This is a genomic window from Robertmurraya korlensis NBRC 107688, from assembly GCF_001591645.1.
GTDB lineage: Bacteria > Bacillota > Bacilli > Bacillales > Cytobacillaceae > Robertmurraya_A.
On record NZ_BCVH01000024.1, the window covers coordinates 1 to 56,672 of the forward strand.

At 36.7% G+C, this 56,672-nt stretch carries 62 protein-coding genes and 1 tRNA gene (1 of these 63 running past the window's edge); 38 read left to right on the forward strand and 25 right to left on the reverse strand.

The annotated features are described in order from the left end of the window. Positions 1-59: 59 nt before the first annotated feature. A tRNA-Gly gene (locus BKO01S_RS20420) sits at positions 60-133 on the forward strand. A gap of 204 nt (positions 134-337) precedes the next feature. On the opposite strand, the gene BKO01S_RS25085 is transcribed toward BKO01S_RS20420, so the two are convergent. Further along, positions 338-466, reverse strand: coding sequence for a hypothetical protein (locus BKO01S_RS25085; protein WP_269748561.1), 129 nt, complete (start codon positions 464-466; stop codon positions 338-340). Positions 467-738: 272 nt separating this feature from the next. Here BKO01S_RS25085 and BKO01S_RS20425 point away from each other — a divergent pair, with 272 nt between their 5' ends. The 6 genes from BKO01S_RS20425 to BKO01S_RS20450 all read left to right on the forward strand — a co-directional run bounded on the left by BKO01S_RS20425 (position 739) and on the right by BKO01S_RS20450 (position 6,555). Beyond that, complete coding sequence (locus tag BKO01S_RS20425; protein WP_066058851.1) at positions 739-1,443, forward strand: response regulator transcription factor; 705 nt, start codon at positions 739-741, stop codon at positions 1,441-1,443. Further along, positions 1,433-2,848 (forward strand): sensor histidine kinase, encoded by a 1,416-nt coding sequence (locus tag BKO01S_RS20430; protein WP_066058854.1) that lies wholly within the window; start codon positions 1,433-1,435, stop codon positions 2,846-2,848. Before BKO01S_RS20425 ends, BKO01S_RS20430 begins: the two co-directional genes overlap by 11 nt. A gap of 152 nt (positions 2,849-3,000) precedes the next feature. Further along, the gene (locus BKO01S_RS20435; protein ID WP_084362159.1) at positions 3,001-4,275 is read left to right on the forward strand and encodes a S1C family serine protease; all 1,275 of its coding nucleotides are present in this window, start codon (positions 3,001-3,003) and stop codon (positions 4,273-4,275) included. Positions 4,276-4,366: 91 nt separating this feature from the next. Beyond that, entirely contained in the window at positions 4,367-4,864 is a 498-nt protein-coding gene (locus tag BKO01S_RS20440) for a hypothetical protein (RefSeq protein WP_066058858.1), read from the forward strand. A 2-nt stretch (positions 4,865-4,866) separates the two neighbouring features. Then, entirely contained in the window at positions 4,867-5,538 is a 672-nt protein-coding gene (locus BKO01S_RS20445; RefSeq protein WP_066058862.1) for a PspA/IM30 family protein, read from the forward strand. 129 nt (positions 5,539-5,667) lie between these two features. Beyond that, positions 5,668-6,555, forward strand: a complete 888-nt coding sequence (locus BKO01S_RS20450; RefSeq protein ID WP_066058864.1) for a peptidylprolyl isomerase — start codon at positions 5,668-5,670, stop codon at positions 6,553-6,555. 43 nt (positions 6,556-6,598) lie between these two features. Here the strand turns inward: BKO01S_RS20450 and BKO01S_RS20455 are convergent, their stop codons facing one another. From BKO01S_RS20455 to BKO01S_RS20470, 4 genes are all read right to left on the reverse strand, one after another. Then, positions 6,599-7,978 carry a hemolysin family protein gene (locus BKO01S_RS20455; protein WP_066058866.1) on the reverse strand — a complete coding sequence of 460 codons (1,380 nt, stop codon included), beginning with the start codon at positions 7,976-7,978 and terminating at the stop codon, positions 6,599-6,601. 48 nt (positions 7,979-8,026) lie between these two features. Beyond that, positions 8,027-8,446, reverse strand: a complete 420-nt coding sequence (locus tag BKO01S_RS25090; RefSeq protein WP_084362160.1) for a MerR family transcriptional regulator — start codon at positions 8,444-8,446, stop codon at positions 8,027-8,029. A gap of 194 nt (positions 8,447-8,640) precedes the next feature. Further along, positions 8,641-9,780: a histidine kinase N-terminal domain-containing protein gene (locus tag BKO01S_RS20465; RefSeq protein ID WP_066058874.1), complete on the reverse strand. Its 1,140-nt coding sequence runs from the start codon at positions 9,778-9,780 to the stop codon at positions 8,641-8,643. A gap of 142 nt (positions 9,781-9,922) precedes the next feature. Next, positions 9,923-11,326: a cryptochrome/photolyase family protein gene (locus BKO01S_RS20470; RefSeq protein WP_066058875.1), complete on the reverse strand. Its 1,404-nt coding sequence runs from the start codon at positions 11,324-11,326 to the stop codon at positions 9,923-9,925. 190 nt (positions 11,327-11,516) lie between these two features. Here BKO01S_RS20470 and BKO01S_RS20475 point away from each other — a divergent pair, with 190 nt between their 5' ends. The 4 genes from BKO01S_RS20475 to BKO01S_RS20490 all read left to right on the forward strand — a co-directional run bounded on the left by BKO01S_RS20475 (position 11,517) and on the right by BKO01S_RS20490 (position 14,507). Further along, complete coding sequence (locus tag BKO01S_RS20475; RefSeq protein ID WP_066058877.1) at positions 11,517-11,741, forward strand: FeoA family protein; 225 nt, start codon at positions 11,517-11,519, stop codon at positions 11,739-11,741. Further along, positions 11,741-13,744: a ferrous iron transport protein B gene (gene feoB, locus BKO01S_RS20480; RefSeq protein ID WP_066058880.1), complete on the forward strand. Its 2,004-nt coding sequence runs from the start codon at positions 11,741-11,743 to the stop codon at positions 13,742-13,744. The genes BKO01S_RS20475 and feoB overlap by 1 nt, the downstream gene beginning before the upstream one ends. 16 nt (positions 13,745-13,760) lie before the next feature. Beyond that, a complete protein-coding gene (locus BKO01S_RS20485) occupies positions 13,761-13,925 on the forward strand; it encodes a FeoB-associated Cys-rich membrane protein (RefSeq protein WP_066058883.1) in 165 nt (54 codons plus the stop codon). Positions 13,926-14,045: 120 nt separating this feature from the next. Beyond that, complete coding sequence (locus BKO01S_RS20490; protein WP_066059020.1) at positions 14,046-14,507, forward strand: helix-turn-helix transcriptional regulator; 462 nt, start codon at positions 14,046-14,048, stop codon at positions 14,505-14,507. A gap of 85 nt (positions 14,508-14,592) precedes the next feature. Here BKO01S_RS20490 and BKO01S_RS20495 read toward each other — a convergent pair whose 3' ends face one another. Beyond that, positions 14,593-14,913 carry a hypothetical protein gene (locus BKO01S_RS20495; RefSeq protein WP_066058885.1) on the reverse strand — a complete coding sequence of 107 codons (321 nt, stop codon included), beginning with the start codon at positions 14,911-14,913 and terminating at the stop codon, positions 14,593-14,595. Between the two features lie 199 nt (positions 14,914-15,112). Here BKO01S_RS20495 and BKO01S_RS20500 point away from each other — a divergent pair, with 199 nt between their 5' ends. From BKO01S_RS20500 to BKO01S_RS20510, 3 genes are all read left to right on the forward strand, one after another. Beyond that, positions 15,113-16,381 carry an MFS transporter gene (locus BKO01S_RS20500; RefSeq protein ID WP_066058888.1) on the forward strand — a complete coding sequence of 423 codons (1,269 nt, stop codon included), beginning with the start codon at positions 15,113-15,115 and terminating at the stop codon, positions 16,379-16,381. Positions 16,382-16,827: 446 nt separating this feature from the next. Further along, on the forward strand, positions 16,828-18,585 hold the full coding sequence (locus BKO01S_RS20505) for an ABC transporter ATP-binding protein (protein WP_066058891.1): 1,758 nt from the start codon (positions 16,828-16,830) through the stop codon (positions 18,583-18,585). Then, a complete protein-coding gene (locus BKO01S_RS20510) occupies positions 18,582-20,594 on the forward strand; it encodes an ABC transporter ATP-binding protein (RefSeq protein ID WP_066058895.1) in 2,013 nt (670 codons plus the stop codon). Before BKO01S_RS20505 ends, BKO01S_RS20510 begins: the two co-directional genes overlap by 4 nt. Before the next feature lie 309 nt (positions 20,595-20,903). On the opposite strand, the gene BKO01S_RS20515 is transcribed toward BKO01S_RS20510, so the two are convergent. Next, entirely contained in the window at positions 20,904-21,110 is a 207-nt protein-coding gene (locus BKO01S_RS20515) for an alpha/beta-type small acid-soluble spore protein (protein WP_066058898.1), read from the reverse strand. Between the two features lie 274 nt (positions 21,111-21,384). On the opposite strand from BKO01S_RS20515, the gene BKO01S_RS20520 reads away from it, so the two are divergent. Then, positions 21,385-21,627 (forward strand): hypothetical protein, encoded by a 243-nt coding sequence (locus BKO01S_RS20520; protein ID WP_066058901.1) that lies wholly within the window; start codon positions 21,385-21,387, stop codon positions 21,625-21,627. Positions 21,628-21,665: 38 nt separating this feature from the next. Here the strand turns inward: BKO01S_RS20520 and BKO01S_RS20525 are convergent, their stop codons facing one another. After that, positions 21,666-22,763: an ABC transporter ATP-binding protein gene (locus BKO01S_RS20525; protein WP_066058904.1), complete on the reverse strand. Its 1,098-nt coding sequence runs from the start codon at positions 22,761-22,763 to the stop codon at positions 21,666-21,668. 117 nt (positions 22,764-22,880) lie between these two features. After that, positions 22,881-23,783, reverse strand: coding sequence for a PucR family transcriptional regulator (locus tag BKO01S_RS20530; protein ID WP_066058907.1), 903 nt, complete (start codon positions 23,781-23,783; stop codon positions 22,881-22,883). A gap of 147 nt (positions 23,784-23,930) precedes the next feature. Between BKO01S_RS20530 and BKO01S_RS20535 the strand changes: the two genes are divergently transcribed. Further along, positions 23,931-24,191, forward strand: a complete 261-nt coding sequence (locus BKO01S_RS20535; protein ID WP_066058910.1) for a metal-sensitive transcriptional regulator — start codon at positions 23,931-23,933, stop codon at positions 24,189-24,191. A gap of 34 nt (positions 24,192-24,225) precedes the next feature. Here BKO01S_RS20535 and BKO01S_RS20540 read toward each other — a convergent pair whose 3' ends face one another. The 4 genes from BKO01S_RS20540 to BKO01S_RS20555 are packed head-to-tail and all read right to left on the reverse strand — an operon-like array spanning position 24,226 to position 29,095. Next, positions 24,226-25,278 (reverse strand): YheC/YheD family protein, encoded by a 1,053-nt coding sequence (locus BKO01S_RS20540; protein ID WP_066058913.1) that lies wholly within the window; start codon positions 25,276-25,278, stop codon positions 24,226-24,228. Beyond that, a complete protein-coding gene (locus BKO01S_RS20545) occupies positions 25,275-26,642 on the reverse strand; it encodes a YheC/YheD family endospore coat-associated protein (protein WP_066058916.1) in 1,368 nt (455 codons plus the stop codon). The genes BKO01S_RS20540 and BKO01S_RS20545 overlap by 4 nt, the downstream gene beginning before the upstream one ends. Further along, a complete protein-coding gene (locus tag BKO01S_RS20550) occupies positions 26,620-27,711 on the reverse strand; it encodes a YheC/YheD family endospore coat-associated protein (RefSeq protein WP_066058919.1) in 1,092 nt (363 codons plus the stop codon). Before BKO01S_RS20550 ends, BKO01S_RS20545 begins: the two co-directional genes overlap by 23 nt. After that, the gene (locus BKO01S_RS20555; protein WP_066058922.1) at positions 27,671-29,095 is read right to left on the reverse strand and encodes a YheC/YheD family endospore coat-associated protein; all 1,425 of its coding nucleotides are present in this window, start codon (positions 29,093-29,095) and stop codon (positions 27,671-27,673) included. The genes BKO01S_RS20550 and BKO01S_RS20555 overlap by 41 nt, the downstream gene beginning before the upstream one ends. 105 nt (positions 29,096-29,200) lie before the next feature. Between BKO01S_RS20555 and BKO01S_RS20560 the strand changes: the two genes are divergently transcribed. The 4 genes from BKO01S_RS20560 (at position 29,201) to BKO01S_RS20575 (ending at position 33,386) form a co-directional block, all read left to right on the forward strand. Further along, on the forward strand, positions 29,201-30,340 hold the full coding sequence (locus BKO01S_RS20560; RefSeq protein ID WP_066058925.1) for a DUF445 domain-containing protein: 1,140 nt from the start codon (positions 29,201-29,203) through the stop codon (positions 30,338-30,340). Positions 30,341-30,409: 69 nt separating this feature from the next. Continuing rightward, positions 30,410-30,763 carry a YlbF/YmcA family competence regulator gene (locus BKO01S_RS20565; RefSeq protein WP_066058928.1) on the forward strand — a complete coding sequence of 118 codons (354 nt, stop codon included), beginning with the start codon at positions 30,410-30,412 and terminating at the stop codon, positions 30,761-30,763. A 140-nt stretch (positions 30,764-30,903) separates the two neighbouring features. Next, positions 30,904-31,770: a Cof-type HAD-IIB family hydrolase gene (locus tag BKO01S_RS20570; RefSeq protein ID WP_066058931.1), complete on the forward strand. Its 867-nt coding sequence runs from the start codon at positions 30,904-30,906 to the stop codon at positions 31,768-31,770. 98 nt (positions 31,771-31,868) lie between these two features. Continuing rightward, complete coding sequence (locus BKO01S_RS20575) at positions 31,869-33,386, forward strand: coproporphyrinogen III oxidase (RefSeq protein WP_066058934.1); 1,518 nt, start codon at positions 31,869-31,871, stop codon at positions 33,384-33,386. Between the two features lie 34 nt (positions 33,387-33,420). Here the strand turns inward: BKO01S_RS20575 and BKO01S_RS20580 are convergent, their stop codons facing one another. Next, positions 33,421-33,912 carry a GNAT family N-acetyltransferase gene (locus BKO01S_RS20580; protein ID WP_066058937.1) on the reverse strand — a complete coding sequence of 164 codons (492 nt, stop codon included), beginning with the start codon at positions 33,910-33,912 and terminating at the stop codon, positions 33,421-33,423. A gap of 119 nt (positions 33,913-34,031) precedes the next feature. Here BKO01S_RS20580 and BKO01S_RS20585 point away from each other — a divergent pair, with 119 nt between their 5' ends. Beyond that, complete coding sequence (locus tag BKO01S_RS20585) at positions 34,032-34,820, forward strand: enoyl-CoA hydratase (protein ID WP_066058939.1); 789 nt, start codon at positions 34,032-34,034, stop codon at positions 34,818-34,820. 33 nt (positions 34,821-34,853) lie between these two features. On the opposite strand, the gene BKO01S_RS20590 is transcribed toward BKO01S_RS20585, so the two are convergent. Further along, entirely contained in the window at positions 34,854-35,039 is a 186-nt protein-coding gene (locus BKO01S_RS20590; RefSeq protein WP_066058942.1) for a YhzD family protein, read from the reverse strand. 128 nt (positions 35,040-35,167) lie between these two features. Between BKO01S_RS20590 and BKO01S_RS20595 the strand changes: the two genes are divergently transcribed. The 6 genes from BKO01S_RS20595 (at position 35,168) to BKO01S_RS20620 (ending at position 42,957) form a co-directional block, all read left to right on the forward strand. After that, positions 35,168-36,067: an ABC transporter ATP-binding protein gene (locus BKO01S_RS20595; RefSeq protein WP_066058944.1), complete on the forward strand. Its 900-nt coding sequence runs from the start codon at positions 35,168-35,170 to the stop codon at positions 36,065-36,067. Further along, entirely contained in the window at positions 36,060-37,325 is a 1,266-nt protein-coding gene (locus tag BKO01S_RS20600; protein WP_066058947.1) for an ABC transporter permease, read from the forward strand. Before BKO01S_RS20595 ends, BKO01S_RS20600 begins: the two co-directional genes overlap by 8 nt. A 95-nt stretch (positions 37,326-37,420) precedes the next feature. Then, positions 37,421-38,641 (forward strand): metallophosphoesterase family protein, encoded by a 1,221-nt coding sequence (locus BKO01S_RS20605; RefSeq protein WP_066058949.1) that lies wholly within the window; start codon positions 37,421-37,423, stop codon positions 38,639-38,641. A gap of 12 nt (positions 38,642-38,653) precedes the next feature. Next, a complete protein-coding gene (locus BKO01S_RS20610) occupies positions 38,654-41,632 on the forward strand; it encodes an ATP-binding protein (RefSeq protein WP_066058953.1) in 2,979 nt (992 codons plus the stop codon). A 111-nt stretch (positions 41,633-41,743) separates the two neighbouring features. Further along, on the forward strand, positions 41,744-42,688 hold the full coding sequence (yhaM, locus tag BKO01S_RS20615; protein ID WP_066058956.1) for a 3'-5' exoribonuclease YhaM: 945 nt from the start codon (positions 41,744-41,746) through the stop codon (positions 42,686-42,688). A 98-nt stretch (positions 42,689-42,786) separates the two neighbouring features. Beyond that, on the forward strand, positions 42,787-42,957 hold the full coding sequence (locus tag BKO01S_RS20620) for a sporulation YhaL family protein (protein WP_066058959.1): 171 nt from the start codon (positions 42,787-42,789) through the stop codon (positions 42,955-42,957). A 38-nt stretch (positions 42,958-42,995) separates the two neighbouring features. Here the strand turns inward: BKO01S_RS20620 and BKO01S_RS20625 are convergent, their stop codons facing one another. Then, entirely contained in the window at positions 42,996-43,865 is an 870-nt protein-coding gene (locus BKO01S_RS20625) for a peptidylprolyl isomerase (RefSeq protein ID WP_066058962.1), read from the reverse strand. 255 nt (positions 43,866-44,120) lie between these two features. Between BKO01S_RS20625 and BKO01S_RS24065 the strand changes: the two genes are divergently transcribed. Together BKO01S_RS24065 and BKO01S_RS20630 are read left to right on the forward strand one after the other, a co-directional pair. Beyond that, positions 44,121-44,195, forward strand: a complete 75-nt coding sequence (locus tag BKO01S_RS24065) for a YjcZ family sporulation protein (RefSeq protein WP_084362165.1) — start codon at positions 44,121-44,123, stop codon at positions 44,193-44,195. Positions 44,196-44,280: 85 nt separating this feature from the next. Then, entirely contained in the window at positions 44,281-44,364 is an 84-nt protein-coding gene (locus BKO01S_RS20630; protein ID WP_060670486.1) for a YjcZ family sporulation protein, read from the forward strand. A 59-nt stretch (positions 44,365-44,423) separates the two neighbouring features. Here the strand turns inward: BKO01S_RS20630 and BKO01S_RS24920 are convergent, their stop codons facing one another. Both BKO01S_RS24920 and BKO01S_RS20640 read right to left on the reverse strand, forming a co-directional pair. Continuing rightward, positions 44,424-44,603 carry a hypothetical protein gene (locus tag BKO01S_RS24920; protein WP_066058965.1) on the reverse strand — a complete coding sequence of 60 codons (180 nt, stop codon included), beginning with the start codon at positions 44,601-44,603 and terminating at the stop codon, positions 44,424-44,426. A 101-nt stretch (positions 44,604-44,704) separates the two neighbouring features. Then, a complete protein-coding gene (locus tag BKO01S_RS20640; protein WP_232311289.1) occupies positions 44,705-45,262 on the reverse strand; it encodes a DUF3267 domain-containing protein in 558 nt (185 codons plus the stop codon). A 189-nt stretch (positions 45,263-45,451) separates the two neighbouring features. On the opposite strand from BKO01S_RS20640, the gene BKO01S_RS20645 reads away from it, so the two are divergent. Next, positions 45,452-45,787: a DUF1878 family protein gene (locus tag BKO01S_RS20645; protein ID WP_066058972.1), complete on the forward strand. Its 336-nt coding sequence runs from the start codon at positions 45,452-45,454 to the stop codon at positions 45,785-45,787. On the opposite strand, the gene BKO01S_RS20650 is transcribed toward BKO01S_RS20645, so the two are convergent. Continuing rightward, a complete protein-coding gene (locus BKO01S_RS20650) occupies positions 45,788-46,360 on the reverse strand; it encodes an HTH-type transcriptional regulator Hpr (protein WP_066058975.1) in 573 nt (190 codons plus the stop codon). A 255-nt stretch (positions 46,361-46,615) separates the two neighbouring features. Continuing rightward, positions 46,616-46,972: a YtxH domain-containing protein gene (locus BKO01S_RS20655; protein WP_066058977.1), complete on the reverse strand. Its 357-nt coding sequence runs from the start codon at positions 46,970-46,972 to the stop codon at positions 46,616-46,618. Positions 46,973-47,102: 130 nt separating this feature from the next. Here BKO01S_RS20655 and yhzF point away from each other — a divergent pair, with 130 nt between their 5' ends. Then, on the forward strand, positions 47,103-47,285 hold the full coding sequence (gene yhzF, locus BKO01S_RS20660) for a membrane protein YhzF (protein WP_066058979.1): 183 nt from the start codon (positions 47,103-47,105) through the stop codon (positions 47,283-47,285). Positions 47,286-47,315: 30 nt separating this feature from the next. Here yhzF and BKO01S_RS20665 read toward each other — a convergent pair whose 3' ends face one another. The 3 genes from BKO01S_RS20665 to BKO01S_RS20675 form a co-directional block, all read right to left on the reverse strand. Further along, positions 47,316-47,843 carry a tryptophan transporter gene (locus BKO01S_RS20665; RefSeq protein WP_066058982.1) on the reverse strand — a complete coding sequence of 176 codons (528 nt, stop codon included), beginning with the start codon at positions 47,841-47,843 and terminating at the stop codon, positions 47,316-47,318. 129 nt (positions 47,844-47,972) lie between these two features. Then, the gene (gene serC / locus BKO01S_RS20670) at positions 47,973-49,049 is read right to left on the reverse strand and encodes a 3-phosphoserine/phosphohydroxythreonine transaminase (protein ID WP_066058985.1); all 1,077 of its coding nucleotides are present in this window, start codon (positions 49,047-49,049) and stop codon (positions 47,973-47,975) included. 155 nt (positions 49,050-49,204) lie between these two features. Continuing rightward, positions 49,205-49,624, reverse strand: coding sequence for an HIT family protein (locus tag BKO01S_RS20675; protein WP_066058987.1), 420 nt, complete (start codon positions 49,622-49,624; stop codon positions 49,205-49,207). A 513-nt stretch (positions 49,625-50,137) separates the two neighbouring features. Between BKO01S_RS20675 and BKO01S_RS20680 the strand changes: the two genes are divergently transcribed. From BKO01S_RS20680 to BKO01S_RS20690, 4 genes are all read left to right on the forward strand, one after another. Next, positions 50,138-50,878 (forward strand): ABC transporter ATP-binding protein, encoded by a 741-nt coding sequence (locus tag BKO01S_RS20680; protein WP_066058990.1) that lies wholly within the window; start codon positions 50,138-50,140, stop codon positions 50,876-50,878. Further along, on the forward strand, positions 50,871-52,079 hold the full coding sequence (locus BKO01S_RS20685; RefSeq protein WP_066058994.1) for an ABC transporter permease: 1,209 nt from the start codon (positions 50,871-50,873) through the stop codon (positions 52,077-52,079). Before BKO01S_RS20680 ends, BKO01S_RS20685 begins: the two co-directional genes overlap by 8 nt. Positions 52,080-52,132: 53 nt before the next feature. Continuing rightward, complete coding sequence (locus tag BKO01S_RS24070; RefSeq protein WP_084362161.1) at positions 52,133-52,249, forward strand: DUF4023 family protein; 117 nt, start codon at positions 52,133-52,135, stop codon at positions 52,247-52,249. An 84-nt stretch (positions 52,250-52,333) separates the two neighbouring features. Continuing rightward, positions 52,334-53,059 carry an EcsC family protein gene (locus BKO01S_RS20690; protein ID WP_066058997.1) on the forward strand — a complete coding sequence of 242 codons (726 nt, stop codon included), beginning with the start codon at positions 52,334-52,336 and terminating at the stop codon, positions 53,057-53,059. Between the two features lie 162 nt (positions 53,060-53,221). Here BKO01S_RS20690 and BKO01S_RS20695 read toward each other — a convergent pair whose 3' ends face one another. Next, positions 53,222-54,391 (reverse strand): M20 family metallopeptidase, encoded by a 1,170-nt coding sequence (locus tag BKO01S_RS20695; protein WP_157077430.1) that lies wholly within the window; start codon positions 54,389-54,391, stop codon positions 53,222-53,224. Between the two features lie 118 nt (positions 54,392-54,509). Here BKO01S_RS20695 and BKO01S_RS20700 point away from each other — a divergent pair, with 118 nt between their 5' ends. Together BKO01S_RS20700 and BKO01S_RS25255 are read left to right on the forward strand one after the other, a co-directional pair. Next, entirely contained in the window at positions 54,510-54,950 is a 441-nt protein-coding gene (locus tag BKO01S_RS20700) for a phosphatase PAP2 family protein (RefSeq protein ID WP_066059001.1), read from the forward strand. Continuing rightward, positions 54,901-55,158: a phosphatase PAP2 family protein gene (locus BKO01S_RS25255; RefSeq protein ID WP_084362162.1), complete on the forward strand. Its 258-nt coding sequence runs from the start codon at positions 54,901-54,903 to the stop codon at positions 55,156-55,158. The genes BKO01S_RS20700 and BKO01S_RS25255 overlap by 50 nt, the downstream gene beginning before the upstream one ends. An 11-nt stretch (positions 55,159-55,169) precedes the next feature. Here BKO01S_RS25255 and BKO01S_RS20710 read toward each other — a convergent pair whose 3' ends face one another. Next, positions 55,170-56,225: a lactonase family protein gene (locus tag BKO01S_RS20710; RefSeq protein WP_066059008.1), complete on the reverse strand. Its 1,056-nt coding sequence runs from the start codon at positions 56,223-56,225 to the stop codon at positions 55,170-55,172. Between the two features lie 189 nt (positions 56,226-56,414). Here BKO01S_RS20710 and BKO01S_RS20715 point away from each other — a divergent pair, with 189 nt between their 5' ends. Further along, positions 56,415-56,672, forward strand: partial view of a BglG family transcription antiterminator gene (locus BKO01S_RS20715; protein ID WP_066059012.1) — the start only. 1,668 nt of this gene lie beyond the right edge of the window; only the first 258 of its 1,926 coding nucleotides appear in the window; its start codon is at positions 56,415-56,417; the stop codon falls past the right edge of the window.

The following is a 56,672-nucleotide window of genomic DNA, read 5'->3' on the forward strand; positions in this document are numbered from 1 at the left end:
AATAAAATAGAGGCTGACTGATTAGGTCCGACAGGCACTAGATAAGTTACCAAATATTTGCGGGTGTAGTTTAATGGTAAAACCTCAGCCTTCCAAGCTGATGTCGTGAGTTCGATTCTCATCACCCGCTCCATTATACATATAATCTTGTTTCCAACACTAGAGTTGTTTCATTAAATGAAGCAGTCCTAGTGTTTTTTATTAGTTTCCGGTGTTTCTCTCGGTCTTAAGTCTTAGTGGAAAATATACCTTGGGGTTGTTGGGGGAAAAATGCAAAAAGAAGAATATGCAAGAGAATGTTGCATAAAAAGGGGCTAGGTGCATTGCACCTAGCCTTTTACCAATCTTGTGTATTTTCAAGTAAATGATCGATTTCAATTGTTGTAATGAATGAATAACCCTCATCTTCTGTAAGGTCGCGAGTGGATTCTAACAATTCATCGATATCAGCTTTAATTAATCGCATAGTTATTAACTCCTCTCGTTTTATGTACGTTATTAACCATTCCCTTTTTCCCGGTCTACTAAACTTTTCGATGGGACAATCTTTTTTATGGGGGTAAGAAGTATTAAAAACATATAGATTTATTTCTTTCTTTTTTCTTATCATGTTATGAATAAAATATGACCAAACTATTACTTAGCTATTAATAAAGTGGGAAGAATCTCAATTTCAGTTGAAAAAAGTTGTAAATACCTTTAAATTTAGGTCGAGAGCAGTATGGGGAGATGAGATAAATGAATGTATTAGTGATAGAAGATAATGAGAGTGTATGCTCAATGATTGATATGTTTTTTTCTAAAGAGGGAATAAATGGGACGTATATTCATGATGGACTAGAAGGCTTGAACACGTTTAAATCAGGGGAGTGGGATCTAGTCATAATTGATTGGATGCTTCCTAGTTTGGATGGTGTGATGATTTGCCGGAAAATTCGCGAAGAAGGCTTTTCTGTTCCTATTATTATGTTAACAGCAAAGGACACAGAGTCTGACCAAGTGCTTGGATTGGAAATGGGTGCTGATGACTATGTAACTAAACCGTTTAGTCCACTTGCCTTAATGGCAAGGATAAAGGCAATTAGTCGCCGCATTCAAAGCAATGACTTAGTAAAAGTCGATAAAGGAATGCTGCAAACAAAACATTTTAAAATCAGTAAGGATACAAGAGAAGTCTTTTTAGATGATCAGCCAGTATTAAATTTAACACCAAAGGAGTTTGAACTTCTTTACTACTTCGCCCAGCATCCGAAGCAAGTGTTTACAAGAGAACAGTTGCTTGAACGAGTGTGGGGGTATCAATTCTATGGCGATGAGCGAACGGTAGATGTTCATATAAAAAGATTAAGGAAAAAGATTGGAACCGACTCACAGCCATTTTTTCATACAGTGTGGGGTGTAGGCTACAAGTTTGATGAACTGGTGCAAGGAAATGAAAATTAAATATTTGTACCAGCAGCTTATTAGTCATATAAGTGTGTTAGTGGTTGCTTTTTTAATATTAAGCTTAGTATTTGCCCACTACGTAGAACGTCTGGTATATCAAAATAAAGTTGATGAACTTGAAGCATATGGAGAGAATATTTTACGTGATATAACAGAGGGCAATCTTCCCTCCGATCGAATCGTAAATGAGTATTTAACCGTATTAGGCGGGCGAAATATTAGCTTTTCTATTTTTGATGAGAAAGGAACAGTCATATTTCCTGCTGATAAACATGGGGCAGATATTAGGTTAGTGGATGAAGTACTTGAAAAAATTTCGAGTGGAGAGACACTTGTTGTTAAAAACCGGACAAAACGCTCCAATCAGGAAGTTACTCTTGTTGCCATTCCTTATATTGTAAGTGGACAATTAGCAGGAGGGATCTTTCTTACTGCACCAATAAGCGGTTCGAGAGAGATGATCAGTCAAATTAACCAGTATTTATTCTATACCGTTCTCATTGCTCTTGTAGTTGCAGTTTTACTTAGTTGGATTATATCTAGAATACATGTTCATAGAATCAAACGAATTCAAGCAGCAACATCATCGGTAGCTGCGGGAAATTATACAGTAAAGCTTCCTTCATCCAATTTTGATGAAATTGGGGAGCTTGCAGAGGATTTTAATTCGATGGTTATGCGATTAAACGCCTCGAAGGAAGAAATCGAAAGTTTGGAAAATCGCCGTCGTAATTTTATGTCAGATGTATCGCATGAACTTCGAACACCTCTAACTACGATTAGTGGAGTAATTGAAGGATTAAAGAATAATATGATTGCAGAAGAAGAAAAAGAGAAGGGGATTCAACTAGTAAGTAAAGAAACAAAACGTCTAATTCGCCTTGTAAACGAGAATTTGGATTACGATAAAATTCGCTCGAACCAAATTAAGCTTACAAAAGAAGATATTTTATTGGGTGAGATATTTGAAATCATTCAAGAGCAATTATTCCTTCAAGCTGAAGAAAAAGGAAACTCTATCCGTATAGAGGTAGAGGAAGGCATATGCATTCATGCGGATTATGACCGTTTAGTACAAATTCTTATTAATATTACCAAAAATAGCATTCAGTTTACTTCAAACGGAAGGATCCTTTTAAGAGGGAAGAAGGGAATAAGAGAAACCATTATTGAAATAGAAGATACGGGAATTGGAATTGATCCAATGGAGATTGAAAAGATATGGCATCGTTTTTATAAAGCCGAAATCTCGCGTACATCAAACCCATTTGGAGAGTTTGGGTTAGGGTTGTCAATTGTTAAACAACTTGTCCAGCTTCATAATGGAAAAATAGAAGTTACTAGTGAAAAAGGAAAAGGGACGACATTTACAATTTGTTTTCCATCCGTTGATCCTAGTTGAATCATAAGCCGCAATTTGCGGCTTATTTTTTTTGCTAAATTAACATAATCTTTCCCTATTATTTCTAACTCTATTAAAGGTTTGTTAATTATTTGTTCATAAATGGGGTCTATGATGTAACTATAAAGCAAGATATGAAGGAGGAGCTTAAGATGAGTGATTTTAATCAATACCCACCACAATTAGAAACTTCACAAGAGTACCATATAGAACCAGTTAAGAAGAAAAAGAAAGGAGCTAGGGTGAAAAGCTTTCTATCAATGGTGACTGCTGGGGTTGTAGGCTCTATGCTTACCATCGTGGCCATTCCTAATATAGACACGCTTCAAAACCTTTCTGAGAAGATAGGTGGAGTTACAGAAAACACAAGTTCCGCATTGTCGAACTCAAACGAAAATAATGAGGCAGCTGCTGTAGTTACAACTACCGCAACGACAACAAAAAATTCTAGCGATATTGCCGTTGCAGATATGGTTGAAGCATCCTCAAAAGCGATTGTAGGAATCGTCAATTTACAGCAGCAAACTAGCCGTTATTCTACTGAGACATCAGCTGTTGAGGCCGGGTCAGGGTCAGGTGTCATTTTTAAAGTGACAGGAAATGAGGCTTATATTGTTACAAACAATCATGTAATCGAAGGGGCCAGTGAAATTGAGGTTTCACTTTATAACGGTGAGAAAGCAAGTGCACAATTAATTGGAGCAGATGCTTTAACAGATTTGGCGGTATTAAAAATTAATTCCACAGATGTCGAAGGTACACTTGAATTCGGAGATTCTTCCACATTACGCGCGGGAGAAGAGGTACTTGCCATAGGGAATCCACTTGGTCTTGAGTTTTCACGTACGGTCACTCAAGGGATTGTAAGTGCAACTGAAAGGACCATTGCTGTTACTACTTCCGCTGGAGAATGGGAGCTGAATGTAATCCAAACGGATGCAGCTATTAACCCTGGAAATAGTGGTGGAGCATTACTCAATTCAAGTGGGCAGGTAATTGGAATTAATTCACTTAAGATCTCAGAGGATGGGGTTGAGGGGTTAGGATTCGCGATTCCAAGTAATGATGTAGTACCAATCGTAAACCAACTTATTGAATCAGGGAAAATTACGCGTCCTTATATGGGAGTTAGCTTAGCTGGCTTAGAGGAGCTTCCACAAATGTATCTTCAGGAAGTGCCAGAAGCAGTAACGGAAGGTGCAATGATCATGCAAATTGATTCTAGCTCTGCTGCTGCAAAAGCTGGTCTAGCAGTTGGTGATGTAATTGTTAGTATCGATGAAGTGAAGGTAACGAATTCAAATGATTTACGAAAGTACTTGTTCAATGATCTATCTGTAGGCGATGAAATAACATTAAAGGTATATAGCAAAGGACAAGAAAAAACTGTCACGATGACCTTAACTGCTCAGCAAGCGACAAGTTAAATAAATCTTAGGAGGCTTTAAAAATGAACGATAAAAACAAGCTGGTTAATCAACAGGGTATTCCGTTTCTCTTGAAGGGAGGTGAATTGATTTGAACAAGGCGATAAAATGGACGATTATCGTAGCACCAATCGTCGTTCTAGCGATTGTTATTGTTAGCGTGTTTAGCATACCAACGATGACTGTTCAAGCTCAGGGATTTCATGGAACGAGAGGCGGAGGCATTCACGGTTTCCATGATAGAGGTATGATGGTCAACCACTCCTTCTTATTAGTACCATTCTTACTAGGGGTATTAGTAAAGGCTGGCTTAGTGATAGCCGGTTGGATGCTATGGGTTCGAGGAAAGAGCAATGGGATGAAGCTTACTGGTGGAATCCTACTTGCAATAGGTTTACTTTCTTTATTACCTACTATTCTAGCTATCCCGCTTCTTATTCTATTAGGTTACTTACTTTATAAGGGTGCAGTAAAGAAAGAGGCGAATGTTCAAGAATTACTGACGGGAGACGATTTAGTTGTACCGTCCTATACACATAGAGATTTCCTTGATGAGTGGGAAAACAAAGTACGTAGGGAGGAAAAGTAAAAATGGGGATTTTTAAACGAATAAAGGATATAGCAACAGCTGATGTTAATGATGCTTTGGATCGATTAGAGGATCCAATTAGCATGCTCAAACAATACTTAAGAGAACTTGAGGGAGAGATTGGCAAGGCACAAAAGGCCCTCGCTCAGCAGCTGTATATTGAAAAGAAGTTTGAAGCTGTTATTGAATCAACGATTGACAGAGTCCAAAAAAGAGCAAGACAAGCAGAGTTAGCAGTCGAAAGAGGAGAAGATCAGATTGCTAGACTAGCGATAGAGGACAAGCTTCAACAAGAGAAAAAATTACGATTGTATGAAGGGCAGTATCACACAATAAAAAATCAAACAAACTTATTGTATGATGAACTCGATAAACTTAAAGAAAAATACGACGAATTACAAGATCGTAAACTTCTGCTTGTTTCTAGAATGACAGCGGCAAAGGTAACAAACGATATATCGCAGGTTCTATCTTCTATTAATCCAGACCGAGCAGTGAAAGGATTCATAAAAGTAGAGGAAGAGATACTTAAACTGGAAGCAAAGTCACAAGCAAATCAATATTTCACTAAAGCGAATGTGGGAAGAATTGAGAGTGTGCTTGGAACATACTCACATGAAGATGTTGAGAGGGAATTAGAGAAACTAAAGTCTTCAAGACTAGAAACTGTATAAGCAAAGGAGAGGGGGACGAGCAATCGTCTCTTTTCTTTTTTCATACCTCTTTCATTGCTTGTTAATAGTTTGGTCACATTTACAGTTTACTATAGAGGAAGAGAAAACAAAGGAGAGGACAATTAGACAATGAAAGAAAAATTACTAAGGAAAAAATTAGTTATAACAATCGTAACAGCGTTAGTCGGACTAGCTATTATAGCAGGTATTCTCTTATCAACAAAAGATAGTGTGGTAGCAAAGGTAGGAGATGCGTCCATTTCCGAAGCCGAACTGCAACAGAGTTTATTAGACCAATATGGAGCAGATGCTCTCGATGTTTTAATTACTAACAAATTAATCGAACTCGAAGCGGACAAACAAAAGGTTGCTGTAACCGAGGAAGAAATTGAAGAGGAACTTGCTGCATTGGCAGAATCATATGGTGGTGAAACTGCACTTGAGGAGGCAGTTGTGGCGAGTGGCATGACCATGAACGATGTGCGTGATGACATTGTCAATTATTTAAAAACAGAGAAATTACTTGAACCAAGAATTGAGATTACAGATGAAGAGTTACAAACGTATTTTGATGAAAATAAAGATACTTATGCGACAGCTGAGCAAGTACAAGCTAGCCATATTTTAGTTGCTGATGAAGCAACAGCAAACGAAGTCAAGAGTAAACTCGATGCGGGTGGGGACTTTAGTGAATTGGCTAAGGAATATTCAACAGATACTACAACAGCGGAATCTGGTGGAGACTTAGGATATTTTAGCAGTGGTGATATGGTCGCAGAGTTTGAAGAGACTGCATTTGCGCTCGGTGTGAATGAAATTAGTACTCCTGTAAAAACGGAGTATGGTTACCATATCATTAAAGTGGTTGATCATCAGGAAGCAAAGGAAGCTAATTTCGAAGATAGTAAAGAAGAGATTAAAGATACCTTAAGGAATGATAAGATGTCTACAGAATATACAGTATGGTTAGAAGAGCTTAAAGAAGAGTATAAAATTACAAATTATCTAGAAGCATAAAAACAAAACCTCGATTGATTGTATCAATCGAGGTTTCTAACTGTCAGAAACTTACTGACTGTTTAGAAATAATTTCTTCGGATGGGTTTTGGACAGCTGGAAGTGGGGTATCAATTAGAGAATGCTTTGTTAAATTCTTTGACACCTCTACATATTTCATATGGTGTTCTTCCATCTCAATAATTTTGAAGGTGTAGTTTTTAAGTGAAATTTCATCACCTTCTCGTGCCTCATAATTCTCAGTTAAAATCCAACCACCAATTGTGTCTACATCTTCATCATCAATATTTAATCCTAATAAATCATTGACTTCGCTAACTAGCATCTTTGCATCGATAATATAATGATCTTCCTGAAGCTTTCGCACCATTGGAATCTCATCCATATCAAATTCGTCACGAATTTCGCCAACAATTTCTTCAATAATGTCTTCGACTGTCACTAGACCTGAAGTCCCGCCATATTCATCCATAAGAATGGCCATATGAATCCGGTCCTTTTGCATTTTGACTAATAAATCGTGGATAGGAACCGTGTCTATAACTCGGATAATTGGTCTTGTATAAAGCTCAAGTGTCTTTGTTAATAGCGTTCGGTTTTGTATTAGCTCTGTCATGATTTCTTTTATATTTACCATTCCAATAATATGGTCCTTGTCACCGTCGATGATAGGGTAGCGGGTAAACTTTTCTTCATTTACAACTTGAAGAAAGTCCTCTAACGTATTGTCTTTTGATAAGGTAACGATTTCGCGTCTAGGAACCATAATTTCCTTGGCAATTCGGTTATCGAATTCAAATATTTTATTTACATACTTAAACTCTGATTGGTTTATTTCACCACTTTTATAGCTCTCAGAAAGTATTAATCGTAGCTCTTCTTCAGAATGTGCTAAGTCATTTATGGAAGCAGGTTTTAGCCCAAATATTTTTGTTAATATTTTCGTAGTTCCATTAAGTACAAAAATGAATGGGAACATAAGTCGGTAAAACCAGATAAGTGGACGAGCAGTAAAAAGTGTCATTTTCTCTGCATTTTGCAGGGCCATCGTTTTTGGAGCTATTTTTCCAAATAATACATGTAGGAATGTTATAGCCAAGAATCCTATTCCAAAAGAAAGGAAGGAAATTAGCGATTCGTTCCCGTTCATTTGTTGGAAAATAGGACGTAATACGATTTCAATTGGTTCAATTGCTAACCACCCTAGACCTAGTGTTGTCATTGTAATTCCAAGCTGACAAGCAGACAGGTAATTGTCTAAGTTAGCATTTACCCTCTTTGCAGAATTAGCACCTTTTTTGCCTTCCTCAATGAGCTGGTCAAGCCGTGCGACTCGCACCTTTACAATAGCATATTCTGAAACCACAAAAAATGCTGTCAAAGCAATTAAAATGGCAATTAAAACCAAGTTTAATATGTCCAATAAGTTTCCTTATCTCGCTTTATAAACGAGTAAGGAGTCACCTCCCAGTTAATTCGAAAATTTTACTAACCTATGAAACTCGGGTAAAAACTTCATCAGCCATTCGCTCTCCATTGTTAATTCTTCAGAGAGCACTTTCGTTTGCTGACCATCTAGATTTTCAATTAATGGGATGAGTACAGAAATATCGTGCTGTAGCTGCTTCATTTGTTGACCGATGGAGTGAATATGCTTTTCCATTTCTCCCTGTTTCACGTTTTTTTGCTTTTTTATTTCTAGCTTTCTCTTAATCTCATCCAAAGGGATATGCATTTCCTTACATTCCTCAATGAAGTGTAAATTCTCTAAAGCTTCATCATTATAAATTCTGTAATTTCCCTTTGAGCGATCGGCATGCAATAAACCTAAATTTGTGTAATAGTCAATTGTTCTTCTTGAAACTTTTGCGATTGAAGCTAGCTCCCCAATACGGTAAAATGCCCCATTGTACCACCTCTTCTTATGAAATGTTCAGTATAAATAAATATAATTATACGAAAGGGAAAACTGTACAGTCAAACGTTACGGTTATAAAAAAAATGGTATTATCCATATTTTATGATAAATCTAAGGTTATATGAAGATTCCTTAATGAATTGTTAGAAAAATGAAAAAAAGCCTCTTTACTCAGAGGCTTCCGACAAGGAAGGAATGGGCATGGTCATTCTGAAAATGGTTTTATCCGCATTGGATTCACATATAAGGCTACCTTTATGCTTTTCGATGATTTCTCTACATACAAACAGTCCAAGTCCAGTTCCTAGAGTTTTTGTTGTGACAAATGGCTCGAAAATTGATTTTAACATCGGGTATGGAATCATCGGTCCGTTATTAGATATTTCAATAATTACATGATTATTGTGAGAAAGGGAACAAATGATTTCTATAATAGGGTCTTCACGGTATTGTGTTAACACATCAATGGCATTAAATATAATGTTAATTAACACCTGTCTAATTTCATCCACATATCCGAATAGATAAACATTGTCAAACGTTTCTCTAATGACCTTTACTTTTGAGTCGAGTATGCTCGGATATAAGAAAATCAGTACTTCATCAATAAGCTCATTTAAAGAAAACGAACTTTTTTCTTTTCCGATAAGCTCTTTCTTTGAGAGAAGTAAAAATTGAGAAATACGGAAGTTTAGTTGCTCTAGTTCACTTGAAATGATGTCTAAGTATTTTATAGATGGATCTTCCGCTTTTAATAATTGAATGAAACCTTGAACAGAGGTCAAGGGGTTTCGAAATTCATGAATGAAACTTGAGGTCATCTGTCCAAGAAGTGTAAGTCTGTCCTTGTGGGTAGAATCAATAAATTGTGTCTTTTCTTCAATTATTTTGTTTTTCTCCTCTGTAAAATAAGAAACGGAGTGCAGCAAGAATTTATCAAAGAAGGCATCGATGCTCCTAATGGATTCCTGTATTTCTTCTTTTGTAAAATCAGTTTCAAGTAAATGATGATAGATAATCGAACGACCAATGTTGACATTATAAACAAATGCCCCAATATTGATAGAATCCTTTTCTCGCTGTTCTGCGACTTTTAACAAGAATTCTTTAATGAATTTTTCAAAGTCTAAGCCATCTATTTCAAGACCATCTAAAAGCATTTGAAATAATGAAAGATCATTCGTATGGATCTCAAATTTATAAGGTTCATCTGTTGATTTAAGAATTTCTATTTCCCATAAAGAGACTAATAAATTCTTTGATTTTGAGAGATAATCAATTAATTTCTCTCTGGTTGCTTGTAGCATGGATTGTCACTCACCCTTATTTTCTTTCTCTCTTTATTAGTTAATAAGGATATATTCGAGGATTTTAGGAGGAATCCTCTTTAGAACACCGAGAAAGATAGAAATGATACGTAAGTCTTATATGTGAAAAGAAAATCCGTTACTAAGGTAGTTGTTTGAATGACTCGAGTGCTCGTATTCTTGCAATATTATGTTCAATGACAGGATATGGATAGGTAATACCTAATTTTAGTTGTCCATCCTGTATAATGCTATCTGGGGTTAGCCATGGTGTATGAATAAATTTAGTTGGAATTCCACGTAATTCAGGTATCCACCTTTTAACATACTTTCCTTCGGGGTCAAACTTGGTCCCTTGAAGGATAGGGTTAAATATTCGGAAAAATGGAGCAGCATCTGAACCTGTTCCGGCCACCCATTGCCAATTAAAAGAATTAATGGCAAGATCAGCATCTACTAATGTGTCTAAAAACCAGCGTGCACCCCGTTGCCAGGGAATAAGAAGATGCTTTACAAGAAAAGAAGCAGTTATCATTCTTACTCGATTTGGCATGAAGCCTGTACGCCAAAGTTGTCTCATCCCAGCATCAACGATAGGATAACCAGTTAATCCACTAGTCCAAAGGTGAAATAGCTTATCGTCATCCTGCCAGGGGAATGATAGGAATCTACTATTTACGGATTGATCAATCATAGACGGATTACTCATAAGTACTTGATAAGAAAATTCTCTCCATACGAGCTGGCGTAAAAAAGCCTCTACCTCCTCGTTGTCTTCATCTAGTTGGGTTAAAACCTTATTCCAAATGTATCGTGATGAAATCTGTCCAAACGCTAAATATGGTGATAGAAAAGAGGTGGATTTAGAAATCGGGATATCTCTACATTGTTCATAAATCTTAAGGTTCGTCTGGATGAATTCTAATACCAGAGACAGACCATGTTCCTCGGTAGGTTTGTATATCGTAAATTGCTCATCCCAACGGATTGTGGGAAGAAGTTGTAGTGCATGAACAGGGATGGACGGAAGTTCACGCATATTCGTTCTATTCATAATACGCGGATTCATAATAGGCCTAGGAATTTCATGCTTTCGAAATTGTCGATAAAATGGTGTAAATACTTTAAACCCTTTCGAATTGCCTTTAGTTATTGTCCATGGCGGTAATAGGAGTGTTGACTCAAAGGTCTGCACACGTATCTCTCTGGACTGAAGTTCTCTTCCTATCATTAAGTCTCGATTATATACATTTGGTTCATAGACTCGATTCCAATAGACAGCAGTAGCCTTCGTTTTATAAAGCACTCGTTCAAGCTCTTCCTTATAATTACCTTTTCTAATTAAAAAAGGGATTTGTAGCTTTTGTAGCGACTGTTGAAAGTCTAATAGGGCATGATGGAGCCACCAATTACTAGCGCTGAAACCTTTCTCGGGCTCATATATAAATACAGCAATCATAGACGAATGTTTATTTGCGGCAGCTAATGCCGCATTATCATGGACGCGCAAATCTCTTCTAACAATGTATAAAGCAGTATCTACCATGTTTTTGTTCCTCCAATGTGTTTTCCAAATTAAACAATACCGTTTTACGTTATAAGGGAGCAAAAATGAGTGTGTTTACTGTGATATTTCACACAGCGAACCAATGGGTTAACATGCTATATATAAAGATAATCATTCTCAATTAGAGTTTGTTAGCTATTTAAATATTACATATATATGGGTGATAAATATGTTGATTGAATTAAAAGCGGGGGAACATGCGATTATTAAGGACATATCTGGTGCTAATGCATTAGTCAGGCGTAGATTATTAGATTTAGGAATAACCGAGGGCTCAACAGTATGTGTAATATGTATTATGCCATTCGGTGGGCCTATCATGCTGGAATCATGTGGACAGTGCGTTGGAATAAGAAGAAATGAAGCCCTTAGCATAGAGGTGGAAAAAGGATAATGGAGATTGCACTATTTGGAAATCCGAATACCGGAAAAACATCACTTTTCAACAGTTTAACAGGTTCGTATGAGTATATTGGAAATTGGAGTGGAGTGACAGTTGAGAAGAAGGTGGGGAACCTTAAGCAGCAAGCTGCAAGATTAATTGATTTACCAGGAATTTATTCGCTAAACCCTTTGTCAAAGGATGAAGGTGTGGTTACACAATTTGTCCTTCATGAAACCTACGACAAAATTCTTAATATAATAGATGCTTCTCAAATTGAGAGGAATTTACATCTTACTCTTCAATTATTAGAATTAGGTAAGCCCGTTGTTGTTGGGCTGAATATGGTTGATGTAGCTAGTAATCGGGGCATTGAAGTACATACTGAAAAGCTTGGAGAGATATTAGGTACACCTGTTACGTCTGTTATAGCACGAAGTGGAAAGGGCTGTGATGTACTAGCAGAAATGGTTACCGCAACTTCCTATGGAGTTTTAGATAAAAACCTAATTTACTATGGAAAAGAAATTGAAGAAACGATTCTACAAATCTCACAATTGGTTAACGGAAAAACAAATATATCCTCACGTTGGCTTACCATACAGTTGTTAGAGGGAAATGAGTATGTAAAGAAATATATGTATGGACTTTTAGGAGAAGAAAGCATAGAACAGGTGATTAGAAAGGTAGAACAGAGGATTTTTCAGTCTAGTGGAAAAACGGTAGATCAATATATTTACCAAACTCGAAGGGAAGTCATTTCTTCAATAACTAAAAAGGTTACGGTAAGAAGAGAAGAGACACGTCAACCATTTTCAGAGAAAATGGATGCATTGGTCACTAATAAGTGGTTAGGAATTCCCATTTTCCTTAGTCTGATGTATGTGATGTTCATGCTTACTTTCGATTGGCTAGGATTTCCGTTATCTGATTTGCTTGATGGATTTATTACCGGTCCGCTTACTAATCTTATTGAAGAATTCCTTAGATTAGTCGGTGCTTCTAATTTTATACATGCCATTGTAATTGATGGAATCGTTGCAGGTGTGGGTGGGGTACTAGTCTTTGTACCACAAATATTTATTTTGTTTTTCTTCATTTCCCTACTCGAGGATTCAGGCTATATGGCTAGAGTGGCATTAGTTATGGATCGAATAATGGAGTTGGTTGGTTTAAATGGAAAGGCATTTATTCCGATGATGATTGGATTTGGATGTAATGTTCCAGGAGTAATGGCAGCCCGTACGATAGAAACACCAAAGGAAAGAATACTTACGATCTTGTTAACTCCTCTTATGTCTTGTTCAGCTCGGCTTCCTGTATATGCCCTATTTGTAGGAGCTTTTTTTGTAAAGTATAAGGCTTTTGTCGTCCTATCTCTGTATGTTATCGGGATTATTGTTGCCTTGATAATAGCAAAGCTATTTTCTAAAACAATATTAAAAGGAGAGACCTCATTATTTGTAATTGAGCTTCCTCCTTATCGGCTCCCCCAATTCCAGACTTTATGGAGAAGCACATGGGATAAAGGCAAAGGATTTATCCGTAAGGCTGGTACGTTCATATTCGCAGGCTCCGTTCTGATATGGCTGTTATCGTACGCTGGTCCATCGGGGGTAGATGTAAAGATGGATGAGAGCTTCCTTGCAATGATCGGTGGGGTATTTGCCCCCCTGTTAACTCCAATTGGCTTTGGTTCTTGGCAAGCAGGAGCATCCCTTTTGACTGGTTTTTTAGCAAAAGAAGCAATTATTTCAACAATGAATATTATTTACTATGTCCCAGACGAATCTAGCTTACAAGGATTACTAGCAACATCTTACTCTCCATTAGCAGCCTATAGTTTTATGTTGTTTATTTTATTGTATATCCCTTGCTTGGCAACAGTTGCAACTATTAGAAAAGAAACTGCTTCAAGAAAGTGGACAGTAATATCAGTTGCCTATGCCTTTGTTGTAGCCTATCTATTATGTTTCCTTGTTTACCAAGGTGGAAAATTATTAGGATTCTCTTGAACAATGAGGTGGGAACATGTTGGTAAATATTCTTTTAGGTGGTATTATATTTGGTTATGCTAGCTTTACTTTTATAAAGCATATACAAAAATCGAAACAAGGAAAATGTGCAGCATGTGCTGTGAAGAATACTTGTCAAAGTGAGGCTGTATGTGCTAGTAAAGTAACTAATAATAAATAAGTGAAAACCTGCTATTCATATAGGATAGCAGTTTTTTATTGGAATATTTTCCATTGTTGATTTATAATGAATAAAGGATGTGTAAAATTACACCAATTCATTTTAAAGGACTGAATGGATTTGACTAGAGACGAGATAATATCGAAGGTATCGGAGAAAATGAGATTAATCCGGACGGAAGCAGGGTACACACAGGATAAAATGGGTGAAGTCATCGGTCTTTCGAAAAAGACGCTCGTACAAATCGAAAAAGGTAGGATGGATGCAAACTGGCAAACGGTTGTTACCATTTGTGCTCTATTTCGCGAAACCGAAACGATTCAATATTTATTCGGGAGTGACCCGCTAGAAGTGCTAGAGACTGTTGCAAGAGATGGAATTGATTATCGAAAAGAAAAAACATTGGGTGGAAAGCTATGGTGGCGTGAGATTGACAGAAAAAAGGGGATTATTCTACAGCAAAATGTCTTAAGTCAACACTATCGCATTCTTGATGATGAGTACTTTCGCATTTTTAGCAGTTTCGAAGAACATGCCTCTAGAGAGCGATTTGAAGAGCTTGTTAATGAAATAAAGGATTAAAGAACAAAAAGCTACTTGTTGTCCAGGAGGGAAACTAGTAGCTTTTTTTCATGAAATAGTATGAATGAAGCAGTTGTCCTTTTCATCACTTTAGTTGGAGGGGGTGTTGAAAAGAAATGGATTTAGAAACAGGGTTGAACGAATGCTCATTTTCAAAAATAGCTTTAATCTTGTTTAGGAATAAATGATTTCTTTGTCCATCAACAACTACCAATAACTTACTACCCTTTTTTAATGTTAAAAAAAATGTAACTAGTTTTGCTATGTGTAAGCCGGAAACGGAATGTTGATTATGATAAAAAGTGACCATACCATTGAATTTCTTAGTTAATGTGTATAGCTCCATAATCTCTTTCATCATTAATCGATGGGTATAACGAATCGTTACAGACGATGTTTCGTTCATTGACCTCACTCCTTTATCGATAGAGATTTACTAACTAATTACCCCTAATTATTCTATATGAAACATGTTTGTAAGGAGAAGAATTGGAAAATTCCGCCTATCAGTCTAGAGACCGAGGAAAATCCCATCAAAGGTCTGTTTTGGAGAAAGTTTTCTAAGAGTAAACTTTAAGTATCAAAGGGAGTTAGGGGTAGAACGAATGAATAAATTTATTGTTGTCTTTCAAAACAAAAATTTCACAAAGCTTTTTTTAGCCAATTTCACCTCACAAATGGGAAGTACCATTGGACTTACCGCCTTCATGTTCTATTTATTGGATCATTTTTCAGATCAGCCTTTGTACGCATCAATTACAGAATTAATGTACTCTCTCCCCACATTAGTCATTTTCTTCCTAGTCGGAGTTTTTGCTGATCGTATGGATAGACAAAAGATAGCTTTTAGCTGTGACTGGATAAGTGCTGTGCTATCCATACTCTTTTTAGGAACCTTATTTATAGGGTGGATGCCACTTATCTTCTGTGTTCTCTTTTTAAGAAGTGCGGTTCAAAAATTCTTTTTCCCTGCTGAACACTCAATGGTTCAAGGAATTCTAAAACAGGATGATTACACAACTGCTGCTGGTTTAAATCAATTGGTAATGAGTTTATTTATGTTATTCGGTAATGGATTAGGGGTGTTTGCCTATTGGACAGTAGGAATTTATGGTGCCATCCTTATCGATACAGTAACCTTTGTCCTTAGTGCTCTTCTTATTCGTTCCTGTAAGATCGATGAGACGGTGCGGATGCCAAATGGGAAACATCGTTTAAAAGATTTAAATATCTCTACAGTCATTGTTGATTTCAGAGACTCGATGAAATATATATTACAGCATGGTCTTTTGCGAACATTGTTAATTGGTTTTATCGTGTTTGGTGTTGTTAATGGTGGTTTTAGCGTCATGCCAGTTTTTATCTTGAAATATAAGCTTGCCCCTGAGACCTATGAACAATTTTCTATTATCGTCGGAATAATGTTTGGAACAGGAGCTCTGCTTGGAAGTGTGATTGCATCGTTTATTAGCCAAAAATTAAAACTTCATCAGCTCATTATTATGGGGCTTCTAATAACCGGGAGTTTTGTCATCCTGTCATCCCTAACTACGTCACTGGTTTTATTCCTTGTACTCGTGTTTATTTCGGCTCTAGGATTACCACTGATTAATATAGGAATCGGAGGTTGGATGCCTAGTATTGTAAATCCAAAAATGATGGGGAGAGTTCAAGGGTGGGTTTCACCATTAATGATGTTTTCTCAATCGCTTACTTTGGGATTTATCGCCTATAGCTTTCCAACATTTTTAAAAGTGGAGATGCTTTACTGGATCGTGGGAGGATGTTTGATATTAGTAGGGGTATTTTATGCAATTACCCTTCCGAAGTACAGCCGAGATATCCTACCACAATCAAAGCCAATGACGGTTTAGTGCAATACTGAAGGTCTATAATAATAAGAAAATTCAATTGACTTTAGGGAGCATTGATGATAATGTAACAAATATGGAAAATAATGAAAGGATAGGAGGTTGCGATCATGAGAGAAAGAGATTTACACATTCACTCAACTGAATATATGAACGTAACCATTTTCATATCCTTGTCTTAAATGAGCCCATTTTCAGTATTTAACGAACAGCACGGGTTACGTAGGAAGTAACTTGTGCTTTTTTGTCGTCTTTTGACATATCGCATAGGATGCGGTATGTCTTTTTTGTCTTTAATAGAGGTAGCATTGGGAAATACCCATTACTATAAAAAAACTTAAGGAGGAAGGAACAATGCAAACATTACGTGTAGAAAGATTATTGGTATCATCCGTGGAGCTTGAGAGTGGCTAGTTATACATCCGGAAAGAAAGAGAGGAGACAACAATATGTTCTCTATTTTACGAAAATTAAGTTGGTTTTTTAAAGAAAATTGGAAGCGCTATACTGTTGCGATAACGCTTCTTGTTTTTATTGGATTTGTAGATGTCATTCCACCAAAGCTTGTTGGAATGGTGATCGACGATATTCACATGGGGGTAATAAGTAACGAAAAAATTGTGCAATACTTATTAGCCTTTTTTGTTCTTACAGTTGTATCGTATGGAGTTACCTATATTTGGATGTATCAACTATTTGGTGGTGCATTTTTAATTGAAAGAAAACTTCGCTCTCAATTTATGAGGCATCTTCTGAAGATGACACCTACATTCTTTGAGAAAAACAGAACCGGGGATTTAATGGCCCGTGCAACAAATGATTTAAAAGCCATTTCTACAACCGCTGGTTTTGGAATTTTAACCTTGGTAGACTCAACAGCCTTTATGCTAACAATCGTTGCGATGATGACGATCTTTATTAGTTGGGAGCTTACTCTTGCAGCCGTTCTCCCTTTGCCAATAATGGCTGTTCTAATTAATTATTACGGCAACACTATTCATAAAAAGTTCATGTCAGCACAGGATGCATTTGGTGAATTAAATGACCGCGTTCTTGAGTCCGTCTCTGGAGTAAGAGTGATTCGAGCTTATGTACAAGAGCGTGAAGATCAAAAACGGTTTCACGAAATGACAGAGGATGTTTTCAAAAAAAATGTGGCTGTTGCGAAAATAGATTCTTTATTTAATCCAACGATAAAGGTTCTGGTTGGACTAAGTTATGTTATAGGATTAGGGTTTGGTTCGTATTTAGTTTTCCATAATCAACTTACGTTAGGGGAACTTGTTTCGTTTAATGTATATTTAGGTATGCTCGTTTGGCCGATGTTCGCGATTGGAGAGCTTATAAACATCATGCAAAGAGGAAATGCCTCATTAGACAGGGTACAAGAAACTCTTTCATATGAGCCTGATGTATCAGATCCATTGAATCCAAAATTAAATCATCATCCGGAGCAGATTACTTTTAAGGAAGTTTCGTTTCGCTATCCATCTTCAAACATTGATAACCTAAATAAAATCAATGTCGATTTGAAGCGAGGAGAAACGTTAGGGATTGTTGGTAAAACAGGTAGTGGAAAAACAACATTTATTAAACAGCTACTCAGAGAATATCCACTAGGGATAGGGGCGTTAACCATTTCTGATGTAGAGTTAAATGAGCACACATTAGAGACAACTAGAGGGTGGATTGGGTACGTTCCACAGGATCATGTCCTGTTCTCAAAGACGGTAAAAGAAAATATCCTTTTTGGACGAATCGATGCGACCGATAACGATTTGGCAAAAGCAATTGAATTAGCGGATTTCCAGAAAGATATTGAGATGCTTCCAGAAGGGCTAGCAACACTTGTTGGAGAAAAAGGTGTAGCTTTATCTGGAGGACAAAAACAGAGAATTTCAATTGCAAGAGCATTAATTAAAAAACCTGAAATTCTTATTTTAGACGACTCCCTGTCTGCGGTTGATGCAAAGACAGAAAAGAAAATTATTGAGAATATACGAAGTGAACGAAGTGGGAAGACAACGATTATAACAACCCATCGTATGTCTGCTGTCCAGCATGCAGATCGGATTATTGTTCTGGATGAAGGGATAATTACTGAGGAAGGAACACATGAGCAACTCATGGAACGATACGGCTGGTATCGAGAGCAATATGACCGCCAGCAGGTTCAAGCCTCATCTGAAGTGGAGGTGAGCGTATGACGACTGGTAGACGCCTCGTACAGTACGCTTTGTATTATAAAAAAATTATTATCGCAGCCCTTATGATGCTATCTGTTGCGGTTACTGCTGACCTTGCGGGACCCTTCATAGCTAAACGAATGATTGATCAACACATATTAGGTATTGAGTCAACTTGGTATCAAACGAATGGAACAAAGGATTCAGTTGAATACAAAGGGAATTTTTATAAACGTGAGAAATATATTGAGGACGACGAAGTAAAGGTAGAAGAAGCAACTATTCTTCAGGTAAATCGTTCTTTTGTCTTTGTTGAGGAAGCTACTCCTTTTGATGGAGAGAGAACCTTTAGTAATGGTGTACTAACTATTACAAAGGGAGACGAGATTGATACCTTCGAAGGAACAAAGCTAACAACGGAGGAGCTAGTAGCATTTTATCAGCCGGAAACCTCAAGAATTATTGCTTTATTATCCCTTTACTTTGGACTAATCGTTATTGCGGCTATTTTTGAATACGGACAGCGTTATTATTTGCAGATATCTGCAAATCGTGTCATTCAAAAAATGCGTGAGGATGTATTTGGGCAGATTCAAAAGCTTCCTATTCGGTACTTTGATAATTTGCCAGCTGGAAAGGTTGTTGCGAGAATTACCAATGATACGGAAGCCATTCGGGAATTGTATGTGACCGTGTTATCAACCTTTTTCACAAGTGCGATTTATATTACGGGAATTTATATTGCTTTATTTATTCTCAATGCAAAACTAGCATTTATTTGCTTATTACTTTTGCCGATTCTCTTTGTGTGGACGCTTGTTTATCGAAAATATGCATCAAAGTATAATCATAAAATACGATCAAGAAACAGCGATATTAATGCGATTGTGAATGAATCCATCCAAGGGATGAATGTAATTCAAGCATTTAATAGAGAAAAACAAACACAATCAGAGTTTGAACATTTAAACGAAGACCATTTTAAGTTTCAAAACAAGCTATTGAGTCTCAACTCGTTAACTTCTCATAATTTAGTGAACGTACTCAGGAATGTGATATTTGTAGCTTTTATTTGGTATTTTGGGGGAGAAGCATTAAAGCCCAGTGCAGTAATTTCTCTTGGAATGCTTTATGCGTTTGTTGATTATATTAATCGACTATTTAACCCTATTCAAGGGATCGTTAATCAGCTAGCCAATCTTGAACAAGCACTTGTTGCAGCAGACCGTGTATTTGAGTTGTTAACTGAAAAAGGCATCGACGTTAATGATAATAGAATGGACCGCTATAAGGGGAATGTAACTTTTGATCATGTATCATTTGGATATAAAGAAAATGAGTACGTGTTAAAGGATATTCATTTTACTGCGGAGCATGGAGAAACTGTTGCGCTTGTGGGGCATACTGGTTCAGGAAAAAGCTCAATTATCAATCTGCTTTTTAGGTTTTACGATTGTCAAAAAGGCAGTATTTTAGTTGATGGGACCGATATAAAAAATATTCCACATCAAACATTAAGGCAGCATATGGGAATCGTGTTGCAAGACCCTTTTCTATTTACAGGTACGATTGCCTCAAACGTTAGTCTTGATAATCCGTCTATCACAAGGGAAAAGGTGGATCAAGCACTTCGTGATGTTGGAGCAGATAGAGTATTTAAACATCTAGAAAAAGGATTTGATGAGCCAGTAATTGAAAAGGGTAGTACGTTATCTAGTGGTCAAAGACAATTAATATCATTCGCAAGAGCATTAGCATTTGATCCTGCCATCCTCATATTAGATGAAGCAACGTCTAGTATTGATACGGAAACGGAAATGATCATTCAAGAGGCGATGGATGTATTGAAAAAGGGAAGAACAACATTTATTATCGCCCACAGATTATCGACAATTAGAAATGCAGATCAAATACTCGTATTAGATAAAGGCAGAATTGTTGAAAAAGGAACACATGACGAACTAATGGAACAAAAAGGAAAATATTATCAAATGTATCAGCTTCAGCAAGGAAGTAATTTAGCTGGTTAATGTTCAAAGAATGTTCGAATTTTTGACATACAATCTTCCTAATTTAAGTCCAGTCGATCCCAAAATTCGTGATAATGTTAAAGCAACTTAGGCACGAAGGGAGATTTGAACATGGAAGAGCTTTCTGTGACATTAGTAATTGCAAGTATTATGGTATTAGGTTACTTTATTGGATTTACAATTATAAAAGAATCATGAGAACTGCCTTTTTTGAAAGGCAGTTTTTTTATTTGGGCATAATATGAAAGCCCTCTCCCGTAATGGAAGAGGGCTAAGCCATACTTATTCAGTTGTGCTATCTTAAGTTAATTAACGTTGGAAAGAACCGCTCATAGATTGTTGAGCCATAGATACTAGACGCTTAGTGATTTCTCCACCTACAGATCCGTTAGCACGTGAAGTAGTTTCGCCACCAAGGTTTACACCAAATTCGCTAGCGATTTCATACTTCATTTGCTCTAATGCTTGCTCTGCTCCTGGTACTAATAGTTGGTTTGAAGAATTGTTGTTTGCCATGTTGAACACTCTCCTTCAGTTTTTTTGGTGGACTATTTTGGATTGAACCAAATTGATTTTATTTAAAATCAAGCTTTCAGCATAGTCCGTTATAGAAGTGTATTGGTTGTTGGCGACTTGTTGTCGCTGTGTTTACTCAATATTATGGATGATTTTTTAGATCCTATTCGCAATAAACTACAGGTAATGTTTTCCTGTTTTCATTTTCTTTTTACTTACATGAATGCGTTATATGCTTCTCAAACTAATAAAAAAACAAAGTAGGGAAGAGAAAATGGGAATTTGTCCAGTTTGTAACGGCCTTGAAGAAAAATACTTTACATGTAGTTCCTGTGGAAACCAATTAGAGGAAGCAGGAAGGCTAATGGATTTTTTTGATGACTATAGTGCCTATATGCCAATTGATTTAATGAAGCTTGAAGATGGATATCCACAAGATCACGCTAAAAGTCTTTGCCCTCATCTTTATAAGTGTCCTGCTTGTTATAGTGATGAGGTACAATTCATACAGGAATAAAAAAAAGGAGGCAGCACTATGTGCTGCCTCCTCAGTAATTAACGTATTCTTGACTCTGTAGCTACGTCGAAGAAGTGAGCTTTATTAAGATCAAAGGCTAAATCGATTGATTGACCAGGTTTGATATCTGAACGAGAGTCTACTCTTGCTACAAAATCTTGACCCTCAATACTTGAGTAAAGCATGGTTTCAGCACCAGTTAATTCTGAAACATCAATTTTTACATGAATTTTTGTACCTTGAGAAGCTTCAATGAAAACAGGCTCATCATGAATATCTTCTGGACGGATACCAAGAATAATTTCCTTACCAACATATCCTTGCTCACGTAAAACTTTCATTTTTCCTTCTGGGATTGCGATAGAAGTTTTGCCTGCTACAAATTTGCCTTCCTCGATTTTTCCTGTCAGGAAGTTCATTGCAGGAGATCCAATAAACCCACCAACAAACACATTTTCAGGCTTTTCGTATACTTCTTTTGGTGCTCCTACTTGTTGAATAATTCCATCTTTCATAACGACAAGGCGAGTAGCCATTGTCATTGCTTCTGTTTGGTCATGCGTTACGTAAATCGTTGTTGTTTGTAGACGTTGGTGAAGCTTTGCAATTTCAGCACGCATCTGAACACGAAGCTTAGCATCTAGATTCGATAATGGCTCATCCATTAAGAATACTTTAGCATCACGGACAATAGCACGACCTAAGGCCACACGCTGACGTTGACCACCAGAAAGAGCTTTAGGCTTACGATCAAGATAAGGTTCTAGACCGAGAATTTTTGCAGCTTCTTGAACACGGCGATCGATTTCATCCTTAGGAAACTTACGAAGCTTTAATCCAAAAGCCATATTGTCGTACACACTCATATGTGGGTAAAGAGCATAGTTTTGGAATACCATGGCGATATCGCGGTCTTTAGGTGCAACATCATTCACACGCTTACCATCGATTGAAAAATCACCTTTAGATATTTCTTCAAGACCAGCAATCATACGTAAAGTTGTTGATTTACCGCAACCAGAAGGCCCAACGAATACGATAAATTCCTTGTCTTGGATATGAAGGTTAAAGTCTTCAACAGCCGTTACTTTATTGTCGTAAATTTTATAAATATGATCTAAAACTAACTCAGCCATAATTGTTTCCTCCCAGTGATATGAAATCGTTTTCTTACGTTTAGATTACAGTATTGGAAGGTTTTTGTACTATGTGAATAGTGCACAAAAATTAAGAGAGAGATATTGGGCAATGTGCTATCTCTGTTTTTGCGATTCAAGCAAACAAGCGATATATAAGGTAATGGCACTAGGATAATCTTTTAAATTTACTCCGGTTTTTTCTGTAAATTTGTCTACCCGATATTGTAGAGTGTTACGGTGAATGTATAGTTTTTTTGCAGTGACACTAGCGTTTAAATTATTTTCTAAATATACCTGTATCGTTGCGAGCGTTTCTGGATCGTCCATCAATGGCTGCAGGAGTTGAATATCTATGGCTTTTAACAGGTCAGCCGGAAGACTATGAGAGAGCAAGGTAGGAAAGATATTTTCAAATGTAAAAACCCTTTCCTTTCCCTTTAACTCGATAGCCCTCTTGAAAAATAGCCGATCTTGATGGAATAGTTCCTTTAATTCACTTGAGGCAGGCTGAAACTTTCCAATGAAAAAACTTACACGTAGATAAAGGTCATTTTCAAATGTCTCAGAGATTTCAAGAAAATTTTCTGCCATTAAAAAGCTATGAGATTCATGCTCAATAAGAATGGCGTGATTTGGACTTTCCCAAAATATAATAATCTCCTCAGACAAGAACCCCTTTAAGGCGAGTTCTAAATCCTTTTGCTCCCAATCCTCACCCGAACAATGAAGATGGATCATTCGAACACGTCGCTCTTGTTTGTGTGAGGGAACCTGCCCATCTGAAAAAAGGAAGTTGTACCATCCCTGAGATTGAACCTCTATGACAGGTGGCTCAAAAGAATGAAAGAGGGCTTCAAGTAACTGTTTTTCTTTTGGGTCTAACGTGTTTCTTCTAATTCCAACCCAACCGTCTTCTGTTTCTTCATAAAACCAGTCATACTCTTTTGTATCATCAAGGGTAGGCTTTTGATTTTTATATTTACTGTCAACGAATAATTGTAGGATTTTTTTTAGCATAGTGGGACTCCTATACGTTTGTATAGTTTCATTATATCAGTTAACGTCTGGTATCAATAATCTGGATTAAAAATTACCATTTAAGAAAAAATACGATATAATCTATTGAATAGGGGATACCGTATTGATAGTTGAGAGGTGAATAAATTGGAATACTCACAAGAAATGAAAAACCGATTAAAGCGTCTTGAGGGTCAGGTTCGCGGTGTAATACGTATGATGGAAGAGGAAAAGCATTGCAAAGATGTGGTAACTCAGCTATCTGCTGTACGCTCTGCAGTTGATCGAGCACTGGGATATATTGTAGCGAAGAATTTAGAGGCATGTATTCGTGAAGCAAACGACGAGGGGAAAAACGCCGAGGATGCTATCCAAGAGGCTGTAAATATGATAGTAAAAAGTCGATAGACAAGAAAAAGGCACACTATCAATAGTGTGCCTTTTACTTACCTTCCGTAAAAGAACGGAAAAGTTGGCAAAGCATCTTCACCCTTTTTTCCTCAATCATTTTTTCGTCGAAGCTCATTGGTTTTGAATTAATCTCATAAATGACGAATTTTCCATCTGATGTTAAACCAAGATCAATGGAGAACTCAGCGAAGAATCCATATTTTCTATTTAATTCTTTTCCACACATCTCAACAATTTTTTTTATTAAGAGATCCTGTTTATCCGTTTGAAATTGGGAATATGAGAGTAACCTTCCTCCATTTGGTATATGAGTTGTTACTTGTTGATGGCCGGATTGTCTTACACCGACACCTACAGGTATATGCTTCCCATCCTGAAAAACAGACAATATTCTAAAGTCAAATCGTTTCCCTTTATAAAGAAGAGGAATTGCTGCTTGCTGTGCTATATATAATGCTTGTTGGAATTTACTATGGTTTTTTTTCCAATAATCATGAAAGGTATGGTAAATCGTTTCCTCCCGATGATCTATAAATAAAACCCTTCCATCGCTTTGCAATTTTATAATATGAATGCCTTTTCCCATCGAAGACTTTGCTTTTTTTATATAGACAGAGCCATAATTAGATAAAAAATTTTCTAATTCTGTTTTATCTTCTATTTTTATTGTCGGTAAGAAATACTGTTTAAGTTCTTTATGCTCCTTGAAATGTAAGTAACAATCATATTTGTTTAGAAAACTTGGATTAAAAAAAGGTATGGATTGTTCTCCAAAGAGAGTTACAGCATCAGTAAAGGATTTCCTTTCTTCATGCTTACGAAATGGCACACGGTTATATACAAGTTCAGGAAGGGGAGCGATTATCGTCTCCCATGTTCTCTTACTAGGTTCGTATTTTGCAGCTTTGACTTCATGGCCAAAGATATCATCTGGAGAGAATACAATCGATATCCCTCCCATCTTCATTAACTCCTCTTGAATGGAACGGAATAAGGGAATATTTCCAACTAGCTGCTTATCACCTTTTTTACTTGTTAGAATCCCAATATAGGGACTTACATTCCCAAGTGTCTGAGAAATCATTTAAAGACTTCTCCTGGCTGCTTAATGGCTTGCTCTGATAGAAAGACACCAAATGCAAGAGAAAGTTTGCGAGTTAATAGATCAAACTCTTTCATATCTGGGTGTTTAAAGATTGAACGACCGGGCTTTGAGTTCGCCTCAAAAAGCCAAACCTTTCCTTCTCGGTCAACTCCTAAATCAAACCCAATTTCTCCAATGATTCCTTCCATGTGATTATCCAATACATGACTGATTAGTAGACTTGCCTCTGATAATTTATGCAAAAGTTTTGCTTGCTCCTCTTTATCCTCAATAACTTCTTCAATCGTTTTTATGGAACCGCCACTTTTTACGTGTGTTGTCACACTTCCAGGTCCAGCAACTTTTGCTGCAACAGCAGTTACCTTCCAGTTGCCATTTTCATCTTTATTCGTATGAACACGGAAATCCACTGGACATCGCTCATAGCGAAGTAAGTGTATCCCTTGTTGTACAATAAGATGGTTTAGCTTATTCGGAAACGTATGCTTCATCAAAGATTCTAATGTTTCGAACTTCCTAAGCCGATTAATCCCATCGGTATCCCGGAAACGACAATAATAATGGTTTTGCTCCCGGTCAAAAATGATTTGGTAAATTCCAAGGCCAAGGCTACCATTCATTGGTTTTACGTATACATGGCCGTATTCAGAAAGCATTCTTTCAATCATTGAGAACGAAGTAAAGGGATGTGTCTCTGGTAGTAGCTTAGAAACTTCTTCAACCGATTCTAATCTCTCAAATACATCTAATTTATTAAAAAACCCGGGATTATACCAAGGAATTAAATATTCAGATTGCAAACGATCTTTTACTTTACGTAAGGCTGCCTTTTTTTCGCTTCGTCGGTTTGGGAGGCGATCATAGATTACATTAGGAAACGGTAGAGTAATGGTTTCCCAACCATGCTTATGATAGACAAATCCCTCAATTGTTCCTTCTTCCCAATTGATATGCTGTTCACCAAATACAAAGGGAAGGGCGCCAACAAATTTTTTAACAGACAAAAGCTTGGCAAAGAACATAGATCTTTCTCCAATTGGACGCATGACAAATGGAGTGAAACCAGAGGTGAAAATTCCAATAAGAGGACCGATATGAATGGTTTTTTCTACAAGAAATAGATGGAATGGGATATCAAGTGATGGGAATTTAATAGCTTCTGCAATATCAGGACTAAGAACAAGAGTATTTTTTCCATCTGGGTGTGGATAGCATTTAGCATTTATCGCAAATGTTCCGAATGAGATACGAGTTAGAGCATGATGATTAGAAAGCTCAGCAGGGAAGTATACGGTACCTCTTTCTAGATGATCGCTAATGTCAATTCGATAGTGTTTTTTCATGATTCATCAGACTCCTTTTTTGCCCAATTAGGTGCTTTGCATAAAGGATAGGGGCAAGCTCTAAAATAGATTTCACTTCAGGTGTTGTAGAAACAATTACTTTTCTTCCGGGCTTAGAATTCACGTCAAGTATCCACAACGATCCATCCTTAGCGATACCGATGTCTACTCCGATTTCAAATAAAGGAGGGAAGCTACCTTCTAAAACAGTTGGAAGGAGAGACAAGATATATTGGACTTCTTTTAGTAAAAAAGAAGATGGATTGTTTTCTTTTGACCAGTCCTCAAAGGTTTGAATTTTCCCACCAGCACTTACATTTGAGACAATGGATCCAACTGAACCTTCACGAATACCTTTGCCACGGATTATCCACTTCCCATGTTGGTCTTTCTGCAATAATACCCTAAGGTCGAAGGGGTGCCCTTCCTTATTGGTAAAATGTTTATAAGGCTGTATGAGGAATGTTTTTTTCTTTAATAAAGATTGAAGCCAGACTGAAAATGGCTCTTTTGATTCAAAGACTCGGCTTACATGCTTTTCTTTTTTATCAGTTTCAACAATATATTGCTCTTTTTCTTTTTTTATAAAGTAAATGCCTTTCCCTTGAGAGCCATTAATAGGCTTAATAATGGCTGGATTGATATGCGAAAGTGAGTGTATAACCTGGTCAGCGTGTGCAACTTGTGCGGAGTGAAGTAAATAAGGATGGAGCTTAGAATGATTCAAGACATCATAAAGTTCCATTTTATTTGGTAGGCCATAACCTAAAAAGGTTACATCATTTCTTGTTTTTAACCACCGTACAATGGAAAGGCAGTTTTGTGAGTGTGAATCATCACCATAAAAGCATCTATCGTACAATATTTCAGGAAGTGGAAATTCGGCCTCTGTCCAGCGTGATTCGCCCGGGTTATATTTTTCGCCAACAATATATTCGGAGGTTGGTATAATATTTGATGGAATAAATCTATAGCAACTAATTCCATAATGGCTTGCAGCCTGTGCAATTCCACTGAAATAAGAATTTTCATTCCTCAGGTTTAATGTCATGAATCCAAAGGTCAGCATGAATGTTCTCCTCCAATTCCTTGCTTTTGTATTCGAAAGCGAGTGTCCTAGCTAATTCCATAATGGCTTTTGTAGAAGGACGGATTTTTATTTCCTGTTCTTCGAAGTTTTTCGAGGGCTTTGAATTTACCTCAATAAGCCAAAGCTTTCCATCCTGATCAACTCCTATATCTAACCCCAGTTCACCGGTAATACCCTCTGTATTTTTACTAATAATAGAAGCAATTTCCTTGGCTAACTCTTTCATTAGCGCGAGTTGCTGGATCGCCACATTTCTTTCAAAGAGCTCTGTCAAAGCCTTAATCGGTTTATATGTTTCGCCGCCTCTAGCTATATTGGCTACAAATTGTTTTTCAGCTGAAATCCTTGCTACAACAGAGGTGACTTTCCAAGAATTATGATGATTTTGGTGACATAATACTCTAAAATCAATGTGGCGATTTTTATATAAAAGCAAGGGAATACCCTGCTGAATTATATACGTGGTTTTTCTTCGGAATCGGGAAAACCATTTAAAAAAATGCTCAACATTCGTAAAGGACATGAAATCGTCGCTTTGTGTTCCGGTTGATACCTTTACGATAAAGGAATGGCTTTCTTTATATAAATGAAGGATCTTACGGCCTTGACTTCCGTGAATTGGTTTAATAAACAAACTTGAGTGTTTATTAAGTAATTCTAGAAAATTGGCCTCGGAAAATAATCGTGTTTCCGGAAGATGAGGGTGCAAATGATCTTCTTCGATTAAGAGTGCATGAACATCCCATTTGGATAAAAAGCGATCATTAAAGAAGGGGATGTTCATTTTTGTCATTTCGTTTTTTATGTTATTAAAATGATCACTTCGCTCCTTTAACCTTGAGTGAATCCGGTTATAGATGACATCAGGTGGGGGAAAGATATGTTTCTTCCATCCCTCGTTATAGTAATAACCACTTATTTCATCTATTGAAAAATCATCACTTTTAAATACGTAAAAAAGTCCACCAGTTTGTTGTGTATGATAATGTAGTTCCTCGCAAAATGTATGAACGGATCGGAAATTCGGTAAATTATTCGTTTCAGTACTGTCTGTCATAAGGGCTACAATGGGCCCCACAAGCAGGATGTTAGACTCTTCAATGAATTTTGCTAAATATCTTGTTGCTACATATGGAATTTTAAACTGTGAAACTAGGAGCAGAGGAACGTGTATTTCGTTTTTGGGTATATCAGTTATTTCTAAACGAACTTCTACACACTCTCTGCCAATCTTTAGAAATATGGTAGGTCGTGCTAAAATGTTTAAATAGTTTGCTATTGCTCGGCTTATTTGGATACAATTTTCTTGTGTTTGAAACGTTTCGGTTGGAATCACCGTAATAGGTAAGTAAGAAGTAGCCATCACGATACCTCTTTCTATTGACCATGAATATGGGCAAAAGCTGATACGGTATCGTATGAAAAAACAAAAACATATGTGAAAAATTTTATGGAAGGTAGATGTTGTATGAATATAGCAATAACCATAGCTTTTATGGTTGTCATTGGAGCAGTGATTGGAGGATTTACGAACTCGCTGGCCATCAAAATGCTGTTCCGTCCGTACCGAGCACTTTATATTGGAAAGTGGAGGGTGCCTTTTACTCCAGGATTAATCCCAAAGCGTAGAGGAGAATTAGCTGAACAAATGGGAAAGATGGTGGTTGAACACCTATTAACCCCAGAAAGTATTCAAAAAAAATTCCTAAATGAACAATTTCAAAAGGATATGATCGTAGTTGCTCAAACGGAACTTAACCACCTGTTGAGAAGCAAAATTACTCTGGCACAAGCCTTCGAGCGACTTGGATATGATCAGGTTGAAACAAATGCATCTGATAAGCTATCAGTTTTTATTCATAACAAATACGAAGAAGTGATGGCGAGTTTTAGGGAGAGACCAATAAAGGATGTTCTTCCAATAGAGCTTCAAGAGAAATTAAGTCAAAAGATTCCTGATATTAGCGCATACATTCTATTAAAGGGGAAGGATTATTTTAATAGTACAGAAGGTCAGATGAGAGTAGAAAGAATGATCAATGATTTTGTCCGTGAACGAAGTGGAATGTTAGGGAATATGCTACAAATGTTCCTAGGAAATGTAAATCTCTCAGAAAAAATCAGACCTGAGATATTAAAATTTCTCGATAATGAGGGTACAAAGGACTTGATAACAACACTCCTTTTAAGGGAGTGGGATAAGCTATTAGATAAAAAAACAGAAGAATTTGAGGAGCAATTAGGAAAAGAGCAATTACTGCAAATGATTAATCAAACCGTGAAAAAATTCGTGAAAATTGATCAACTTATACAGAAGCCGATTTCTGAACTGCTTGAAGATCATCGTGAGGACATTATAAACGAGTTTGTTCCCGCGGGTTTAAAATTAGCATTTGGTTGGTTTACTGGACGAATTGAAGGTCTACTAGAGCGATTGCACTTAGCTGAAATTGTGAAGGACCAAGTAGAAACCTTTTCAGTAGAGCGGCTTGAAGAAATGGTGTTATCAATTTCCAGAAGTGAATTAAAGATGATTACTTATTTAGGGGCCTTGTTAGGGGGAGTAATCGGACTATTCCAAGGTGTAGTTGTACTTTTCATAGGATAGAGATTATTCGCTTTTTAATCAATTATTTGGTATAGTTGGTAAGATTTCTTGTAAAGGGAGTGTTTAAAAATGGCGGTTAATTTACATGATGCAGCCTATGAACTAGAAAAGGCGATTCGCTCTAGTAATGAATATGCAAGTTTAAGAAGAATTTATGATGAAGTGAATGCGGATCCTTCTGCAAAAACAATGTTTGAGAATTTCCGTAATTTACAGCTTGAATTACAACAAAAGCAAATGATGGGTCAAGAGATTTCACAAGAGGAAGTAGAACAGGCTCAAAAAACAGTAGCCCTTGTTCAACAACATGAAAAAATTGCTCAGCTAATGGAAGCAGAGCAAAGAATGAGTATGATTATTGGTGAATTAAACCAAATCATTATGAAGCCACTAGAAGAGCTTTATGGTGCTATGGGTCAATAACTTTTAAAACACTTTATCTATGTAGATAAAGTGTTTTTTCTTTTGATACAGCAAACTCTGCCTTCTGATTGTTCTAATTACACAGCTATTTTCATACATGTGATATAAAGGGAAATGATGAAGGTGGGGGGCTACTCAGAATGATTTATCGACTACTTGCTATAAATATAGACGGAACAATTCTTCAATCAAACGGTCGAATTCAAAGGTCAACAAAGGAAGCTGTCGAATATGTTCAAGAAAAGGGAATATATGTTACGTTAGTTACATCTAGAAGTTTTCCATCAGCAAAGAAAGTGGCGAAGGCATTGAAGCTTGATTCCTATTTAGTCACGCATCGTGGGGCATATATCGCAAGCTCCATGGATCAACCAGTGTTAGTAAGAAGAATTTCCGAAGATATCACCTTTGAGCTCGTTCGATTATTAGAAGCTTTTCACTGTCAAATTCGTTTAGTAGATGATCGGTATTCGCTTGCTAATCGCTCTAGAGTTAGCAATAATCTGCTAGCAAAAACCGTGTTTTCTTCGGGGGATCCTGTCTTTTACTCACAACAATTTGTTGAATCACTAAGTGATGCTATTTCAGACGAACCATGTAGTCCACCAAAAATTGAAGTTTATTTTGAGAAAAAGGAAGACCTTCAGGATGTAAAGCAAGCAATCTATACCATGTATGACGAAATTGATATATTGCAGCTTAACGAACTTCGTTTAGAAATTGTTCCAAAGGGTGTTTCTAAGCTAACAGGTCTTTTATATTTGGGAGAAAGACTTGGGGTGAAACGGTCAGAAATGGTTGTCATAGCAGATGGTTTAGATGATATAGATATGATTGAAAAGGTAGGGCTAGGTGTGGCTATGGGAAATGCACCCGTTGAAGTGAAAAAGGCGGCTGACTGGGTCACTCGATCGAATAATGAAAATGGAGTCGGTTATGTGGTTAAAGAACATTTCCGCAAGCAACAGCCGATTGAATTCTTAAAGAAAATGAATATAATTAAGTAAATGGAAGGTATGGATCAACGAATCAAAGTTGACCCATACCTTTCCTTTTTGTACACTTTTAAGACAATGAAATAAATTTAACTAAAAAGGTGATTGTCTTGCAGATTAATATATATGGTTTAACGGAAGAAAAATTTCATCGTCCCCTTACAAATATAGCTAACTTATTTTTTGAAGAAACGAAAGTATTCATGACAAACCATTCGGACCTCGCAGAATTAACGGTGGATTTTGTTTTGAAAGTTTCCGATTGGGTTCATGTACATGCAGAAATACGAGGTCATGGGGCAATACAATCAAATTATAAAAAAGCCATCCCAGATGAACTTTCCCAAAAAGAAAAAGATAGAATGATTAAAAATGCGATATCATATGTGTATTTATCTGTTCTACAAACTTATACAGGAATGACACAGAAGTGGGGAATCTTAACAGGAATAAGACCAACAAAACTTCTCCATAAGATGCTACATGAAGGTATGCCGAAAGAACTAGCCCACAAAAAGCTTCAAACAGAGTATATGATTTCTGATGAAAAGATTCAATTAATGCAGAACATCATTGATCGACAATTATCTGTTGTCCCTGACTTGTATAAGCTACAAAACGAAGTGAGCATATACATTGGCATTCCGTTTTGCCCAACGAAATGTGCATACTGCACATTCCCTGCATATGCGATCAATGGGAGGCAAGGCTCTGTTAACTCCTTTTTAGGCGGCCTTCATTTTGAAATGAAAAAGGTCGGCCAATGGCTTAAAGACAATGATGTGAAAATTACAACCGTATATTATGGTGGCGGTACGCCAACTAGTATTACTGCAGAAGAAATGGACATGCTTTATGAAGAAATGTACGAGTCCTTTCCTGATGTGGCAAATATTCGGGAAGTAACAGTTGAAGCGGGTCGTCCTGATACAATCACGCCTGAAAAGCTAGAAGTATTAAAAAAATGGAATATTGATCGTATTAGTATAAACCCACAATCGTATATTCAAGAAACATTAAAAGCAATTGGGCGCCATCATACGGTAGAGGAAACAATTGAAAAGTTTAAACTCGCGCGTCAAATGGATATGAATAATATCAATATGGACTTAATTATTGGTTTGCCTGGAGAGGGTGTTGATGAGTTTTCTTATACTCTCCAAGAGACTGAAAAGCTTATGCCTGAATCATTAACGGTTCATACTCTTTCCTTTAAACGTGCTTCTGAGATGACCAAAAATAAAGAAAGGTACAAGGTTGCGGAACGAAGTGAAATCGAGGAAATGATGGGGCTTGCGGAAAACTGGACCAAAGAACATAATTATGAGCCATATTATCTGTACCGACAAAAGAATATTCTAGGTAATCTCGAGAATGTTGGCTACGCGCTACCAAATCAGGAGAGCATTTATAATATTATGATTATGGAAGAACAGCAGACAATCATTGGTCTAGGATGTGGAGCCGCTAGTAAATTTATCGATCCTTCCACGGGTAAGATTACACAGTTCTCTAATCCTAAAGATCCAAAGACATACAATGACTCCTTTGAGAAATATACAAACGATAAGCTAGAGATACTGGGTAGTTTATTCTCAACCCAAAGCACAAGATCTTCTATTAAATAAGAAAGAGTTCTTTCATTGTACAAGCCATGGATAATTATTTATCTGTGGCTTGTTTGTATGCTTCATATATATGTTCTATTTTTAATGGTCGTAGCATTCGGTTTTCCGGTTGATCAATGGGTTGAAATCCGAATTTTTCGTATAGGCCGTGAGCATCCTTGGTGGTTAAATGAAAGGCTGCTCCTTTTAGCCTCGGTTCGCTTACAATTGTTTCCATTAGCCATTTGCTTAACCCTCTCCCTCGGTACTCCTCAATCACAAACACATCTGCTAAATAAGCAAATCTAACAAAGTCAGTGATTATACGAGCAAAACCAACTTGCTTGGCCGAGGAATTCACTTCTGGATTACCATCAAACAGTCCAAAGCATAAATTAGAGTTCTCTATAGATTTGACCACTAGGTCGCGAGTCATGTCCTTGCCCCAATAGGATTCTTTGCAAATAAAATCTTCAATAACGTCAAGATTTAAAAGGGTTTTGTCAGTTGTTATATAAAATTGATTATAGGTGTAGGTTGATTTCAAGAGGTGCACTCCTTTCTACTTAACTATACCGATTTTTGGGAGAATTTTAAATAATTAGTTTTTTATCTGATGAAATGCCGATATAATAAAAGAGGAGAAGCAAGCGGGAGGGGAGAAGGATGAAAACGAATATTGAATCAAATATCGTGTTAGTAAATGTGAAAGATCGAGTCGCAACGATACAATTGAATCGACCAGAAAGTTTAAATTCACTTAATATGGATCTCATCAAGGGGCTTACGGCAAAGTTAAAAGAGATAAGTATTACTGATGATATTGATATTGTTGTTCTAACTGGCAATGAACGTTCCTTTTCTTCAGGTGGAGATATAAAGATGATGTTACAGGCGACAAATGAAAGCGATTTCTATAGTGCGATGGATAGCATCAATGAATTGGTAATGACTCTTTATTCACTGCCAAAGCTTTCAATTAGCGCCATTTCTGGATCTGCTGCAGGTCTTGGTTTAAGTATTGCATTAGCAACAGACTATATTTTAGCTGCTGAAAATAGCAAACTTGCCATGAATTTTATTGGGATTGGACTTGTCCCAGATGGCGGTGCTCACTTTTTTCTAGAGAAAAAATTGGGTGAGGATCAAGCAAAGCAACTAATTTGGGAAGGAAAAGTAATGACTGCAGACGAGGCATTACAAAAAGGCCTAATTCATGAGGTAGCTCCCAATTATATGGACGCATTAAATAAAAAGCTTGAAGAGTACTTAAAGAAACCAGTCCAAGCAATGATTAAGACAAAGAAAATTATGGTGGAAAAAAACCGGCCACAGTTATTAAAAATACTTGAACTTGAAAAATACGCACAGCATAAAATGAGACAAACGGAGGACCACAAAGAAGGGGTTCGTGCATTTGTAGAGAAGCGGAAACCTCAGTTCAAAGGAAAATAAAGAGAAACTCAGCCAATATGGCTGGCTGAGTTTTTATGCTTTAAAAAGGATTAGACTTCCATCAGGGGATACGAGCCGGTAGGTTTTCTTGTTTAGCTCCTTTTCTCTTAGGAGAACCTCAGCCTTATTTTTTGCCTCGACATCATTTTCTGCTGCAATTGCTTCGTCAATCACCTTCTCTCCAGAAGCCTCAAAACTAGTTAATTTATAAATTTTCATCTCTTTACCCCCTATTACTTCTTAGTTTTATTTTTACATAGGTGAGGATGTTCTGGAAAGAAAAAATCCAAAAAATGTAACCTTTTCCATTCCTGTACGTAGTACCTTATGAAAGAGGAGGGAAGGACATGGTACTAAAAATTGAAAATATAACAAAGCGGTTTGGTGCGTTCACGGCAGTAAATGATCTTTCTTTAACGATACCAGAAAAAGAAATGTTTGGTTTTCTTGGGGCAAATGGAGCTGGGAAGACAACGACCTTTCGGATGATTTTAGGCTTAATGGATAGTAGTGAAGGGGAAATTTCTTGGAATGGGAAACCGATTAATTACTCAACAAGCAGATATATTGGCTATTTACCTGAGGAACGAGGTCTGTATCCGAAATTAAAGGTAAAGGAACAAATTGTCTACTTAGCAAGGTTGAGAGGAATGGAAAAGGGGGAAGCGCAGCAGGAATTAGAGAAATGGCTTGAACGATTTAAAGTACCTGAATATGCCAATAAAAAGGTTGAAGAGCTTTCTAAGGGAAATCAGCAAAAAATCCAATTTATTGCAGCTGTTTTACACAAGCCGCAATTGCTTATTCTTGATGAACCTTTCAGTGGACTTGATCCTGTAAACGTTGAATTACTAAAAGAAGCGGTACTAGACTTAAAGAAAAACGGTTCAACGATTGTTTTTTCAAGTCACCGAATGGAGCATGTAGAAGAGATGTGTGAGCATTTATGTATCATGCATAAAGGAAGCCCTGTTGTGCATGGTTCTCTTAGAGGTATTAAAAAAAGCTTTGGTAAAAAAAATGTAGTCATACATGCTGATTTCCCACTCGACTTTTTAAAAGAGTTTCCTGGAGTAATAAAGTACAAAATGACCGCAGAAGGAATTCATCTTCAAATAACAGGAGAAGAAATAGCCTCCAACATCCTTAAGGAAATTGTGCCGAATGGGTTTATACGTAAGTTTGCGCTTGAGGAACCGAGTCTGAATGATATCTTTATTGAGAAGGTAGGTGCCTCGTATGAATAAGTTTTGGATCATTCTAGCTCATACTTATATGAGTAAAGTGAAATCAAAATCTTTTATTATTACAACAGTCGTTACGCTTTTAATTATTATAGGAATGTCCAATCTCTCGAAGGTGATGGACTATTTTAATAAAGGGGAAGCAAGCGATGAAATTGCAGTTGTTGATGAGAGCGGAACACTTTATTCTCCATTAAAGGAGCAAGTGGAATCGGTAAATGAAGAGATTACATTAACTAAATTTCCTGGGAATGAGAAAGCGGCAAAGGAAGCGATAAGGGATGGAGAATATGATGGACTTCTTCTAATACGTTTAAATAGCACAGGCTTACCTGAGGCAACTTATCAAGCAATGACCATTGCCGATACAACAACAGCGAATGAAATCAAAAATAGTCTACAGCAAATAAAAACCCAATTAGCCGCCACACAAATGGAACTTTCAACAGAGGAACTAGCTAAATTGTATGAACCTGTTGACTTCCAACAAATTGCCCTAGAAAAAAATGCAAAAACAGAAGAAGAGCTGAATCAAGCCAGAGGCCTTGTATATGTACTTTTATTTGTAATCTATTTTTCTGTTATTCTATATGCAAACATGATTGCTATGGAGGTTGCAACTGAAAAATCCTCTCGGGTAATGGAAATTCTTATTTCAAGCGTATCTCCAATTAAACAGATGTTCGCAAAGATACTTGGCATCGGTTTGTTGAGTATGACACAAATGGCTGTTTTACTAGGGGTAGGTTATGTTTCCATTAAGCAAAATCTAGATTCTATGCAAGGGGGATTTTTTAGCTTCTTTGGGTTTGGAGATATTCCTTTAGCAACAATAGTGTATGCTGTTGTCTTCTTTATTTTAGGATACTTCCTATATGCAACCCTTGCTGCCTTTCTTGGATCTCTTGTTAGTAGAATAGAAGACATTCAGCAGATGATTACACCAATGACGATGTTGATCGTTGCTGGTTTTATGATCGCTATGTTTGGACTAGGTCAACCAGAGACACCATTTATCACTATTTCATCTTATATCCCGTTCTTTGCCCCCATGCTAATGTTTATGAGGGTAGGTATGTTATCGTTACCAATATGGGAGCCGATACTAGCGATTGCGATTCTTATAGTTACCATTATTCTACTAGCAATCTTTGGTGCAAGAGTATATAGAGGTGGCGTTCTAATGTATGGTCGTTCTAACTCTTTTAAAGATATTAAAAAAGCCTTGCAGCTTACAAAGAACGAAAAAAACAAGCTTTGATTTTGAAGCTTGTTTTTTTATTTCATATATAAGAACGTGCATTCGTATTTTTAAGATGCTAAAATATAGAAAAATATAAAAAAATGAGGATCTATATGAAACGAGTAAAATTTATTCATGCTGCGGATTTGCATTTAGATAGTCCGATGGTTGGCCTTAAGTCTTTGCCTTCATCTATTTTCTCTCGCTTGCAGGAAAGTACGTTTGTTGCGCTTGAAAGGATCGTTAATAAGGCAATTGAGGAAAAGGTAGACTTTGTTATTTTGGCTGGTGACTTATTTGATAGTGAGGATAGAAGTATCAAAGCTCAAACACGACTTCGTAATGAAATGAAGCGGCTTTTAGCCCATGAGATACCTGTATTTGCGATCCATGGGAACCATGATCATTTAGATGGAAGTTGGTCACATCTTGATATGTCTAAAAATGTTCATGTCTTTTCCACAAATGTTGAAACAAAGCTATATAAGACGGCGAGCGGAATCAATCTTCGTTTGTATGGATTTAGTTATCCAAGCAGGCATGTTTTTGAAAGAAAAATAGTTGATTATAAGAAAGAAGGAGAAGCCGATTTTCATATTGGGATTCTGCATGGAAACATGGAGGGAAGTCATGAGCATGGAAATTACGCCCCTTTTTCATTAAAGGAATTAGTAGAAAAGGATTTTGATTATTGGGCGCTTGGACATATCCATAAGCGCATGATCATCTCACAAGATCCACCAGTCATTTATCCAGGGAATACACAAGGGAGAAATAGAAAGGAAACAGGGATCAAAGGAGCATATATTGTAACGCTAGAGAAAGGGAATCCGAGCTTTGAGTTTTTTCCTACCTCAGATTGTGTCTGGTTAGAAAAGGAGATCGATGTAAGTGATATAGTTGGTTTTGAACAACTGTATATGACCTGTAAAAGTTCAATTGATTCTGAAAGGGAACATAAAATGGGTACACTCTTGAAAATCCATCTAACAAAACTTTCAAAGGAAAATAATTCAAATGAAAGAGATATTCTAAATGATTTATTGGAAGCTCTACAGGAAGACGAAAAAGAAGAGGTTTCTTTTGTTTGGCCATATGCTATTACAGCCGAAGAGGAGTACAACTGGGATAGGGAGACACTGGCTAAACAAACCGATTTCTATGGGGAGTTATTTCGCCTCACAGATGAACCGAAGGAACTTGAAACAGGTTTAGACTTGCTCTATCAGCATCCGCAAGTGAGGAAGTTTTTGACACCGCTAACTAATGAAGAGAAGAAGGAAATGATACGATATGCGGAGAGTTTTCTTGTTAAACAATTGTTCAAGGAGTAGGAGGTGAAACACATGATTATCAAAGAAATTCAAATCTATGGTTATGGAAAATTAGAAAATGTAACGATTTCGAATCTAGGACCCTTTTCTGTTTTTTATGGAGAAAACGAAGCGGGGAAATCAACAATCATGTCCTTCATTCATAGTATGCTGTTTGGGTTTCCTACAAAAGTTCAGACAGAGCAAAGGTATGAGCCAAAATCGGGAATAAGGTATGGTGGGAAGCTTCTTCTACAGACGAACGATAAGGGAAGTATAGTAATTGAACGGACAAAAGGAAAATCCTCTGGCGATGTTACGGTTACTTTGGAGGATGGTTCAAGAGGGGGAGAGGATCTCCTTAAAGAGCTTTTATCACGTATGGATAAATCTCTTTACCAGTCCATCTTTTCCTTTAATCTGCATGGACTACAAAATATTCATCAGCTAAAAAAAGAAGATTTGGGTAGGTTTTTATTTTCTACGGGCGCTGTAGGGACAGACCGTTTAGTTTTAATTGAATCGATGCTGCAGAAAGAGTTAGATGAAAGGTTTAAACCAAGTGGAAAAAAACCTGTTATCAATAAGAAATTAATAGAGCTTAAAGAGGTTTATAGTGAGTTAAAGAAAGCTGAAAACAAAAATGAGGGCTATTGGCAGTTGGTACGTCAACGTGATGAGCTAGTAGATGAAATTTCTCGACTAGCTCGTTTTGAAGAAGACGTAATGATAGAGAAACAAAGGATTCTAGAGTGGAAAAAGCTTGAACCAGTTGTAAAAGAGCTTGAATACCTGAAAGGGAAAATAAAAGATCAGCCTCCTATTCGGTTTCCTGTAGATGGGATAAAAAGGCTTGAGCAAATCACTCACTGGATGAAGCCGTTGGAAGCTGAGGAAGAAAGGTTAGCTAAGAAGGTTAGAGAACTTAAAGAGGAGCTAGTCAATTCTCAACCTAATCTTGAATTTTTAGAAAAGGAAATAGACATTCAGGAAGCATTAGACAGACTTCCTTTGCTTGAAACGCTCAATGAGGAAGAAAAAAGCTTGCGCATTCAATTTGAGCATCTGCAAAGACAAAAAAGAGAATGGTTAGACAAATTACATATCCCTTTACACGACGATGCACTTTTGAATATGGACACGAGCATGTTTATGAAGGAACGTGTGAACGTAACGCAGAAAAAACAATGGAAGCTTAATGAAAAAAAAGAAGAACTAGATGAGTTATTTGAGCAAGAAAAACAGAACCTAGAGTTACTAGAACAGAGAATAGCAGCTTGTAAGAGTGAATTACTTCCTGAGAGAGAAATTCGTGACCTTGAGGAAAAAGTAAGGCTCTCGAGTATGTCGAGCTTAAAAAACGATTTATCACAAGTGAAACAGACGATTGAAATGTTAAAGGGATATGAAAAAGAGGCAATCAAGGAGTCAAAAAATCACTCCTTTCAATTGCTGATGTTTACGTTCATTTGTATTTTTCTGGGGGGGGTTGGCCTTCTAAAATCAGAATCACTATTTATTTTTATTAGTATTGGTCTTTTTGCTATGGTTTTGTTTTCTGCACTTTTTACTAAAACAAAGAAAACAAAGAGAAATGTTCAATTACAACTAGAAGAATTTTTAAAGAAGAAAAATGAATTAGACGAGCAAACACAAGCAATAGATGATGAGAAATTTCATGAAATTAGCGTTATGTTGGAAAAGGAGAAGCAAAAAGCGGAGGAACTACAACTTCTTACCGTTAGATGGGAGCAGCAAAATAACCATTATGAACGAATAATATTAGACTTTGAAAAATGGGAAACAGAATCTGCAGAAAATGAATCAGAGCTAAAATCAATTGCACAAAAACTATGTTTATCGGAAGAGGTAACGAGGTCATATCTATTAGAGGCATTTAACCTCTTGGAACGGCTAAAAGGCATTATTCATGAGCAAAACGCTCTTCAGTTACAATTGGATAAAAAGATGGATGCAATTGGGAGAATTTCAAAATGTATTGAAGAACACGGACGGCTATACATTGGGAAAGAAATGCCTGTTCCACAACTCGCTATGGAATTAAGAAATCGGTTAAGAGAAGAACAGCAAAAATATATCGCGTTTAGTGCGAAAAACGAGAAACTTCTAGAAAGTAAGGATGAGCTAGAAAGGGTTCGCAGCGAACTTAAACAATTTGTTAACGAAAAGATGGAGTTATTTGTTTTAGCTGAAGTGGACAATGAAGAGGAGTTCCGTTTTGCAGGTTCTGAAATGGAGAGACAAACCACGGTAAGAAATAAAGTAGAAGAACTTCATAAGCAATTGACATTTTCAACTTTACCAGAGAAAGTAATTCTAGAATTTTTAAAAATTACCGATATTGAAAAAGTAATAAAAGACAAGAGTGCAGTCATTGAGGAAAGTCAGAGAAGATATAAGGAAGCTCTAGAACTTCTTTCTGAGACAAAACACCAAATTTCACTTCTTGAAGAAGGAGGGAAGTATTCAGAACTCCTGCATAAGTATACTCAATTGAGGGCTGAGCTAGATGACGAAGCAAAAGATTGGGCACGGTTTGCGCTAGCAAAAGAACTATTGAACAAAACGGTGAGGGTATTTAATGAAGAGAAGTTACCAGCTGTTATAGGTAAAGCGGAGGAATACTTATCGTTTTTAACTGATGGCAATTACCAGCGAATCATTCCAAAGGATAACGGAAGTGGGTTCCAAATTCACCGAAAAGATTATTCCGTGTTTGAAGCCAATGAACTAAGCCAAGCAACAATGGAACAAGTGTATGTCGCGATAAGACTTTCCCTTGTGACAACCATTTATAAAAAGAGACCTTTTCCTATTATCATTGATGATAGCTTTGTTAATTTTGATCACGTTCGAACTAATCGAGTACTCCAACTATTAAAGGAAATAACAAATAACCAAGTTTTATTTTTTACTTGCCACCGTCATTTATTGGACAGTTTATCGAATACCCATATTATCCGTCTCGAAGAAAATCCCGTTCCTCATTAAGGATGGGATTTCTGCTATACCCGAAAAAATGACAATAATCACCGACATGGAATATTGACTGCTTAGTTGAGCAAATATGCTATACTAGAATCATAGAAAGGGGCGTATTTAATGTCAAAAGGTATCCTTGATTATGAAGTAGGAGAAGCGATAGAACAGTTTCTACTAATAAAAAATTCTGTTAAAGGGATCGCTAGTAATGGTAAGCCCTTTTTAACGATTATTTTCCAAGATCAAAGTGGTGAAATTGAAGCAAAACTATGGGACGCATCTGATGAAGATGAAAAGATATATGCTGCACAAAAAATCGTTAGAATCGTGGGTGAAATACAAAACTACCGAGGTCGAAATCAATTAAAGCTAAGACAAATTCGACCTGCATCTCCAACAGATGCTGTGAAATTGGCTGACTTCCTTGAAACAGCTCCAGTTAGTAAGGACGAGATGTCTAGCAAAATCACACAATATATTTTTGATATGAAAAACCCAAATATACAGAGAATTACAAGACACTTATTAAAGAAACATTTAAATGAGTTCTTAGAGTATCCAGCCGCAACAAAAAACCACCATGAATTTGTTTCAGGATTAGCATACCATGTGGTTAGTATGCTTGATTTAGCGAAGGCAATAGCTGAGTTATATCCTAGCCTGGATAAAGACTTATTGTACGCTGGAATCATTCTTCATGACCTAGGGAAAGTAACGGAACTATCCGGACCGATTTCAACCTCCTATACGGTAGAAGGGAATCTAATCGGTCATATATCTATTATGGTAAATGAAATTGGGAAAGCAGCAGACGAGCTTCATATATCTGGCGAAGAAGTGGTTATTCTCCAACATTTGGTGTTGAGTCATCACGGGAAGGCTGAGTGGGGGAGTCCGAAGCCTCCATTAATTAAAGAAGCAGAAATACTCCATTATATTGATAACCTAGATGCAAAAATGAACATGCTAGACCGAGCATTAGAGAGAGTGAAACCTGGTGAATTTACTGAAAGAATTTTCCCTCTTGAACAAAGGTCATTTTATAAGCCAACCTTTCATAAATAAATGCCTACAAAAATGCCCTAAATGGGCATTTTTTTGTTTTTATTTTCATATGGTTTATAAAGACTTGGACAACCATTAAAGAAACAGGAGGACGTTATATGATACCGATTTGGATATACTTTGTAGTTGCAGGAATCTTCATAAGTGCCATTATGGCACTCCGAACAGGAAGAAAAGAGAGAGAGGAAGAAATGCAGAGTATCGAACGAGAAGGAGAAATCTATATGAAAAGAGTTGAGAGAGCAAGAGAAGGGCGCTCCGCTCAATAAAAAAGGTTCCAGGCACCCTGGAACCTTTTTTATTATTATTAACCTTGAGTTGCCGCTTGCTCACTGTCCAATGCTTTTTCTAGATCTTTATCTTTGATTTCAACTTTTGCATCCTTAAGCTCACGTTCCATTGCCTCAGTAATAGAAGCTTCATCAAGCTTGGACACTTTTACTTGATGCTCGATTTCTGCTTTCATATCTTCATATGATTGCTTTTCTTTCTTTTCCGTTACTTGGATAATATGGTACCCATGTTCCGTTTTAACTGGGTTACTAATTGCATTCACATCAAGTGCATAAGCAGCTTCTTCAAACTCCGCAACCATTTGTCCAGCGCCAAACCAGCCAAGGTCCCCACCGTTTGCTGCAGAAGCTGTATCAGTAGAGTATTCTTTCGCAAGATCTTCGAATTTTTCTCCAGCATCAAGCTTAGCTTTTACTTCTTTAGCTTTTGCCTCATCTTCAACTAAAATATGGCGAGCTTTGATTTGAGGCTTATAATTTTCGTAGTATTCCTTCATTTCCTCTTCTGTTGCCTCAATATCCTTTACAGCAGCCTTCTCTTGTAGCATACCAACTCTGAATGTTTCACGAAGGTCTTCTTCACTATCATAACCATATTGAGCTAATGCAACCTCGAAATTATCTCCAAGCTGCTCCTTTAACTCTGCAATTTTTTCATCTAACTCCTTATCAGATACCTCATAATTGTTAGAGAGAACCTTTTCATAAACAAGCTCACGTAAAGTTGCTTCTCCGTATTTTTCCTTCATTGCCTCGTAAAGCTCGTCCTTCGAAATATCCCCAGCAGACGTTTCTACAACGGCAGCAGAATCATTGGCATTGTTACAGGCAGATAAAGTAACGATTCCTGCAATGACTGAGAGGGATAACATCCATTTTTTCATGTTGAACACTCCTACAAAAATATTTTCGTATCTTTTGGTCACAAACATTACTATACCATACCTGATGGGAAGAACAAAAAAAAATGTTTGTTCCCAAGTGGTAAATTTTCAAAAATAAGTAAATAGCCCATCCCATTCTAGAGTGGGTTACATAGTATAAAGGGAACTAGCAATTAGTTCAATAAAAAATGGGTATTCTAAAGATTTTTTTTTGAATGCCACGTTAAAAATTAGAGAGAAAGGGAGGTTCTAATTATGGGAAACAATGGCTTTGCGCTAATTGTTGTTTTGTTCATCTTATTGATAATTGTGGGGGCAGCATATTTATAAACTCCCATATAAATAACAAATCCTTTTAACGGATGTAGCTGTACTTGAATAGTATATAGTACTTTCTCTGAGAGGAGGTGTTAGAATGGGTCACGCGTATGGTGGAGGCTTCGCGTTAATTGTAGTGTTGTTCATCCTTTTAATCATCGTTGGTGCAGCTTGGCTGTAAATCAGTAGATGATAAAAAAGAAAGAGCGGTGGATTATGTCCACCGCTCCTTATTTGGTTCTATGTAAATAGGATTTCTACATAGGAAGATATCAGAAGAATCGTTATTAATATATTAATTGTCCTAAAAACTTGTGGCTGACGTTCTTCAGGAATCTCTTTTTGTAAGCAGAGAGAGTTTGTCAGTTTGTTAATTTGGAATAAAATAAAAATGGCAAGTATTATAAAAAGATATATCATCGTTATCCCTCCTATGGGAAGGTGTTTTCTTGTATTGTAACATAATCAATTTTTAAGTTAAAAGGAAAATTGATTTTGTTAATAATTAGAGAAACAGGACATCAGTAAGATGTCCCATCCTTATTTATAATTAATATTTCATACCCATCTTCGTTTTCTTCAATAAAAGCATTTTTAGGAGCACTAATTACATCTTTTCCACAAATAAGGTCAGATACAGACATACCAATGTGGTAAGCTATTAAAATAGTAAAATAGTGTGCGTAATGCGGAAATAAAAAGCAAGATGCTAACAACACCGAATTAATAATTACAAATGGTGAAAGGAGAGCGATTAAAAACTGATACTTTTTAATAGGTTCTGTAATTTGAATTTTGATTGTCGGGATAAAACCGAATTTAATCTCTACTATTTTTCTAACCTTATCATTCAAATGTGCAATTGGTAAAAAGTGTAGAAATTTATGAGCTGGATACAACATAAATAATGCTAAAATAAAATAAATAAAATGATTGTCATAGAAGTTTGATGCAACAAATAAGTATGTTGCCGGAATATAAAGCAGAATAAAAGTAAATAACATAGTTAAGGCAGACAGTATAAAAAGACGCTGCGATCCATATTGTCTCGTAAAGTTTATTGTTTTCCAGCAATTCAATCGAATCATCCTCCAAATGGAGATATAAGTATTTTGTAAGCTTCATATGTTCCACTTACTTTAGATACTTTACGATGAACAGGTGAAAAAATCAATAGGAAAACAGCAAACAATTTTCGATAATTTTTTTGTCATATTATTTTACATTATATACAATAGAATTATAAGTAATAGAAAAGAGGTAGAAGGATGTTTGACGAGGAGTTATTAGAAAGAATAAAACGCTTAGAATACCATCAAACCCTGCTTTTAAAGATGATTGGAAGTAATAAAGCTAGGTTTGATTTGATGGTAATTGAAAGAGGTTTATCTGAAAGGGACGTACAGGTATTTTGTACAAATTGTGAACGAATGAGCATAGAATTAGAAGAACAGAAAGCGGAAGGCTTTGTGTACTTTCATCCGCTTTTTAAAAAGTTTAAAGAAGAATTACACCCACGCTTACAAGTAAAAGAGGTAATCCATGCGTGTATCCTTCAAAGACTGTTTCTACCGCTAATGGATGAGCTTAAAAGGTACTTATAATTATACATACTCGGATGATGATTTTTTCTTTGTAAGCTTTCCTTCTATTTCTTCGAAATCATGTTCAATGTTTTTGAATGATGTTTCAAAAATCTCCATAAAGTCATCCCCATAAATATTTCGGACAATGGCCATTACTTCAATGATATCCGGAAACTTACCGTATAGCTCCTTTAATGGTAAGGCACCTGAGAAAGCTGCATTTCTTGAAGGCTCATAGTGTTCCATTAAGTCGAGAAGTATGCTTTCTCCTTTTTCCGTAATTTGTACGTATGTGTTTCGCTTATCGTTTTCTTTTTTGGAGAATTGTAACAGTCCTCTCTCCTCTAGCTTCTTTGAAAAGTTAAAAGCAGTAGAAACATGCATGACCCCAAATTTCGCCACATCAGAGATGGATGCTCCATTTAGATGGTAAGCAATCCATAAGATATGATGTTCATTAATGTTAAGATCATACGGCTTAATCCAATGTTGCCAATCCTTTTCAATTGCCTTCCAGAGAGCTTTGCTTAATTGTGCAATTCTCTGACTAAATAGCATTGCTTCTTTCATTGTATAATCTTTATCCGCCATCCCTATTAGTCACCCACTTTTTTTGTCTATTATTTTCATTATGCCAATAAAACAAAAATTAATAAAGATGTAATTTACAAAATTTTTAGAAATTAGGAGAAATTTTATTTCCAATATTGAATTCTGACTACAGATCTATTGAATTCTGGCAGTAGTAAACGTAAATGAATAAGTTGATAATTTCTATCTTAAATAAAAAAATCCTTCTTTTCTTGAGAAAAAAAGGACAATCAAAAACTTTTGTATCCATAGTGACTATTTTTTTTGTAAATCATTTTCTAGTTTTTTTAGTGCTACTTGAATCGATTCAAGCTCCACTTTTATTGTTTGTTGGTTGCTGGTTGTTGAATCCTTCCAGGCTTGTACACTAATTTTAATATCTTTAATCAAGTTCGCTAGAACAACTTTGCCTTCTTTAGAGACGTAAGCGACTTCATTGCTCACATCACGTAATGAAGCTCCCAAAGTGGACAGTTTTTGGCTCCATTCCTCCTCAGAGCGTACTAAATTTTTTCGAAGGGCTTCGCCAGATCGAGGTGTGGTTAGTAATGTAGCAACACCACTAGCAATTCCTCCAACTACCATTCCAAGAAGGACTTTCTTTGCATTCATAAACTCACCCCTAAATATGGTTTATAAGATTTATATTAACATGATTTATTGTTGGTAAACATCCAGTATCACATAGATTCCCGATCCCAAGCATATATATAAATATTTCACGAACAAGAAGGTGGTCTGGATGGTTAGCATATTATTTCTGATAAGCATTATTTGTTTATTAGCAGCATTTTTCTTTGTCTTATCACTAATGAAGCCAGGATTTTATCCTCCAAAAAAGCTGTTAAAAAAAAGGGCAAGCACATTAATGGGGACTGGTCTTATCCTTTTGTTAGCTGCCATTCTTTTATCCAGTATAAAATAGAAAAGAACCCATTAAAGGGTTCTTTTCTACTTAACCAGAAATTACTTGCTGGTTGAGTTTCGTTCTCTTAACAATTACATAGGCAATTGGGTAAAGTACAATCATAGCAATCGTGTTAACTACAGTAGCAGGTAAGACCACACCAGCAAATAATGCTGCAAATGGACCAGGTAATCCAACAATTATACTTGCTGAACCTAAGAAAATAATACCGGACACAACTGTACCAACAGCAGTCAATACACCAACACTTACCATATTGTTTCTGAATTTCTTAAGAGCTAGAAATATTCCAAAGAAAACAAAAGCAGTAATTGGCTTATCAATAATGTTCGGGAATAAACCTCCAGGGAAGCTCGTAGTTAAACCAGATATTATGCCTGTAACTAAAGAAACCAGCAATACATTTTTCTTCTCTGGGAATAGCATAATTCCTAGGAACATCATTGTTAACATCATGTCAGGCTTCATTCCAAAAAGAATTGGTGGAACAACTGCATGTAATACCGCACCCATACCCACTAGTAATGATAATGCAACAAGATTTTTCGTATTCATTTCTCATCTCTCCTCGTCTGTTCTACTCTCATTTTCGTTCCTCCTATAGTGCACTCCTTGCCTATAGCGAAAAACTTGCTCTTATTATATCACACTACTAATTTTAAAAAAAGTTAACTATTCTGGTAATTATCTTTGTGAAAATTTCTTCATAAATTCAGCTAGTTTTTCAACGTTCTCAAGAGGAACAGCATTATAAATAGAAGCACGGCAACCACCGACTGAACGGTGACCATTTAACCCAACAAAGCCTTCTTCTTTTGCCTGTTGAAGGAAAGCTTTTGTTAATTCTTCACTTTGTAAAGTGAAAGTCACATTCATCTTTGAACGGCTATTAGGTGTGGCATGCCCGTTATAAAAACCTTCACTTTCATCAATGACATCATAAAGAAGTTTAGCTTTTTGATCATTTAGTTTTTCTATTGCTGTAACACCGCCTTGATTTTCAACCCAATCAAGTACAAGCTTCAATAAATAAATAGCGATTGTAGGAGGTGTGTTATATAAGGAATTGTTTGATGCATACGTATTGTAATTAAGCATGGTTGGTAACGCATCTGTAGAGCGTTCTAACAAGCTTTTCTTCATAATAACAACAGTAACTCCTGAAGGTCCTAAATTCTTCTGTGCTCCAGCATAAATCAAATCAAATTTTTCAACCTGTAAGTTTTTGCTTAAAATATCACTCGACATATCGGCAATTAAAGGAACAGGTGAGTCTGGGAAGCTTTGCCATTGTGTACCAAAAATCGTGTTGTTACTTGTAATATGCAGGTAGGCAGTATCAGATGTAAGATCTGAAAGTTTGAACTCTGGAATAGATTTATAATTGCTATCTTTACTTGAAGCAAGAATGCTTGTTTGTCCAACCTTTTTGGCTTCCTTTAATGCTTTTTCTGACCAAGCACCAGAAAGGATGTAGGAAGCTGTTTGACCTTCCTGTAGTAGGTTCATCGGAATCATAGAAAACTGAGTGCTAGCTCCACCTTGTAAGAAAAGGACTTCATAATCATCAGGAATGTTCATAAGTTTTCTAAGCTTTGAGATGGCACCATCGTGAACTTCCTCATATGGCTTGCTTCTATGGCTTAATTCCATAACCGACATGCCTGTACCGTTAAAATTAAGTAAATGCTTTTGAGCTTCGATTAGAACCTCCGCAGGAAGAGCAGCTGGTCCTGCATTAAAATTTAGTGCACGATTCATACAATTCATACCTCCATTTAGATGTTTACGGTTTAAAGCAACAAAGAAAAAAGATATATTTATCCTAACAGAAAATCGTACTATGTAAAGACGAGAATTTGAACATTATGAAAATTTTAAAAAGGTATAAAAAAGACTGTTCAAAAAGAACAGTCTTACAGTTGACTACTGATAGAATCAGCAATTTTACGAAGGTCATCTGGAGTATAGTTACTTTGGTTAGATTTCCAAATTGCTCCAAAGCCATCTCCGTCTCCATAACGAGGAATAAGATGCATATGGAAGTGGAACACCGATTGTCCAGCTTTTTCTCCATTGTTATTAACAAGATTTAAACCTACTGGATGATAGGTATCTTTAATAGCATTGGCAATTTTCGGTGCTATTTTAAATAATTCACTAGAAATTTCCGGAGTCAATTCGTATAGATTTTCCTTATGTACCTTCGGAATGATTAGTGTATGTCCCTTTGTCACTTGGCTAATATCTAAAAACGCCAAAACATGTTCATTTTCAAATACTTTGGATGCGGGAATTTCTCCATTCACTATTTTACAAAAAATACAGTCGCTCATTATTTTTCCCTCCTACTCATATATATGTATATTTTACCATATCATTTTAACAAATAAGAGGGCAGGATTCGCAAGGAATCCCGCCCATTCTTGAAGGGAAAGCTTTTTATCGTTCTATAGCAATAAATTCTCTTTGATAAACACCTCATTTAAAAAATGAATTGTTTGTCTATAGAGATTTCGATCCTTTGTTCAAGCGAACCATCCCCTTATCTTTATATGTTTTACAACTTATAAAGCATGGCAGATTGGTCTTTTGCGAACACCTCATTTATAAAAATGTGGGTAAGATCAAAGCATATAGGAACGTTAAACGTATCGTGATTGATTATTATCGCCCACTGACACCTCATTTCGATGATTGAACATCTACTGTTGCTCCCCTTCGAATATTATCATGCCCGCAATAAAGGGTTATATACGTAGATGCATGATTTTTTTAAAAATACCTATTTCTATTTTTTAGGATGACAATTTGTTAAAATGGTGCTAACAACAGATGGAGGAAGATATATGACACTTTTGCAGCTTTCAAATATTACTGGTGGATATACTAGAAACCCTGTTTTAAAAGATATTTCTTTTGATGTAAAAGCAAATGAAATTGTAGGTTTAATCGGATTAAACGGGGCAGGTAAAAGCACGACGATTAAACATATTATTGGATTAATGGAGCCACAAATGGGTGAAATTACGATAAATGGGAAGGCAATACATACAAACAAAGAGGAATATAGAAGAGAATTTACATTTGTACCAGAAACGCCGATTCTCTATGATGAGCTAACATTAGATGAGCATTTACGTTTAACTGCTATGGCATATGGTCTTGATGAAAAGACATTTCAGGAGAGAAAAGATATTCTGTTGAAGGAATTTAGAATGAATAAGAGGCTTAAATGGTTTCCTGCCCATTTCTCAAAAGGCATGAAACAAAAGGTGATGATTATGTGTGCCTTTTTAGTACAGCCCTCCCTTTACATTGTTGATGAACCCTTTGTAGGACTTGATCCACTTGGAATACAATCTTTGTTAGATTTAATGAAAACGATGAAGGAAAGCGGTGCGGGTATCCTGATGTCTACTCATATACTTGCTACTGCTGAAAGGTACTGTGATCGTTTTGTTATCCTACATGAAGGTAAGGTTCGTGCTAAGGGCACTTTAACAGAATTAAGGGAACAATTTTCGATGCCTGAAGCTACACTTGATGATTTATATATTCAGCTCACAAAGGAAGAAGATTATGTTTGATGCACAGAAGCTTTGGAGGGAGCGCCTCGGAACAGCAAGTAAAGAAATTGGTCGTTATTCTCGATATATTTTTAACGGTCATATCGTCATTGTCCTTGTTTTTTTATTAGGAACGGCTGCATTTTATTATCAGGAGTGGGTAAAGACTTTATCTGGTGATTTTCCCGTAGCCTTATTAATGGCAACCGTCTTGTCACTGGTAATAACAATCAGTCCGATTTTTACTTTTGTAGTTGATCCGGATAAAGTATTTCTTCTTGCACTAGAGGAAAGACTTGAATCATATTTTAATCGCAGTATTGTTTTGAGCTTTTTTATTGGATTGTATTTAATAGTGCTCTTTCTTGGTGTCCTTATGCCGATATATGCTCAAGTGACAGGGAGTGGTTTTAAGCATTTCCTTCCGTTTCTAGTTGTGTTAGCTGGGCTTAAGCTAATCAATCTGTTTATCAGATGGAGAGTGCAATATTATGTCGAGGAGTCCACTCAGAGGCTGGATACGTTCATCCGATTTGTGGTGAACGGGGTATTTTTATATCTTCTTTTTAATCAAGCGGTATTTGGGTTTGTTGCAGTTGTCGGGGGCTTATTACTCCTTTTATTATTTACATACTACAAGCAAACCAAGAAAAAAGGATTAAAATGGGAGCGTCTCATTCAACTGGAAGAAAGAAGAATGATGTCATTTTATCGCTTAGCTAATTTATTCACAGATGTCCCTAAATTAAAGGATGAGGTAAAGAGACGCAGGTGGTTAGACTGGATTACTTCAAGTTTACCGTATAAACAAGAGGCTACATTTCTACATTTATTTCTTCAAACATTTATTCGAGGTGGAGATTATCTTGGCTTATGGATACGACTAACTGTTATTGGAGGACTGATCCTGTATTTTGTAACCTTTGGATATGGACAAATACTTTTTGTGATTTTGTTTATTTACCTAACAGGTTTTCAATTGCTCCCACTATGGAATCATCATCAAAATAAGTTGTGGATTCAATTATATCCTGTAATAGAAATAACGAAGAAACGTTCCTTCCAAAAGCTTCTTTTTGTTGTATTAAGTATTCAGTCCTTATTACTGTCCGTTCCCATTGTTATGAAAGGGGAATGGCTTGTCAGTGGTATTGCATTAGTTGCCGGAATTGCTTTTAGTTATTTGTTCGTTTATCAATACAGTCATAAAAAGCTGACGTAAAATTTATAAAGCTGGTTACACTATGACTACCCAGAATAGAAAGGGGAGTCATAATGGAAAACACAAGCGAATTTGTTGAAAAACTGGCAGAAAATAAAAAAAAGGATCTGAAAAATAAGAAGCGTGGAAATGGTCATCCGGAAAAGAGGCTTCCAAATAAGCAACATTAAAGTGAAGAAGGCAAATGCCTTCTTCTTTTTTTGAAACAAATGGTTTTGTTCATCCGTATAAAGAAGGAGGAGGGGGATCTTGTAATGAATGAATACGAATTAAAGGTTTATCATGATATCGTCCTATGGAAACGAAGGTTATCAAAAAAATCTCCTCTCCTTCAGAGGGTATCAAAAAAAGCACAAGGGAAAATTAATGAATTGATCCCTTCAAAGGTGCATCAAGTGATTACCGACAGCATTAAGCAAATGGTAAAGGCTTTATTATTGGGATCGTATGTCACAACTAGAAAAGCGAATCTGGTAGGTTTATCTTTAATGGAAAAAGATAAATTGGCTACGGAAAAACTTTCCCTCTATCGAAAAACAGCAACATTAGAAGGGGCCGGTACAGGAGCGGGAGGAATATTTTTAGGGTTAGCTGACTTTCCACTATTATTATCCATCAAAATGAAGTATTTAAGTGAGACAGCTTCCATATACGGATTTAATCCTGAAAAGCTTGAGGAACGAATATTTATATTACATGTATTTTCACTTGCGTTTTCAAGTGATGAGAAAAGAATAGAAACATTTGAGATCATTGAAAATTGGGAGGAAAGAAAACAGAATTATACAGATGTCGAATGGCAGTCTTTCCAACAAGAGTACCGTGATTATATTGACTTTTTAAAAATGCTTCAGCTCGTACCTGGAATCGGAGCAGTTGTTGGGGCGTATGCCAATTACAATCTTCTCGATTCTTTAGGAGAAGTGGCAATGAACTGTTATCGACTTCGATTACTTAAAACGGCCCCCACGGTTGATTAGTTGACCTAGAGGGCTTTATTTATATTTGGAACAGTGAGGCGAATCAAAGGTGGGAGGGATTTGGACAGGAGAGGCAGGAAGAAGAGGGGAAGAGTCCGAAAGCGAGGTTCATTCCAACAGGGCACTTTAAAAGGAATAAAGCTTGGAGATTATCTCCAAGCTTTATTTATAACTAATGGCAGCCGATCCAAGCGTTTTCGCAGCTACGAGTAGGGCTTGCTCATCAATATCAAATTTCGGATGATGATGTGGGTAAGCTACCTCTACACCAACAGGCTTCGCCCCAGTAAAGAAGAAGGTTCCATTAACATGCTGTAGATAATAAGCGAAATCTTCTCCACCCATTTGCAGCTCTGCTTCTTCCACTACCTTTATGTCCTCTATTTCATTTGCTAGTTGAACCAGATACTCAGTTTCTGCTTTATGGTTAACAACAGCCGGATAACCTTTAACATACTCGTAGGAATACGAGCAATCGGAAGCGAGGCATGTACCTTTTACAACGCGCTCGATTTCACCAGCAATAAAGTCACGAAGATCTTCATTAAATGTTCTTACAGTTCCTATCAGCTTTGCTTTATCGGCAATTACATTGAAGGCATTATCCGCAACGAAGGATCCAACTGTTACAACAGCTGATTCAACCGGACTTACGCGTCTGCTTACAATTTGTTGTAAATTGGAGATGAGCTGAGCACCAACGACAATGGAATCCTTTGTCTTATGTGGCTGTGCACCATGCCCACCTTTTCCTTGGATGGTGATTTCAAAACGATCCGCAGCTGCCATGATAGGACCTGTACGGTATTGGATGTTTCCTGTCGGTTCGCTTGCCCATAAGTGAGTCCCAAAGATAACATCTACACCTTTAAGGCAACCTGCTTCAATCATGGATGCGGCGCCTCCAGGAGCGTACTCCTCTGCATGTTGATGGATCATAACATATGTACCATGGAGTTCATTTTTTAATTCATGAAGTGCTTTAGCTAGCACAAGTAGAGACGCCGTATGACCATCATGCCCACAAGCATGCATCACACCTGGAACAGTTGACTTGTAAGGAACATCCTTTTCGTCCTGAATAGGAAGGGCATCAAAGTCAGCACGAAGGGCAACTGTTTTTCCAGGATACTTTCCTTGGATCTTTGCCACTACTCCATTACCTCCGACACCTCTTTGAACCTCTACACCAAGCTTTTCATAATATGATGCGATATAGTTAGCCGTGTTCACTTCTTGGAAGGAAAGCTCCGGATGCTGATGTAAGTATCTTCGAATTTCAACCATTTCAGAATAATAATCTTCTAGTTTTGTAAACAGTGTCGTAAGCAAATTAATCTTCACTCCTTTGATTAATATCAGATAATTATAGCATTTTTTTTGCTGGAAAAATGGAGAAAGTTTGCTAAAATGTTGTAAGAAATGTAAAAAAGGGGATTGGATTTGAGAGATGAGTTTTGTACATTCTAAGAAGGCACATGCGTTATCGGTTTTATCTTTGCTATTATCTATTTTTTTCTTTGCTGGGATACCGCCTGAGGGGGGATCTTCTTTTGATCTTTGGAGTCAAGAAATCATCAGTAAATGGTTTGGAGAATCCTCACATTCTTTTTTTGTAATAATTTCAGAGCTTGGATCAAAACAAGGAATCGGCATTATTGCATTACTTTTTATCGGTTGGCTTTGGTGGAAAAAAAGAGATTATACAGCAATTGCTGTATTCGTTTTGGCTATTGCTTCCGGAAATATCGTTAACAAATATATAAAGAGTTTGGTAGGGAGAGAAAGGCCGGCAACGGCTCCAGCTGAAGATTTATTGAGCCTAAGTTTTCCAAGTGGCCATGCGATTAGGAATTATTTTATACCTGCTTATCGTGTATTTTCTTACTAATCACATCAAAAAGAAGTCTTCTCAAATAATGATAGGAGTCGTAGCGGGTCTATTGGTGGTTTTGGTTGGTATAAGCAGAAGTGTTCTTCTAGCTCATTATCCTTCAGATGTATTTGGAGGATTTGCGTTAGGATATCTCTGGACCTATATGTGGATTATCTTTTACGAAGTGTTACAGACAAAAAGAAAGACTACCTCCAAAAGGTAGTCTTTCGTACGTTAAATAGATAAGAACTTCACACAAACTGCATCAGGGACGGTAATGTCCGATTGAAGAAGACGAAGACTACCTGATTCCTTGTCTCTAGCAAATAGAACGAGGTTGCTTGATTCTTGGTTAGAAGCGACGATATATGATTCAGTAGGGTCTAGTGCAAAGTCGCGAGGCCAATCACCTTCTGTTGGTGTATGTTCAAGGAATGAAAGTGATCCATTTTCGTCGACAGCAAAGCTTGCAATGCTGTTATGTCCTCGATTTCCTGCATACACATAACGACCATCGGAACTGATGTGAATCGCACTTCCTTGATTGTTTTCTGTAAAGCTTGAAGGAAGAGTAGAAATAGCTTGCACTTGTTTTAAGCTACCATTAGCAGAATCGTATTGAAGAACAAGAACCTCACCGCTAAATTCTGTCATGACATAAGCAAGTGGTTTCGTTGGATGAAAGACGATATGTCTTGGACCACTTCCGGGTTTAACAGAAAGTTCATATACAAGGGAAAGTTGATCTTCTTTTCGTTCATATGTAAAGATTTTATCAATCCCAAGTTCAACTGCAACTACGTATTTTCCATCAGGGGTAAGGCCAGAGTAATGTGTATGTGCCTTTTCCTGTCTAGGATCTGGACCGCTTCCAGTGTGGGTAACGCTTGAAGAAGCAGGTTGGATTTCACCAGTTTCCGGGTTTACTTGATGAACTTCTACCGAACCTTTATGGTAATTCGCGGTAAAAAGTTCAGTATTGCTTGGGTTTATTTCTAAGTGACAAGGAGGAGAACCTGCCGCACCTTGTTCATTAATTTTTTGAAGCTTTCCAGTACCTTCTTCAATTGAAAAAGAAGTTACTCCACCGAGGTCTCCGTTTTTCGAAACGGAATAAAGAAATTTATTATCTCCTGTAATAGACAGATAGGTTGGGTTATCGACTTTACCAGCAAGCTCAACCTCTTCTATTTTTCCTGTTTTTGTGTCTAAAACAAAGCGATAAATCCCTTCACTATCACCTTTTGTGTACGTACCTACATATCCAATTACTTTATCAGCGCTACTCAAGGCATTCCCTCCAATAAATTAATATACAATGTAATCCTATTCGTACAGTCATTGAAAATCAAGAAGGAAGTCTTATTTTAATTATCACCTTGACAACAAACAGGGAGTAATGTTAACTTTTCAGAAAAGTCCGTAGAACGAAACCAATCATATTTTAGATAGAAAAGATTCTGGGGGAGTAGGTTCGAAATGATTATTTCTCGTCTCACGATGATACTCGGAGAACTAATGGGAGCGAAGGTGCCTATTACGAGTGAGTATTTAGCTAGTGTTATTAAAGTAACATCAAGAACCATTCGTAATGATATGAAAGACCTTCAGGCAATCCTTGAAAAGAACGGTGCAGATATTAAGTCAGTAAGAGGTACTGGATATGAACTAGTAGTAAATAACAATCAACGATTCATCACCTTTATTAATGAAGTGTTTCAAGATACGACAGAGACC

What these genes read in the sequence shown, in the direction of transcription:
- BKO01S_RS25085 (WP_269748561.1), bottom strand. Translation starts at nt 466, where the DNA reads ATGCGATTAATTAAAGCTGATATCGATGAATTGTTAGAATCCACTCGC.
- BKO01S_RS20560 (WP_066058925.1), top strand. Translation starts at nt 29,201, where the DNA reads ATGAATATAGCAATAACCATAGCTTTTATGGTTGTCATTGGAGCAGTG.
- BKO01S_RS20675 (WP_066058987.1), bottom strand. Translation starts at nt 49,624, where the DNA reads ATGAGCGACTGTATTTTTTGTAAAATAGTGAATGGAGAAATTCCCGCA.
- BKO01S_RS20570 (WP_066058931.1), top strand. Translation starts at nt 30,904, where the DNA reads ATGATTTATCGACTACTTGCTATAAATATAGACGGAACAATTCTTCAA.
- BKO01S_RS20565 (WP_066058928.1), top strand. Translation starts at nt 30,410, where the DNA reads ATGGCGGTTAATTTACATGATGCAGCCTATGAACTAGAAAAGGCGATT.
- BKO01S_RS20515 (WP_066058898.1), bottom strand. Translation starts at nt 21,110, where the DNA reads ATGGCAAACAACAATTCTTCAAACCAACTATTAGTACCAGGAGCAGAG.
- BKO01S_RS20680 (WP_066058990.1), top strand. Translation starts at nt 50,138, where the DNA reads ATGACACTTTTGCAGCTTTCAAATATTACTGGTGGATATACTAGAAAC.
- BKO01S_RS20485 (WP_066058883.1), top strand. Translation starts at nt 13,761, where the DNA reads ATGTTGGTAAATATTCTTTTAGGTGGTATTATATTTGGTTATGCTAGC.
- BKO01S_RS20450 (WP_066058864.1), top strand. Translation starts at nt 5,668, where the DNA reads ATGAAAGAAAAATTACTAAGGAAAAAATTAGTTATAACAATCGTAACA.
- BKO01S_RS20545 (WP_066058916.1), bottom strand. Translation starts at nt 26,642, where the DNA reads ATGAAAAAACACTATCGAATTGACATTAGCGATCATCTAGAAAGAGGT.
- BKO01S_RS24920 (WP_066058965.1), bottom strand. Translation starts at nt 44,603, where the DNA reads ATGATATATCTTTTTATAATACTTGCCATTTTTATTTTATTCCAAATT.
- BKO01S_RS20470 (WP_066058875.1), bottom strand. Translation starts at nt 11,326, where the DNA reads ATGGTAGATACTGCTTTATACATTGTTAGAAGAGATTTGCGCGTCCAT.
- BKO01S_RS20425 (WP_066058851.1), top strand. Translation starts at nt 739, where the DNA reads ATGAATGTATTAGTGATAGAAGATAATGAGAGTGTATGCTCAATGATT.
- BKO01S_RS20465 (WP_066058874.1), bottom strand. Translation starts at nt 9,780, where the DNA reads ATGCTACAAGCAACCAGAGAGAAATTAATTGATTATCTCTCAAAATCA.
- BKO01S_RS20665 (WP_066058982.1), bottom strand. Translation starts at nt 47,843, where the DNA reads ATGAATACGAAAAATCTTGTTGCATTATCATTACTAGTGGGTATGGGT.
- BKO01S_RS20530 (WP_066058907.1), bottom strand. Translation starts at nt 23,783, where the DNA reads ATGCTAAAAAAAATCCTACAATTATTCGTTGACAGTAAATATAAAAAT.
- BKO01S_RS20630 (WP_060670486.1), top strand. Translation starts at nt 44,281, where the DNA reads ATGGGTCACGCGTATGGTGGAGGCTTCGCGTTAATTGTAGTGTTGTTC.
- BKO01S_RS20585 (WP_066058939.1), top strand. Translation starts at nt 34,032, where the DNA reads ATGAAAACGAATATTGAATCAAATATCGTGTTAGTAAATGTGAAAGAT.
- BKO01S_RS20605 (WP_066058949.1), top strand. Translation starts at nt 37,421, where the DNA reads ATGAAACGAGTAAAATTTATTCATGCTGCGGATTTGCATTTAGATAGT.
- BKO01S_RS20525 (WP_066058904.1), bottom strand. Translation starts at nt 22,763, where the DNA reads ATGGCTGAGTTAGTTTTAGATCATATTTATAAAATTTACGACAATAAA.
- BKO01S_RS20435 (WP_084362159.1), top strand. Translation starts at nt 3,001, where the DNA reads ATGAGTGATTTTAATCAATACCCACCACAATTAGAAACTTCACAAGAG.
- BKO01S_RS20620 (WP_066058959.1), top strand. Translation starts at nt 42,787, where the DNA reads ATGATACCGATTTGGATATACTTTGTAGTTGCAGGAATCTTCATAAGT.
- BKO01S_RS25255 (WP_084362162.1), top strand. Translation starts at nt 54,901, where the DNA reads ATGCGATTAGGAATTATTTTATACCTGCTTATCGTGTATTTTCTTACT.
- feoB (WP_066058880.1), top strand. Translation starts at nt 11,741, where the DNA reads ATGGAGATTGCACTATTTGGAAATCCGAATACCGGAAAAACATCACTT.
- BKO01S_RS20650 (WP_066058975.1), bottom strand. Translation starts at nt 46,360, where the DNA reads ATGGCGGATAAAGATTATACAATGAAAGAAGCAATGCTATTTAGTCAG.
- BKO01S_RS20495 (WP_066058885.1), bottom strand. Translation starts at nt 14,913, where the DNA reads ATGAACGAAACATCGTCTGTAACGATTCGTTATACCCATCGATTAATG.
- BKO01S_RS20600 (WP_066058947.1), top strand. Translation starts at nt 36,060, where the DNA reads ATGAATAAGTTTTGGATCATTCTAGCTCATACTTATATGAGTAAAGTG.
- yhzF (WP_066058979.1), top strand. Translation starts at nt 47,103, where the DNA reads ATGGTTAGCATATTATTTCTGATAAGCATTATTTGTTTATTAGCAGCA.
- BKO01S_RS24070 (WP_084362161.1), top strand. Translation starts at nt 52,133, where the DNA reads ATGGAAAACACAAGCGAATTTGTTGAAAAACTGGCAGAAAATAAAAAA.
- BKO01S_RS20655 (WP_066058977.1), bottom strand. Translation starts at nt 46,972, where the DNA reads ATGAATGCAAAGAAAGTCCTTCTTGGAATGGTAGTTGGAGGAATTGCT.
- yhaM (WP_066058956.1), top strand. Translation starts at nt 41,744, where the DNA reads ATGTCAAAAGGTATCCTTGATTATGAAGTAGGAGAAGCGATAGAACAG.
- BKO01S_RS20475 (WP_066058877.1), top strand. Translation starts at nt 11,517, where the DNA reads ATGTTGATTGAATTAAAAGCGGGGGAACATGCGATTATTAAGGACATA.
- BKO01S_RS20510 (WP_066058895.1), top strand. Translation starts at nt 18,582, where the DNA reads ATGACGACTGGTAGACGCCTCGTACAGTACGCTTTGTATTATAAAAAA.
- BKO01S_RS20590 (WP_066058942.1), bottom strand. Translation starts at nt 35,039, where the DNA reads ATGAAAATTTATAAATTAACTAGTTTTGAGGCTTCTGGAGAGAAGGTG.
- BKO01S_RS20690 (WP_066058997.1), top strand. Translation starts at nt 52,334, where the DNA reads ATGAATGAATACGAATTAAAGGTTTATCATGATATCGTCCTATGGAAA.
- BKO01S_RS20505 (WP_066058891.1), top strand. Translation starts at nt 16,828, where the DNA reads ATGTTCTCTATTTTACGAAAATTAAGTTGGTTTTTTAAAGAAAATTGG.
- BKO01S_RS20685 (WP_066058994.1), top strand. Translation starts at nt 50,871, where the DNA reads ATGTTTGATGCACAGAAGCTTTGGAGGGAGCGCCTCGGAACAGCAAGT.
- serC (WP_066058985.1), bottom strand. Translation starts at nt 49,049, where the DNA reads ATGAATCGTGCACTAAATTTTAATGCAGGACCAGCTGCTCTTCCTGCG.
- BKO01S_RS20555 (WP_066058922.1), bottom strand. Translation starts at nt 29,095, where the DNA reads ATGGCTACTTCTTACTTACCTATTACGGTGATTCCAACCGAAACGTTT.
- BKO01S_RS20540 (WP_066058913.1), bottom strand. Translation starts at nt 25,278, where the DNA reads ATGATTTCTCAGACACTTGGGAATGTAAGTCCCTATATTGGGATTCTA.
- BKO01S_RS20610 (WP_066058953.1), top strand. Translation starts at nt 38,654, where the DNA reads ATGATTATCAAAGAAATTCAAATCTATGGTTATGGAAAATTAGAAAAT.
- BKO01S_RS20645 (WP_066058972.1), top strand. Translation starts at nt 45,452, where the DNA reads ATGTTTGACGAGGAGTTATTAGAAAGAATAAAACGCTTAGAATACCAT.
- BKO01S_RS20625 (WP_066058962.1), bottom strand. Translation starts at nt 43,865, where the DNA reads ATGAAAAAATGGATGTTATCCCTCTCAGTCATTGCAGGAATCGTTACT.
- BKO01S_RS20430 (WP_066058854.1), top strand. Translation starts at nt 1,433, where the DNA reads ATGAAAATTAAATATTTGTACCAGCAGCTTATTAGTCATATAAGTGTG.
- BKO01S_RS20700 (WP_066059001.1), top strand. Translation starts at nt 54,510, where the DNA reads ATGAGTTTTGTACATTCTAAGAAGGCACATGCGTTATCGGTTTTATCT.
- BKO01S_RS20550 (WP_066058919.1), bottom strand. Translation starts at nt 27,711, where the DNA reads ATGCTGACCTTTGGATTCATGACATTAAACCTGAGGAATGAAAATTCT.
- BKO01S_RS20445 (WP_066058862.1), top strand. Translation starts at nt 4,867, where the DNA reads ATGGGGATTTTTAAACGAATAAAGGATATAGCAACAGCTGATGTTAAT.
- BKO01S_RS20520 (WP_066058901.1), top strand. Translation starts at nt 21,385, where the DNA reads ATGGGAATTTGTCCAGTTTGTAACGGCCTTGAAGAAAAATACTTTACA.
- BKO01S_RS20500 (WP_066058888.1), top strand. Translation starts at nt 15,113, where the DNA reads ATGAATAAATTTATTGTTGTCTTTCAAAACAAAAATTTCACAAAGCTT.
- BKO01S_RS20595 (WP_066058944.1), top strand. Translation starts at nt 35,168, where the DNA reads ATGGTACTAAAAATTGAAAATATAACAAAGCGGTTTGGTGCGTTCACG.